This window comes from Microcoleus sp. Aus8_D2, assembly GCF_036702665.1.
Lineage (GTDB): Bacteria > Cyanobacteriota > Cyanobacteriia > Cyanobacteriales > Microcoleaceae > Microcoleus.
On sequence record NZ_JAUBUN010000043.1, the window covers coordinates 1 to 57671 of the forward strand.

General features: G+C 46.6%; 46 protein-coding genes and 1 pseudogene (1 of these 47 running past the window's edge). 27 read left to right on the forward strand and 20 right to left on the reverse strand.

Translation table 11 applies throughout. The annotated features are described in order from the left end of the window. Positions 1 to 135: 135 nt before the first annotated feature. The gene (locus tag QUB64_RS25830) at positions 136 to 357 is read right to left on the reverse strand and encodes a hypothetical protein (protein WP_333268895.1); all 222 of its coding nucleotides are present in this window, start codon (positions 355 to 357) and stop codon (positions 136 to 138) included. Here QUB64_RS25830 and secF point away from each other — a divergent pair. Further along, positions 352 to 1320 (forward strand): protein translocase subunit SecF, encoded by a 969-nt coding sequence (gene secF / locus QUB64_RS25835; protein WP_333268896.1) that lies wholly within the window; start codon positions 352 to 354, stop codon positions 1318 to 1320. The genes QUB64_RS25830 and secF overlap by 6 nt on opposite strands. Before the next feature lie 70 nt (positions 1321 to 1390). Next, positions 1391 to 1765, forward strand: coding sequence for a hypothetical protein (locus tag QUB64_RS25840; protein ID WP_333268897.1), 375 nt, complete (start codon positions 1391 to 1393; stop codon positions 1763 to 1765). A 125-nt stretch (positions 1766 to 1890) separates the two neighbouring features. On the opposite strand, the gene QUB64_RS25845 is transcribed toward QUB64_RS25840, so the two are convergent. Beyond that, a complete protein-coding gene (locus QUB64_RS25845; protein WP_333268898.1) occupies positions 1891 to 3375 on the reverse strand; it encodes a sensor histidine kinase in 1485 nt (494 codons plus the stop codon). Between the two features lie 474 nt (positions 3376 to 3849). Further along, positions 3850 to 6669 (reverse strand): AAA-like domain-containing protein, encoded by a 2820-nt coding sequence (locus QUB64_RS25850; RefSeq protein ID WP_333268899.1) that lies wholly within the window; start codon positions 6667 to 6669, stop codon positions 3850 to 3852. A 598-nt stretch (positions 6670 to 7267) separates the two neighbouring features. On the opposite strand from QUB64_RS25850, the gene QUB64_RS25855 reads away from it, so the two are divergent. Then, positions 7268 to 7666 carry a DUF4342 domain-containing protein gene (locus QUB64_RS25855; protein ID WP_333268900.1) on the forward strand — a complete coding sequence of 133 codons (399 nt, stop codon included), beginning with the start codon at positions 7268 to 7270 and terminating at the stop codon, positions 7664 to 7666. Between the two features lie 202 nt (positions 7667 to 7868). Here the strand turns inward: QUB64_RS25855 and QUB64_RS25860 are convergent, their stop codons facing one another. Continuing rightward, positions 7869 to 9254 (reverse strand): hypothetical protein, encoded by a 1386-nt coding sequence (locus QUB64_RS25860; RefSeq protein WP_333268901.1) that lies wholly within the window; start codon positions 9252 to 9254, stop codon positions 7869 to 7871. Positions 9255 to 9356: 102 nt separating this feature from the next. Here QUB64_RS25860 and QUB64_RS25865 point away from each other — a divergent pair, with 102 nt between their 5' ends. From QUB64_RS25865 to QUB64_RS25880, 4 genes are all read left to right on the forward strand, one after another. Then, the gene (locus QUB64_RS25865) at positions 9357 to 9485 is read left to right on the forward strand and encodes a hypothetical protein (RefSeq protein WP_333268902.1); all 129 of its coding nucleotides are present in this window, start codon (positions 9357 to 9359) and stop codon (positions 9483 to 9485) included. A 319-nt stretch (positions 9486 to 9804) separates the two neighbouring features. Continuing rightward, positions 9805 to 11406 carry a metallophosphoesterase family protein gene (locus tag QUB64_RS25870; RefSeq protein WP_333325718.1) on the forward strand — a complete coding sequence of 534 codons (1602 nt, stop codon included), beginning with the start codon at positions 9805 to 9807 and terminating at the stop codon, positions 11404 to 11406. 251 nt (positions 11407 to 11657) lie between these two features. Continuing rightward, positions 11658 to 12386, forward strand: a complete 729-nt coding sequence (locus QUB64_RS25875) for a DUF3891 family protein (RefSeq protein ID WP_333268904.1) — start codon at positions 11658 to 11660, stop codon at positions 12384 to 12386. Between the two features lie 356 nt (positions 12387 to 12742). Continuing rightward, positions 12743 to 13711 carry a YegS/Rv2252/BmrU family lipid kinase gene (locus tag QUB64_RS25880; RefSeq protein WP_333268905.1) on the forward strand — a complete coding sequence of 323 codons (969 nt, stop codon included), beginning with the start codon at positions 12743 to 12745 and terminating at the stop codon, positions 13709 to 13711. 255 nt (positions 13712 to 13966) lie between these two features. Here the strand turns inward: QUB64_RS25880 and QUB64_RS25885 are convergent, their stop codons facing one another. Continuing rightward, positions 13967 to 14323, reverse strand: coding sequence for a hypothetical protein (locus tag QUB64_RS25885; RefSeq protein ID WP_332949806.1), 357 nt, complete (start codon positions 14321 to 14323; stop codon positions 13967 to 13969). 379 nt (positions 14324 to 14702) lie between these two features. Between QUB64_RS25885 and QUB64_RS25890 the strand changes: the two genes are divergently transcribed. Both QUB64_RS25890 and QUB64_RS25895 read left to right on the forward strand, forming a co-directional pair. Then, the gene (locus tag QUB64_RS25890; RefSeq protein ID WP_333268906.1) at positions 14703 to 15032 is read left to right on the forward strand and encodes a hypothetical protein; all 330 of its coding nucleotides are present in this window, start codon (positions 14703 to 14705) and stop codon (positions 15030 to 15032) included. After that, on the forward strand, positions 15019 to 19626 hold the full coding sequence (locus QUB64_RS25895; protein ID WP_333268907.1) for an NACHT and WD40 repeat domain-containing protein: 4608 nt from the start codon (positions 15019 to 15021) through the stop codon (positions 19624 to 19626). Before QUB64_RS25890 ends, QUB64_RS25895 begins: the two co-directional genes overlap by 14 nt. A 1099-nt stretch (positions 19627 to 20725) precedes the next feature. On the opposite strand, the gene QUB64_RS25900 is transcribed toward QUB64_RS25895, so the two are convergent. Together QUB64_RS25900 and QUB64_RS25905 are read right to left on the reverse strand one after the other, a co-directional pair. Then, positions 20726 to 22483 carry an ABC transporter ATP-binding protein gene (locus QUB64_RS25900; RefSeq protein ID WP_333268908.1) on the reverse strand — a complete coding sequence of 586 codons (1758 nt, stop codon included), beginning with the start codon at positions 22481 to 22483 and terminating at the stop codon, positions 20726 to 20728. A 245-nt stretch (positions 22484 to 22728) separates the two neighbouring features. Then, complete coding sequence (locus QUB64_RS25905; RefSeq protein ID WP_333268909.1) at positions 22729 to 23211, reverse strand: FxLYD domain-containing protein; 483 nt, start codon at positions 23209 to 23211, stop codon at positions 22729 to 22731. Between the two features lie 191 nt (positions 23212 to 23402). On the opposite strand from QUB64_RS25905, the gene QUB64_RS25910 reads away from it, so the two are divergent. Beyond that, entirely contained in the window at positions 23403 to 24179 is a 777-nt protein-coding gene (locus QUB64_RS25910) for a Uma2 family endonuclease (RefSeq protein ID WP_333394254.1), read from the forward strand. A 97-nt stretch (positions 24180 to 24276) separates the two neighbouring features. On the opposite strand, the gene QUB64_RS25915 is transcribed toward QUB64_RS25910, so the two are convergent. After that, a complete protein-coding gene (locus tag QUB64_RS25915; RefSeq protein WP_333268911.1) occupies positions 24277 to 25974 on the reverse strand; it encodes a flavin monoamine oxidase family protein in 1698 nt (565 codons plus the stop codon). Positions 25975 to 26073: 99 nt separating this feature from the next. Here QUB64_RS25915 and QUB64_RS25920 point away from each other — a divergent pair, with 99 nt between their 5' ends. Further along, the gene (locus QUB64_RS25920) at positions 26074 to 26988 is read left to right on the forward strand and encodes a PPC domain-containing protein (protein ID WP_333268912.1); all 915 of its coding nucleotides are present in this window, start codon (positions 26074 to 26076) and stop codon (positions 26986 to 26988) included. Positions 26989 to 27587: 599 nt separating this feature from the next. Here the strand turns inward: QUB64_RS25920 and QUB64_RS25925 are convergent. Together QUB64_RS25925 and ribD are read right to left on the reverse strand one after the other, a co-directional pair. Next, complete coding sequence (locus QUB64_RS25925) at positions 27588 to 28199, reverse strand: hypothetical protein (protein ID WP_333268913.1); 612 nt, start codon at positions 28197 to 28199, stop codon at positions 27588 to 27590. A 52-nt stretch (positions 28200 to 28251) separates the two neighbouring features. Continuing rightward, positions 28252 to 29427, reverse strand: coding sequence for a bifunctional diaminohydroxyphosphoribosylaminopyrimidine deaminase/5-amino-6-(5-phosphoribosylamino)uracil reductase RibD (gene ribD, locus QUB64_RS25930; protein ID WP_333268948.1), 1176 nt, complete (start codon positions 29425 to 29427; stop codon positions 28252 to 28254). Positions 29428 to 29620: 193 nt separating this feature from the next. Here ribD and QUB64_RS25935 point away from each other — a divergent pair, with 193 nt between their 5' ends. Further along, entirely contained in the window at positions 29621 to 30481 is an 861-nt protein-coding gene (locus QUB64_RS25935) for an FAD-binding domain-containing protein (RefSeq protein ID WP_333268914.1), read from the forward strand. Positions 30482 to 30521: 40 nt separating this feature from the next. Further along, complete coding sequence (locus QUB64_RS25940) at positions 30522 to 31058, forward strand: hypothetical protein (protein WP_333268915.1); 537 nt, start codon at positions 30522 to 30524, stop codon at positions 31056 to 31058. A gap of 168 nt (positions 31059 to 31226) precedes the next feature. Here QUB64_RS25940 and QUB64_RS25945 read toward each other — a convergent pair whose 3' ends face one another. Both QUB64_RS25945 and QUB64_RS25950 read right to left on the reverse strand, forming a co-directional pair. Then, positions 31227 to 31763 (reverse strand): cyclic nucleotide-binding domain-containing protein, encoded by a 537-nt coding sequence (locus tag QUB64_RS25945; RefSeq protein WP_333268916.1) that lies wholly within the window; start codon positions 31761 to 31763, stop codon positions 31227 to 31229. Between the two features lie 185 nt (positions 31764 to 31948). Next, positions 31949 to 32080 carry a hypothetical protein gene (locus tag QUB64_RS25950; protein ID WP_333268917.1) on the reverse strand — a complete coding sequence of 44 codons (132 nt, stop codon included), beginning with the start codon at positions 32078 to 32080 and terminating at the stop codon, positions 31949 to 31951. 939 nt (positions 32081 to 33019) lie between these two features. On the opposite strand from QUB64_RS25950, the gene QUB64_RS25955 reads away from it, so the two are divergent. The 9 genes from QUB64_RS25955 (at position 33020) to QUB64_RS25995 (ending at position 45679) form a co-directional block, all read left to right on the forward strand. Then, on the forward strand, positions 33020 to 34063 hold the full coding sequence (locus tag QUB64_RS25955; RefSeq protein WP_333268918.1) for an outer membrane protein: 1044 nt from the start codon (positions 33020 to 33022) through the stop codon (positions 34061 to 34063). A 596-nt stretch (positions 34064 to 34659) separates the two neighbouring features. Then, the gene (locus QUB64_RS25960; protein ID WP_333268919.1) at positions 34660 to 34839 is read left to right on the forward strand and encodes a hypothetical protein; all 180 of its coding nucleotides are present in this window, start codon (positions 34660 to 34662) and stop codon (positions 34837 to 34839) included. Positions 34840 to 35227: 388 nt separating this feature from the next. After that, positions 35228 to 35416: a hypothetical protein gene (locus QUB64_RS25965; protein WP_333268920.1), complete on the forward strand. Its 189-nt coding sequence runs from the start codon at positions 35228 to 35230 to the stop codon at positions 35414 to 35416. A 499-nt stretch (positions 35417 to 35915) separates the two neighbouring features. Beyond that, positions 35916 to 36191 (forward strand): hypothetical protein, encoded by a 276-nt coding sequence (locus QUB64_RS25970; RefSeq protein ID WP_333268921.1) that lies wholly within the window; start codon positions 35916 to 35918, stop codon positions 36189 to 36191. Beyond that, positions 36184 to 36525, forward strand: coding sequence for a type II toxin-antitoxin system PemK/MazF family toxin (locus QUB64_RS25975; RefSeq protein WP_333268922.1), 342 nt, complete (start codon positions 36184 to 36186; stop codon positions 36523 to 36525). Before QUB64_RS25970 ends, QUB64_RS25975 begins: the two co-directional genes overlap by 8 nt. A gap of 65 nt (positions 36526 to 36590) precedes the next feature. Next, positions 36591 to 39710, forward strand: coding sequence for an AAA family ATPase (locus tag QUB64_RS25980; RefSeq protein ID WP_333268923.1), 3120 nt, complete (start codon positions 36591 to 36593; stop codon positions 39708 to 39710). A gap of 12 nt (positions 39711 to 39722) precedes the next feature. After that, complete coding sequence (locus tag QUB64_RS25985; protein ID WP_333268924.1) at positions 39723 to 40103, forward strand: hypothetical protein; 381 nt, start codon at positions 39723 to 39725, stop codon at positions 40101 to 40103. A 238-nt stretch (positions 40104 to 40341) separates the two neighbouring features. Continuing rightward, the gene (locus QUB64_RS25990; RefSeq protein WP_333268925.1) at positions 40342 to 43650 is read left to right on the forward strand and encodes a PAS domain-containing sensor histidine kinase; all 3309 of its coding nucleotides are present in this window, start codon (positions 40342 to 40344) and stop codon (positions 43648 to 43650) included. 160 nt (positions 43651 to 43810) lie between these two features. Next, a complete protein-coding gene (locus QUB64_RS25995) occupies positions 43811 to 45679 on the forward strand; it encodes an adenylate/guanylate cyclase domain-containing protein (RefSeq protein WP_333268926.1) in 1869 nt (622 codons plus the stop codon). Between the two features lie 334 nt (positions 45680 to 46013). On the opposite strand, the gene QUB64_RS26000 is transcribed toward QUB64_RS25995, so the two are convergent. From QUB64_RS26000 to QUB64_RS26015, 4 genes are all read right to left on the reverse strand, one after another. Continuing rightward, on the reverse strand, positions 46014 to 46316 hold the full coding sequence (locus QUB64_RS26000; RefSeq protein ID WP_333268927.1) for a restriction endonuclease: 303 nt from the start codon (positions 46314 to 46316) through the stop codon (positions 46014 to 46016). 307 nt (positions 46317 to 46623) lie between these two features. Beyond that, a complete protein-coding gene (locus QUB64_RS26005; protein ID WP_333394256.1) occupies positions 46624 to 48024 on the reverse strand; it encodes a hypothetical protein in 1401 nt (466 codons plus the stop codon). A 370-nt stretch (positions 48025 to 48394) separates the two neighbouring features. Further along, positions 48395 to 49162, reverse strand: coding sequence for a YebC/PmpR family DNA-binding transcriptional regulator (locus QUB64_RS26010; protein ID WP_333268930.1), 768 nt, complete (start codon positions 49160 to 49162; stop codon positions 48395 to 48397). Positions 49163 to 49281: 119 nt separating this feature from the next. After that, positions 49282 to 49920, reverse strand: coding sequence for a histidine phosphatase family protein (locus QUB64_RS26015; RefSeq protein WP_333268931.1), 639 nt, complete (start codon positions 49918 to 49920; stop codon positions 49282 to 49284). Positions 49921 to 50184: 264 nt separating this feature from the next. Between QUB64_RS26015 and QUB64_RS26020 the strand changes: the two genes are divergently transcribed. Together QUB64_RS26020 and QUB64_RS26025 are read left to right on the forward strand one after the other, a co-directional pair. Further along, on the forward strand, positions 50185 to 50520 hold the full coding sequence (locus QUB64_RS26020) for a hypothetical protein (RefSeq protein WP_333268932.1): 336 nt from the start codon (positions 50185 to 50187) through the stop codon (positions 50518 to 50520). Further along, positions 50508 to 50795, forward strand: coding sequence for a type II toxin-antitoxin system RelE/ParE family toxin (locus tag QUB64_RS26025; RefSeq protein WP_333268933.1), 288 nt, complete (start codon positions 50508 to 50510; stop codon positions 50793 to 50795). Before QUB64_RS26020 ends, QUB64_RS26025 begins: the two co-directional genes overlap by 13 nt. A 39-nt stretch (positions 50796 to 50834) precedes the next feature. On the opposite strand, the gene QUB64_RS26030 is transcribed toward QUB64_RS26025, so the two are convergent. Together QUB64_RS26030 and QUB64_RS26035 are read right to left on the reverse strand one after the other, a co-directional pair. Next, the gene (locus QUB64_RS26030; protein ID WP_333268934.1) at positions 50835 to 51518 is read right to left on the reverse strand and encodes a class I SAM-dependent methyltransferase; all 684 of its coding nucleotides are present in this window, start codon (positions 51516 to 51518) and stop codon (positions 50835 to 50837) included. Between the two features lie 306 nt (positions 51519 to 51824). Continuing rightward, positions 51825 to 53015 (reverse strand): annotated as a pseudogene (locus QUB64_RS26035) (RNA-guided endonuclease InsQ/TnpB family protein). Between the two features lie 178 nt (positions 53016 to 53193). On the opposite strand from QUB64_RS26035, the gene QUB64_RS26040 reads away from it, so the two are divergent. Next, positions 53194 to 55032 (forward strand): polysaccharide biosynthesis/export family protein, encoded by a 1839-nt coding sequence (locus QUB64_RS26040; RefSeq protein ID WP_333268935.1) that lies wholly within the window; start codon positions 53194 to 53196, stop codon positions 55030 to 55032. 235 nt (positions 55033 to 55267) lie between these two features. On the opposite strand, the gene QUB64_RS26045 is transcribed toward QUB64_RS26040, so the two are convergent. Continuing rightward, entirely contained in the window at positions 55268 to 55960 is a 693-nt protein-coding gene (locus QUB64_RS26045) for an SGNH/GDSL hydrolase family protein (protein WP_333268936.1), read from the reverse strand. A 289-nt stretch (positions 55961 to 56249) separates the two neighbouring features. On the opposite strand from QUB64_RS26045, the gene QUB64_RS26050 reads away from it, so the two are divergent. Beyond that, on the forward strand, positions 56250 to 56603 hold the full coding sequence (locus tag QUB64_RS26050) for a polymorphic toxin type 24 domain-containing protein (RefSeq protein WP_333268937.1): 354 nt from the start codon (positions 56250 to 56252) through the stop codon (positions 56601 to 56603). Further along, a complete protein-coding gene (locus QUB64_RS26055) occupies positions 56579 to 57037 on the forward strand; it encodes a hypothetical protein (RefSeq protein ID WP_333268938.1) in 459 nt (152 codons plus the stop codon). Before QUB64_RS26050 ends, QUB64_RS26055 begins: the two co-directional genes overlap by 25 nt. On the opposite strand, the gene larE is transcribed toward QUB64_RS26055, so the two are convergent. Further along, on the reverse strand, positions 57038 to 57671 hold the 3' portion of the coding sequence (larE, locus tag QUB64_RS26060) for an ATP-dependent sacrificial sulfur transferase LarE (RefSeq protein WP_333268949.1). 194 nt of this gene lie beyond the right edge of the window; the window shows 634 of its 828 coding nt (coding positions 195-828); its start codon lies off the right edge, out of view — the gene reads right to left on this strand; it ends in the stop codon at positions 57038 to 57040.

The window sequence follows — 57671 nt, forward strand, 5'->3', positions numbered from 1 at the left end:
CATCGGTCATCGGTCATCGGTCATCGGTCATCGGTCATCGGTCATCGGTCATCGGTCATCGGTCATCGGTCATCGGTCATCGGTCATCGGTAAGAGTGGCTAACTACAAACTGCTAAAAATTAGTTGTAAATTAATTACCAATTCCCCATTCCCTGTTTGCCCAATTCCCAATTCCCAATTCCCAATTCCCAATTCCCAATTCCCAATTCCCAATTCCCAATTCCCTGTTTGCCCATTCCCTGTTTGCCCAATGCCCAATGCCCATTCCCTGTTTGCCCAATGCCCATTCCCTGTTTGCCCAATGCCCAATGCCCAATGCCCAATGCCCAATGCCCAATTCCCGCGAAATTATGCAATTCAGTGTTATCAAACAGCGATCGATCTGGTGGAGTCTTTCCGCCGCTATCATCCTTGCAGGTATAGTATCGATGGCGATTTCTTGGACTCGTCCCGACATCCGCGCACCGCTGCGCCCCAGTTTAGACTTTATCGGTGGCACTCGGCTGCAATTTGAACTCGACTGCACGAAACCGGAAAATTGTAAACCCATCAATATTGCCACTGTCCGCCAAATTCTAGACTCCCAAGGTTTGGGCGGCAGCAGCATTCAAGTTATCGGCAAAGAACAGCGCGGTTTGTCGCTGCGCACGAAAACTTTGGATGTCGAACAGCGGACTAAGTTGCAAACAGCTTTGAGCGATAAAATAGGCGCCTTTGCTCCTCAATCTATTCAAATTGATACGGTGGGGCCTACCCTCGGCAAACAGTTGTTTACTTCCGGTTTGCTGGCTTTATTCCTTTCTTTTGCTGGCATTACTCTTTATCTAACATTCCGATTTCAGTTAGATTATGCCTTTTTTGCTTTTGTTGCTCTGTTTCACGATGTCTTAATTACGCTGGGCATTTTCTCAATTTTGGGTTTAGTTATAGGAGTGGAAGTTGACAGTTTATTTGTCGTCGCCCTCTTGACAATTATCGGTTTTTCTGTTAACGATACAGTGGTAATTTACGATCGCGTGCGGGAAGTAATCAAGCTAAATCCCGGACAGTCGATCGATCGAATTGTCGATGATGCCGTCATGCAGACGCTGGGAAGGTCAATTAACACGACGATGACCACGCTGCTGACATTATTGTCCATCTTTTTGTTTGGCGGCGAAACCCTCAAATACTTTGCTTTAGCCTTGATTGTCGGCTTTATTGCTGGTGCGTATTCCAGTATTTTCATTGCTAGCACGCTGCTAGCTTGGTGGCGCAGTCGTACAGGCAAATCCATCGCCGTCCCCGCAGAAGGAATTAACCCATCAGAAGAAGTTTAATTGACAGTTGACAGTTGACAGTTAACTACTGACTACTGACTACTGACTACTGACTAATGACTAATAACTAATGACCAATGACCCAAATTTGCAAATAGAAGTCCAAAGGCTTCACAAACTAACAGTTTACGGCCGCTGGTTAACTGTAATATTGGCGTGGATTAGCGTCGGTTCTTTGAGTATTTGGGGTTTGCGCCGCGAAATCGCTTTGTGGTTAGAGCACTTCACCTGGGCGGCAGTGCGCTACGGTTTATATTTTCACCGCTGGCCCACTCTCGGTTTGGTTTTGTGCTTGGGGATGACTTTAGTAGTGATCGGGCAAAGTCGCAATGTGCGAGGATTGCAAGAGCGCGAAAAACAGGGTTTAGAGCAACAAGTGCGCCGCATTCGCCAACAGGGGCCGAGTCATCCTTTGTGGAAGTGGGTTTGCAAAGGTAGTCAGTAGTCAGTTGTCAATTGTTAGTTGTTAGTTGTTATTAGTCATTGGTCCTGCCGTCCTGCCGTCATTGGTCCTGCCGTCATTAGTTAACTGTCAACTGTCACAGGTCAACTGTCAACTGTCATTAGTCATCAGGCAAAGCGAGGTAACATATGTGCTGGGGAAAACTGTTGAAGTGGAATCTCGATCGCAAATTCTGTTCCTTTTCCAGGTTCCGAGAAGCACTTCAATTCGCCGCCGTGTTGGTTGACAACAATTTCATAGCTAATCGACAGTCCCAAACCCGTTCCTTTGCCGACAGATTTAGTAGTAAAGAAAGGGTCAAACAACCGCTTCAGAACATCTTCTGTCATTCCTGGGCCGTTGTCAAAAATCCTAATTATTACCTGTTTTTCGTCGATTAACTCCGTGCGAATCCGAATTGCAGGCATGAGACGGCTAGAATTAGAAAGTGAGGATTGAGTGTTTGCACAGGAATCATTTTTATCACCTGCTGGCGAATTGTTCCGGCTTTTTTCATCGACATTTTCGTGTTTGTTACACTCAACAAGAGCGTAAATTGCATTCACTAAAATATTCATAAATACCTGATTGAGCTGTCCGGGATAGCACTGCACCAGTGGCAATTCGCTGTATTCTTTGTGAATTGCGATCGCCTCCTGCCCCGGTTTGCCTTTAAGCTGGCTTTGCAAAAGCATAATCGTGTTGTTGATACCGTCGTGAATGTTGACCTGCTTCATTTGGGCTTCGTCTAACCTGCAAAAATTCCGCAGCGACAAAACGATATCGCGCACCCTTTCTGCACCTTGCTGCATCGAATCAAACACTTTGGGTAAGTCTTCCAGCAAATAATCGAGTTCGATGTTTTCTGATTCCGCTTCAATTGCTGGGATAGATTCGGGACAGTGCTGCCGGTACAGAGAAAGCATCCGCATTAAACCTTCGGTATACTCTTTAGCGTGGTGCAAATTGCTGTAGATAAAGCCGATGGGATTGTTGATTTCGTGAGCAACTCCTGCTACTAACTGCCCCAAAGAAGACATTTTCTCTGTTTGAATTAGTTGAGTTTGAGTGCGCTGAAGTTCCAGGAGAGCAAGTTCGAGCTGTTGGGCTTGATGTCTCAATTGTGCTTGGGATTCCCGCATCGCCACGGTTGCTAACTCGTGAATCTGCAACTGAGAAAGCAGTAGTTGGTGAACGTCTAAAAGTTGATAATTGTCCGGATCTACCTGTACTACAATGGGTTCGTGGATTAGTTCTGGCGATCGCTCTAGAGACTGCCGCACTGCCTTCATAATTGAGGTTTTGCGATCGAGAACCAAGATATCAGTTTTAGTAAAGCGGTAGAGGATGAACAAAGGCTGTTGAGAAAATAAGTCCAAGCTGTAGGGGCGGCTCATGTGTTCAAAAAAACGCCTGCGCGAAATCATCCCTGTAAACTTTCCTTTCTCAGTAATGATGATGCCGGGAAGTAAAGGATTAGCTTGAAAAATTTTAGCAACTTCGCCACCCAGACAGTCTGACTCTAGGAGAAAGTCATATAGGGTTAATTCCTCTAGAGTCGATCGCAAACCGAGTGGCGATTTCAGGGGACTCAACCCGTCAGTTTCATACACTGCTCCCTCCTTTGGTAATTGGCAGTTGCGGTTGGCTGCTAGAATATTGAGTGCGTACTATTTGCACTGCATTTTCAACTCTTTTGATAGCTTGGCAATCAACTCTACTCGGCTCGATCTAATCCAGTTAATTCAGCATGATTTTTATCCTAAAATCGTGCTGGTGTCACCCGAAACGATATTGCAGGTTAGATTAATTTAACAGCAGACACCCCTTTGAAACCTGACTATTTAGTAAATTTAATCTATCCTAAATTTCACTCACCCGAATCTAGCACTTATCACTAGCTTGAATGTTTCATAACATGAATTTGGTTCAGATTGATAGACATCCGCGATCTGGGCGAGGACATTTGCTATTACCCCTTACCTAAAATTATATGACAATCCAGAAAAGAGTAGCGACAAATCTGGAGCCGATCGCCCGCCGTGACAATTCAACCGCAACCTGTTTCTGCTAATTGGCACAAAATATCAATTGTCAGTTTTTTCGCACAAATGCCGATCGCTCTCAACACCCGGATTGTATTGCAGGTAGTCTCCGAGCCAGCGACAGCCGACGGCGAGCAATGTGTCAAGTTCGGCAGCTTCTACTTTAGCAGGAGCGAGACTCCAAAGCTTCACCGACGCATCTTTCCCGGCAGATGCTAAAGTTGTGCGATCTGGACTAAAACTGACACTCCACACATCGGCTGGATGCGCCCTAAAAGTTTGCAGCAAAGTACCGTCAGCCCGCCAAAGTCTCACCTTACCATCCGTGCTGCCCCCTGCGAGCAACTTGCTGTCTGCGCTCCAACTAACACTACCCAAACCTGCTGTAGAATCGTCGAGAGTTTTCAGCAACTTGCCGTCAGTATTCCACAGTTTCACCTTCCAATCGTGACTCGCTGAAGCAATCATCTCACCGTCTGGCGAGAAATTGCAGCCCCATACTTCATCTCCATGTCCCAAAAGAGTTTTCTCAAGTCGAAACTGTGTTTTCCCGCTGCGTTTCCAAAGTTTGACAGTCTGATCCTGACTGGTGGAAGCCAACATATTACCGTCGGGACTGAACCTGACTGATGTAACTGGTCTAGTATGTCCTTTTAAAGTGTGCAGCAAAACGCCGCTTGTACTCCAAATCTTAATAGTTTTATCAGAACTGGCTGTTGCAATTAGTTGAGAATTGGGGCTAAAACTCGCGCTCCAAACTAAATCTCGGTGTCCTTTTAAAATAGAAAGCAAAGTTCCGTCGCGGCGCCAAATTATGACAGTTTTGTCAAAACTTGTAGAAGCAATTAACTGACTGTCTGGACTAAAAACCACCTCAGTAATTGACTCGCTGTGTCCCGGGAGACTCAAAATTAACTTGCCGTTCGGCTGAAAAATATTCACCCAAAATTCGTCACCCGCACTCACAATTAACTTGCCATCAGGGCTAAAAGTAGCGGTGTGTCCGTTAGGCAAACGATTGCGTTCTCTGACTGCATTTAGCGTTCGGTGCAGTATATTTACTGTCTGTGTTTTGAGGGCTGGAGAAACTTCTATTTGTCGCATTTTTTTTCCCGCGCTGACTGCTGCGATTAAAGCTCCTAGCTGATCGTAGCTTAGCGAAATATTAGCGGTAGAATTGAGTGCTTCTATGTGGGTAATTATTGCTTGTGTTTTTTGATTTTCCGCTTTCTGGGCAACTCGCTGCGCGTGCAGGACGACGCTAGCAGAGATTGCGGAAATTGCAGCAAGTCCCAACAAACTCAATTGGACTGTTCGCTTGGCTTTGTGTTGAGCTTTAGTCAATACTAAATTGGCTGCGGCTAATATGTGCGAAGCTACTTTTTCTAGTTCCAAAGCTCTTTGAAATTCCAGATTTTCTTGTTCTTGGCTAGCTGATAGGAATTGATAATCGCGATCGCTCAAACTTTTGTCGGCCGCCCAGATTAAGGCTTCTGCGAGAGCTCTGCCTTGCAGCAAGCGGGAAGCGTCTGTGTGGTTGGAGGCTTCCCAAGCGCCGATCGACTCGGAGTAAGGCAGGAGCTTTGCTAATTCTTGGTGTATCCATTCCCGATTAAAAACAGACGCATAAATTTGGTTGTAAACTCTCAGCTTTCCTCCATTTTGGACGATTAAACCTGACAGTAAAAGTTCCATTTTTTCGGAACTGTATTTAGCTAAATTATATTGAGCAATTGACTCTTCTGCGGTATTTTCTGCGCCGTTTAGCAGAGTCATATCTGCTAATATTTGTTGGTAAAGTCCTAGCAAACGGCCGGTGCGCTGGGGATTTCTCAGGAGGCGATCGCGAATTGTTTTGAGATGTTCGGGTTCGTCTTGAAATTCCCAGTTTTCGACGGCGCTTGACTGCACTAATTCGGCAATGAATAATTTAAAATTGGCTGGGCTATTGCAGTCGCTGCTGGTTTGTGCTGCTAACTTCTGGGCAGTTAATTGACAAAGTTTTTGAGTAAGGAATGGCTGTCCTCCAGTCCAAGCTAAGATTTCTTTGAGAATTTCTTGGGAATTATCTATTGTTTCGCCCCATCCTCGAGCTAAAGGTGTGGCTTCGGCAAGATCGAATCCTTTGAGTTCAATGGCGCGGCCGATATTAAACGGAGTTCTGGTTTTGTCAGAGATCAAATCTTGAGGAGTCGCTACTCCAAATAAGGCAAAAGTCAGGCGGTTGTACTCGGGATTTTCGGCGCGTTTGTTGTAGCAGCGGCGCACCCAGGCAAAAAAGTCGTCGCTGGAGAAGTTCAGGGAGAGAATGCTGTCAATTTCGTCGATAAAAATTACGATATTGCGATCGCTCGCAGGAAGCAATACCTGTTCGATAAATTCATTTAATCTGACGACTGGCGGCAAGTGTTCGCGATCGCGCCACCAAGTCTTGACATTCATTTTAATTTTAAAGCTATTGGCGAGAGTGGCTGTAAAACCTGCGTACCACTGGACGGGAGTTATTTGGGCCGTGCCAATTCCTGTAATGTCAACAATTGAGCAGGCAATATTTTCTGCTTGCAAGCGGCGCGCTGTTTGCACCCGCAGACTCGATTTTCCCATTTGTCGGGAGGTGAGCACGTAGCAAAAATCACCTGCTTTTAACGAGTCGTAAAGTTCGCTATCTGCTGCTCTGGTGACGTAGCTAAGAGCATTCGCCTGCAAACTGCCACCAACTTGATATGAAAATTCTGTCGCTGGCAAATCTGACACGGGAAATAAAGGGGAAGCAGAAGGAAGAAATTCTATTTTAGCCGATTTGGCGCCAAGCTCAACTTCAATTTGAGATAATTGGTTTGCTTTCGATAATATTTCGATCATAATTACTTCTGCTTCCCCTTTATTTTAAGCAATTCTCATTAAAAACTCTAAGATGTTGATGGGAGGAACCTCGGGGGTGGCTTTTTTAGGAGCAGATTTAACTGAGGTGGATTGAACTCTAATTTGAGGGAAGCAAATAACGATTTCCATGTGCGGTTTGCCGAACTAGATGTGTTAAATCTATACACGGCGGGGCGATCGCACTTTCAGTAAAATGTCAGTATTTCAACCTGTACATCTGTTGAGTCTGAATATCTCAAGGCGTGAAAGTAGCTCTAATCCTGTGGCTGTAGCGATCGGAGGTTTTTCAAGGCTGGGGCGCTGCGAGGGCGATATGCAGACAGTTAACTAAGCGGCACAAGCAGAGAGAGGGGTAGAGAGGGGGAGAGAGGGAGAGTTTCTACTTATTGCTTCTTCCTGTCGGGACAATCGAGCCAGCGGAGGACGGATTTTGGGATCTAGCTGTCAAAAATGAACAGAAAAAAGCACGACAGCAGCAGTAATATCACCCAAAAGTATGATTGAGCGACAAAAGTTGCGTGTTATCTTTTTAAATAATTCTATACAAAAATACTTTTATCCAAAAGGAGAACAAAAAATGGACACACCTACAGATCGCCTACAAGAACCAGTCGGGGCAAGAGAACTCGAATCAATACCTGTATCTGGAAAAGTTTCTGCCCAAAAAGTTACTGAAGTTAAATTTGACGCGACTCCTTTAGAAACCCCTGCTTATACTCAGGACAAAGTTAGCGTTGAGGAGTTGAAGATTAACGGCGAGGATTTGGTTGCTAAAGTTAAAGAGCTGATTCACGAAGGCAATATCCGGCGCCTGATTCTCAAAAACGAAGAGGGACGGATTTTAGTAGAAGTTCCTCTGACGGTGGGAGTAGTCGGCGGAGTCATCAGTGCCGCTTTGTTTCCAGTGATTGCAGCGGTAGGAGCGATCGGTGCATTAGTCGCTCACATGACGATTATCATTGAAAGAAAAGAATAAAAAACTCAGTCTCCCGTAATGCTAAGACCCGGTTAATTTCCTGGTTAATTTCCTGTCATAAAGCTGGTTTGATCGTGAGGACTTGAGTCCTCTTTTTATTAATCAGGACTTACGCAAAAAGTGTTTTTACGCGGGAATTATAGCGGTAAGGTCTACCCTACCAAATTAGCTTCTGCGTAAGTCCTGATTTTCCCAACATATCCTAAGAAACAGTTTGGTGAGCTAACTTAACTTTTCCTAAAGCCATCTTCCTGCTCTCAAAGAGTTTCATAACCCCGGAGGAGATGGTGTCTATGACATCGGGAGCGCAGTAAGACAGAAACTCTTCCGACGAAATATGACCTGCAAAAAACTCTTGAGCTTTCTTCAAAAAGTTTTCTGTTTCCGCAAAGCCGATAGATTTGATAATAAACGTAGCAACGGGGGAGTTTTTAATATCATAGGGAGATTCTTGATTGCGTCCGATTGCTAACAAATCTAAAACCTCTTTTTCTAACTGACTTTCTAAGGGGTAAGCGATCTGTCTGTTGGGCAAGTAATCTTCCAAAACCGATGTTTTAAATCCTGGTGCGCGCAATTCTCCCATCATCGTTGACAGCGGAATGTCGCGACCCAAACGGTAGGAAAGAGCTTCTAAAATGGCAATGGTAATTAGTTTGATACCCAGATATAGTTTAGCAACTGCGATATTTTTCCTGGTTTGGGCAATCATGTGAGCGTAGGTTTCATCGTCCGGCTCTTGCATAAACTGCTGGAAAACCAGTTCGGGTTTGAGGAAGTTTAAAAATCCTTCCATTTTTTGCAGAGATTTGCGGTATCCGGCAACTGTATAGGAATTGACATTGCTCAATTCGTGGTTGGTTTCCGGCATCAAGTTCCAGGTATTGTCTAAGAAGTTAGAGGAATTTGGAGAGGCAAAATTCTCTACATCCCGATTTGCTAACCTCACAGAACGCTTGACAATTTCTGCTGTTTCGGCATCAGTCCATCCGAAATCAAAATCGCGATTTACACTTACCAAGCGCTGGTGCAAAAGTTCGATCGCACTCAAACCGCTGGCCGAAATCGGACGAAAAGGAATCGTAGCTTCGATGCAAGCGGCAATTTCGGCGATCGTACTTGCTGGCAAAAAAGGCTCCAAACATTTGGCAGCAATCACGGCACTCAAGAATTCGTTCTGGCCGGCAAAGGGAGAGAGAATTTTACCTGGAACAAATCCAAAGACACAGGCCACGAGGTGATACATGGCATCGTCGTGCAGTTCGGTTTCATCTCTAATCACTAACTGCGATCGCACTTCTTTGACAAAGGGACAAAGGGCGCTGCTTATATTGAAACTTACGCCCTGATCGACTTGGACGTACACGAGGTCGTGAAACAGCGCAGCCAGCACCTCGATCGGATCGACTGACCCCCCGACCTCAAAAATGTGTTCCGACGTGTGAAAGTAGCGCCAGGGCCCTCTCATCGTTTGAATGATCAGCTCTGCTATCTGCTCCAGCTTCGGAATGTCTATTCGACCTCCCAATTGCTCGATCGACGCTACCAAAGCATCCAAACACCGTTTTTGTTCTCCGAAAAGCTCCATTTAGGCACCTCCACTACATTCCCTGATTGTCTTGGGCTTGATTGAATGGTATCAAAACGCGCTGCGATCGTGCCATGGCTCGTGAGTTAAAAATTGCAGAGTGTGGGGAGAGGGGGAGAGGGGGAGAGAGCCAGAGAGCCAGAGCCAGAGCCAGAAACAGGCTCATTAAAAAATCAAAATTTGGCGGCGATTCGCAGAACTTGGGCGATCGGTATCATCAATTACACCTGACATTAAGTATCGCTGTCGCTTTCGGGTCAGGATGCTTTTTTGACAAGACTTTTTTGACAATAGTTGAATATCAGAAGCGAGTTGAGAATACGAGCAATGGTAGTGGATATCAGAAGATTTTGAGATTTTCCATTTTCCATTTTTCGAGGGGAGATTGGGGATGACTGACTGCGTAAGGATTTGGAGCTGACAAAGCAGCAGTTGCATTCTCTTTTCAAACTGGTATCTTTGGCGATGTTCAGCTTTTAGACAGAGGTAAAAACCCGTGCGTTCGCTGCAATATGAACTAGGAACTGAGCAATTTGGGAGACTAGGTGGCGTGAAATTCGTGTCCGACCCGCGAATAACAGTCAAAATCCGCAAAATGAACGAGCGGGTGCGGTGGGAAGAAAAGTCGATCGCCGATCGGGGAATTGACCAAACTCGGATGGTTTTGGACGATCGAACCGCCGACACTCCGGAGTTTTCATTTTTAGTTGCAGGCGACAGCGGCACGGGCAACCACCGCGGCCACAACCCCCAGCGACAGGTTGCCGAACAGATGCTCTCGGAACGCCAAAGTTGCCGTTTTCTCCTCCACACGGGTGATGTAGTTTATCTCGTGGGTTCGAGCGAATATTACTTGCAAAACTTTATTCGGCCCTACCGAGAATTTATCGTCGGCGGCGAGCAACCATCTCGGATTGCTTACGATCGCATGGTGTTCAAATTTCCGTTTTTGCCAGTACCGGGAAACCACGACTACTACGACTTACCGATCTTCTACGGCATCCTTTCGGCGACAGCTTTGCCGCTGCGGAGGCTGTTAGGTTCCAAGTTGGATCTCGATGTGGGGTGGCACGGTTCGGAGATCGGCAATGCCTACGCTAAAGCGTTTCTGGACTACCTAAAAGCTCACAAGCTGCCCGGAGAACTCGATCGCCACCTAGACGCCCACTACACCGCCAGCACCAGCACAGGCCGCTGCATCCGCTACCAACCCGGACGCTTTACCCGCTTACCCAACCGCTATTACACGTTTCGCAGCGGGGGTATCGACTTTTTCGCCCTCGACTCCAATACCTTTAACGAACCGTTGCCGATCCCGAAAACCAAACAGGGCGACATTCGGCGCCAAAATTTGGAACTCGACAGGCAAAAGTTGGAACAAGAAAAATTGGCAATGCTCGAAATGTCCGATCGGCTAAACCCCGAAATTCCCGAAGAAGCCGAACAGCTAGACGACTTGCGCGCCAAATTAGAGCAAGTTGACGAAATGCTGATAGATATCGACAAACAACTGTCGCCCGACAGAACGGCCTCCACAGACGTGGAACAACTCGAATGGCTCAAACAAAGATTGATTGCATCTTGGGACGATACAGGGGTGCGGGGGCGAGTCTTGTACTTCCACCATCCCCCCTACGTCACCGAGGCGACCAAGTGGAATCAAGCTCAAACTTTGGCCGTGCGGTTGCGGTTGCGGGAGGTACTCGACGCAGTGGGCGATGCAGTTGGGGAAGTGGCGCGGGGGCGATCGCTAGTAGATTTGGTACTCACAGGCCACGCGCACTGTTTGGAATACCTACGCACTGGGGATACCGGACATGGTGACTCGGGGATTAATTGGATTGTCTGCGGGGGAAGCGGGCACAGCCTGCGGCGCCAGCGCCCGGAAGGGCCGATCTTGCAGGAACCATCGAGCCCGGAAGCTTATCGGTTGGCGCGGGAGTCGGGTTCCTCCACAGCCAGCCGGCGGATAGCAGAATCTTTGCTATTTGTCGGGCGCAGCGGCGAAGGTTCCCACAAACGTCGCCCTTATTCGTGTTTGCGGATTGATGTTCTTGACGGGACTCCCCCGAAGTTCAGAGTCAGACCTTTGGTTGTCGAACGATTTGAGGGGAAATGGCAGGAAATCGCGATCGAACCCTTTGTGATTTAACTTCATCTCTAGGTTTGTAGTGAGGACTTCAGTCCGCAAAAATTGAGAAGGACTTGCATTCCTCCGTAGGTTCGTAGTGAGGACTTCAGTCCGCAAAAATTGAGAAGGACTCGCATTCCTCACTACAAACCAAATAGTGTTTTCCCAAAGCCAACGGCTTAATTCCTGAGTTTTCAACTCAAAAAATTCTGTGTCAAACACAGAAACCTTCAATCTTTACACTCATCAACTTAATTCAAGCTCAAAATTCCATGATTGCTAACTTAACCGCAACCGGCTGGGAAATTATTTATCACCGCGCCCACGCTTTGCTCGCCGCCCAACTGGGCGGACAGTGGAAGCGCTCGAAATCTCCGGTTCGCCTCTACGAAACCATCGCCGCGATTTCCCACCACGACGATTTAGAGAAAGAGTGGGAAGAAGATATCTTGACTGAAGCGGGCGCGCCCTTAGATTTTACCTTGCAGACGGAAACTTCTCTGCCGAAAATTAAAGCGATGACGCAGAATTCTCTATATCGCGGGCGGTGGGTAGCAATGCTGATTTCTATGCACATGAGCTATCTGAATGAAGGAAAGCGGGGAGAGTCGAAGGAACTCGACGAATTTCTGGACGAACAGCTCGAAAATCAAAAAAAATGGCGCGAAGAGTTGAAGATTTCTAAGGAAGACGCAGAATCAGCTTATGCTTTTTTCCAGTGGTGCGATCGGCTATCATTGATTCTTTGCAGTCGCGAGTTACCTGCGGGAGAACGAGCTTTAGAAATTAGTGTCGGCCCGGACGGCAAACGCTACGATATTGTACAGAACAGCAACGAACTCGTGACAGTAACTCCTTGGCCTTTTGAAGACGATAAGTTTACTGTGAACGTCGAAGCGTGCCATTTAGATCGAGTTAAGTTTGACAGCAACCAGGAAATTAAGGAAGCGCTGCACAAAGCTCCGCGCCAAGTGTTAGAGTGGACTTTTGTCAAGTCTTAATCTAACTCCCTAGCATAAATACTGCACTTTTCCAGGTTCGTAGTGGGGACTTTAGTCCTCGGAAAAAGAAGGACTAAAGTCCTCACTACGAACCAATCTCGCTCTAGGTTCGTAGTGGGGACTTTAGTCCTCGGAAAAAGAAGGACTAAAGTCCTCACTACGAACCAATCTCGCTCTAGGTTCGTAGTGGGGACTTTAGTCCTCGGAAAAAGAAGGACTAAAGTCCTCACTACGAACCAATCTCGCCCTTGGTTCGTAGTGGGGACTTTAGTCCTCGGAAAAAGAAGGACTGAAGTCCTCACTACGAACCAATTTCTGTTTCCCAGACATAATATACCCATTACCCATTACCAACTATGAAACGTTCAGCCTGTCTAATTTTCAATCCCGTCGCCGGCAACAGCGACCCCGACCAAGACTTAGCGACAATTCAAGAACTTTTAGAGCAGTTTATTGACTTAGATATTCGGCTGACAACACCAGAAATAGACGCAGATCGACTCGCCCGCGAAGCAGTTGCTAGAGGAGTTGAGGAAATTATTGCCTCCGGGGGCGACGGCACATTATCTGCTGTTGCGGGGGCGATTGTCGGTACAAATATTCCTTTAGGAATTATTTCGCGGGGAACTGCTAATGCTTTTGCTAATGCTTTGGATATTCCCAATACAATTCAAACCGCTTGCGAAACTATTTTGGGAGGGTTGACGCGGGTGGTGGATGCGGGGATGTGCAACGGTAAAATGCCGATGGTTTTGTTGGCTGGAGTGGGTTTTGAGGCGGAAACTGTCGAATTAGCCGATCGCGAAATGAAGAATCGCTGGGGAATGCTGGCCTACATTCTCTCGGGAATCAAACAGTTAAACAATTTAGAAAGATTTGAAGCCGAAATCGAAACCGAAGATAAAATCATCACCGTTACTGCTGTGGCCGTGACAGTGGCGAATGCAGCGCCGCCTACATCGATTTTAGCTCAAGGCCCGGCGGGGATTATTTTCGATGACGGCTTGCTGGACGTGACGCTGGTGGCGCCTCAAAATAAAGCAGGGGCGATCGCAGCTTCTTATCACCTCTTGCAAACAGCGTTGAGCGGCAATCCTACCGATCGCGACGACATCGGTTATTTGCGCGCCAAAAAAGTAAAAATCAGTGCCGATCCGCCTCAAAAAGTGGTTGTAGACGGGGAAATTGTCGGTATGACTCCGCTTTCTATTGAGTGCATTCCGGGAGGTTTAACTATTTTCATACCGCGAGTTGAAGAAGAGGTACCCGTGGAAAAACTCACAGGTTTAGCGGATATTGAAGTTACCATGAAACCTTTAAGTTAAAGCTTTCTGCGAGACCAACAATCACATGATATCATGTCCGGTCAAATGACTGTACTAAAATTGGTTTGTAGTGAGGACTTTAGTCCGCTCCTTCATAAGGACTAAAGTCCTCACTACAAACCTTTTGTATTGCTGGTACCAGTTTATAGGAAAGATTTGCGGACAGGAACAAGAAATTTAGGAAGAAACCCGGTTTCTGAGGTATCGGTGAGTCCAGGACTAAATTAGAAAGACCGCGCGGGCGGTCTTTAATTTTTAAGCGTCTAAGATTTGGCGAATCCGGCGTTCCAAACGTTCGAGGTCGAGTCCGCCTTCATCGCGGCTGATCCGGCGCACAGTGACGTTAACATTGTTCAAATCTGCCAGCAAATCTTGGAGGATTTCTTGTTGCTGGCGAGCTTGAGTAATTTCGCGCGGTTCCTGCACCAAATCGCGAACAATTGTATCTTCGGCGCGGGAAGCAACGATCGGGTCTGCTTCGCCGTCTACGTGCACGAAAGTGCGCCGGCCCGGGCCGCGTTCTTCTTCAATTGGGATTACTGCTGTTACTCGATCGGAGCGTACATATTTGCCAAATCCGAGGTGGACTAAGACGGAAGATTGTATTTTCATAGATAGCAAGATTTATTTGTAAGTTATCTATATTTTAACTTTTCCATTCACGAGATAGCTACTAAAATGAGAGCTAATTTTACTACAATTTATGTCGGTTTTTGCTGTATTTTATTGTGGTCATATCTCGGGAAAAATGCTAATATTTGTTGTGATATTCCAACAGCACAATATTCGCACAGGACAGTCCGGCAGGGGTTGAAACCCCCGCCTCAAAGCTCAAGTCCTCGCTATGAGGACTGAAGAATTTATTCATAATACTCCTAGTTATGAGTCAAGACTTAAGAAATAATGTTATTAAATATCCTGCAATATTTCAGCCGAATCAAATGACTAAATAAAATACGATTCCATAGTCCTCATAGCGAGGACTTTCGCTATGAGACAGGGGTTAAAAACCCCTGTCGGACAGTCGGGATCTGGCAAATCTCGGACGATCGAATTGCTGTCGGGATCTGGCAAATCTCGGACGATCGAATTGCTGTCGGGATCTGGCAAATCTCGGACGATCGAATTGCTGTTGGAATATGGCAAATCTCGGATTGTGAAAATCTCGGACTGTCGGTGCGCGACTGTTGGCTCATGCGTTAACATAAAATTAGAGCAATGTGCGATCGCCCGCAACGCATTTCAGGGACACAGCCTACCGATTCTAGATTTGAGCGTTACTTTCACGGAAAAACAGGAAAGCCTAAATGATCCCAATTAGTCTCGACTTAGTTATCAGCCTCCTGACAGCCATTCCCTTCGGCACCATCAAAGACAAGTTTCAGCGCAACGAAACAGTCATCAAATTATTAAAAAGATTTAACCTTGACCCGGATTCTCCGCCAGCAGATTTTAGCGGAGTTTACGTTTATACTTTAGTCGAGTACGGCGCTGGCAAACCTAAACAAATTTTAGAACTGTTTCGCCAAAAAGAGATTGAATCAGCTTTTCGCAAAGCTTTCGAGTCCGATAGCCCAGCCATTTTAATTCAAGCAGGCGATGACTTTCTCAACCAGTCTGCTTTGGGCAAAGAACTTCGAGATTTAGGGATTGACCCCAGGCGGGAGTTTATGGCATTTGCGGCCGTGTTTATGGAAGTCGCCAAGCGGACGCGGACGCTGGGTGATGTGATGGTGGGAAATGCGATCGCCTCTTTGCAAAAACGCCTATCTATGGTACTCGATCGCATCGAACGCCTCCCCACGCTGGAAGGAATTCGCACCGAATTTGCGCGGTTGGAATCCGAAGATGCTCCCGCACTTCCGGCAGCAACATCAACGAATATTCAAAAGTCTCAAGCTTTCATTTTATCACAACAAGTTCGCGGTTGGTTTGAAACATTAAATTATCAGTTTGAAACCTATCAAATCTGGGAAGATAACTATTTTGAATGGATTATCGATGTTCCGGTGAGACGCAAAAAGTACGATCGCATTTTAGTGCGCGGAATTGCCGGAGAAGCGGGACTCAGAGACATCTCAGCCTTGCGCGAGTCGGTGGAAAAACAGCGCACCGATGAAGGCTGGTTAGTCACCGCCCGCCGCATCAGTCGCGCCGCGCGGGATGAGGTAGATCAACCAGAAAACCGTCATTTAGCTTGCTATACCTTCGATGAATTGCTCGACCAAGATGCCGATTTTACCGCTTATCTGGATTGGCTGGAAACAGAAATTACCAGCCGTGGAATTGATACGAAATACGTGCCGCTAGCTTGTACGAAAGAAGAAATCGACCCCGATACTCTGCGCAAGATAGGCGTGAGTCATTATGACGGGCGAGATGGTTGGATTGAAGGTTATATAGACCTGTGGTTGGATGACCCAGTAAAAGAACATATTTCAGTTTTAGGAGAATTTGGAACCGGGAAAACTTGGTTTGCGATGCACTATGCTTGGCTGGCGCTGCAACGCTACAAAGAAGCTCAAAGACGAGGTTTGGAACGCCCGCGGTTGCCGTTAGTAATTCCGTTGCGAGATTACGCTAAAGCCGTAAGTGTCGAGTCGCTATTTTCCGAGTTTTTCTTTCGGAAACACGAGATACCTTTGGCGGGTTATTCGGCTTTTGAACAACTGAATCGCATGGGCAAATTTCTGTTGATTTTCGATGGTTTTGATGAAATGGCCGCTAAGTGCGATCGGCAAGAAACCATCAACAACTTCTGGGAACTAGCAAAAGCCGTGGTTCCCGGCGCCAAAGTCATCCTCACTTGCCGTACCGAACACTTTCCTGAAGGCAAGGAAGGACGGGCATTGTTCAATGCAGAACTGCAAGCATCAACAACTATTCTAACAGGCGAAACTCCCCAATTTGAAGTCTTAGAATTAGAGAAATTTAACGACGAGCAAATTGGGCAAGCGCTGTCATTTCAAACAGAAGCTGCTACTGTCGAAAAAGTGATGGGAAACCCGCAGTTATTGGATTTAGCGCGTCGCCCGGTGATGACCGAGTTAATTTTGGAAGCATTGCCCGATATTGAAGCCGGAAAACCAGTGGATATGTCGCGGATTTATCTGTATGCGGTGCGGCGGAAGATAGAGAGAGATATCACAGCCGAACGCACTTTTACTTCGCTAGCAGATAAGCTGTATTTCTTGTGCGAATTGTCTTGGGAAATGCTGTCTACCGACCAAATGAGCCTCAATTATCGAGGTTTTCCCGATCGCATTCGAGGCCTGTTTGGTTCTGTCGTGCAAGAGGAAAAAGACTTAGATCACTGGCACTACGACATGATGGGTCAAACGATGCTAATCCGCAATGCCGATGGCGATTATACTCCGGCGCACCGTTCGCTGTTGGAGTTTTTTGTCGCTTATAAATTTGCAGCGGAATTGGGAGTTTTGGCGGCAGATTTTACCGAATTAGTGGCGCCGGAACAGTCTTGTTTAGATAGTAATGCAGCGCCTCAAAAATATGCTTGGTCTAATTATTGTCGATTGCAAGCCCAGAAGAGAAATAAGGGTGAACTTATTGCGCCTTTGCAGGGATTTGTTGCTGAAGATTTAGGGCAACTCCGTCAGAGTTTCGGACACGCACCTCTGACAAAAGCAGTGATGGATTTGTTGTTACCTATGTTGGATGTTATTCCCCCCCCCTTGTTAAGGGGGGCCGGGGGGGATCGTGACGTGGCTAGTAACGAGAGATCCCCCGAATTCCTATTAGAAAGAGGGACTCGCGATCGTGCTAGTCAAGATAGATCCCCCCAACCCCCCTTAACAAGGGGGGCTTTAGAGAAGTCACCCCTACTAGAAATTCTGGAAGCAACGCGGGGAAAAACTGAAAGTGAGGTAGGTTATGTGGGAGGGAATGCGGCGACGCTGTTGGTGAAAATCGATCGCACTGCGTTAGAAGCAAAAGACCTTTCTCGTGCAGTTATTTTAGGTGCAGATTTTACAAATGCGACGCTGCGCCGCGTCAACTTTGCTGAAGCTAATTTGGCTAATTCTGATTTTACTAAAATCTTCGGCGGTGTTCGGTCAGTAATATTTAGTCCTGATGGCAAACTGTTAGCTACAGGTGATACTGATGGCGTAGTTCGATTGTGGGAAGCTAGCACTGGAAGAGAAATATTGACCTGTAAAGGACATAGCAACGTAGTGGAGTCCGTCGCCTTCAGTCCTGACGGTAAGATACTGGCTAGCGGGAGTTATGAAAATACAATCAAGTTATGGACTGTCAAGACTGGTGAATGTTTAAAAGTTTTGCAGGGACATACCGAATCAGTAATGTCTGTCACGTTCAATCCCGATGGAAATATACTCGCTAGCGGGAGTTTCGATCGCACGATCAGGTTATGGGATATTGACACGGGTGAATGCTGCAAAATTTTGCAATACCATACTAAAGTTGTATTTTCAGTGGCTTTCCATCCTGCTGGTGAGATGTTGGCCACTGGGAGTGGTGACCAAACATTAAGGCTGTGGAATATCAACAGTGGTGAATGTCTGAAAATATTGGAGGGACATACTAAAAACGTGTTTTCAGTTGCTTTCAATTCTGGTGGTGAAATACTTGCTAGTGGCAGCGCCGACAAAACAGTGAAGCTGTGGAATATTGGTACTGGTGAATGTCTCAAAACTTTGGAGGGACATTTCGATCAAGTAAGGTCGATCGCCTTTAGCCCTTCGGGCGAAATACTCGCCAGTGGCAGTTACGATCGCACAGCAAAACTATGGGATATCAACAGCGGTGAATGCTTGAATACTTTGCAAGGGCATAGCAATCAAGTAGGGTCAGTCGCTTTCCATCCTGGGGGTGACATACTTGTTAGCGGTAGTTACGACCAAACGCTGAGGCTGTGGGATATCAACAGCGGTGAATGCTTGAATACACTGCAAGGGTATAGCAATCAAGTAATGTCGATCGCCTTCAGTCCCAACGGTAAAATACTTGCTAGCGGCGATGACGAACAAACTGTCAAGCTGTGGGATGTCAGCAGCGGTAAGTGCCTCCAAATTTTGCACGGACATCTCGCTCGGGTACACTTAGTTGCCTTCAGTCCAAATGGTGAAATGCTTGCTAGCGGCAGTTATGACGAAACATTGAGGGTGTGGGATATTGGCAGCGGTGAATGCCTCCATACTTTGCCAGAATTTGGCAATGAAACACGATCGATCGCCTTCAGTCCAAATGGTGAAATACTGGCGAGTGCAGGTTATAAACAAACGGTGAGGCTGTGGGATATCGGTACTGGCGAATGCCTCAAAACGTTGGACGGGCATAACAATTCTGTATACTCGGCTGCTTTCAGTCCTTTGGGCGAGATATTTGCCAGTGAAGGTTTTGGCGGAACGGTAAGGGTGTGGGATATCCATACTGGTGAATGCCTCCAAATCTTGCAGGGGCATACGGGTTGGGCACGCGCGATCGCCTTTAGCCACAACGGTGAAATACTTGCTAGTGGTAGTGTCGATCGAACAGTAAGAATATGGGATGTCCGCAGCGGTGAATGCCTCCAAATTTTACAGGGACATACTGATTGGATACGTTCAGTTGCCTTTAGTTCTTCTAGTGAAATAGTTGTTAGTGGAAGTGTAGATGGAACGGTAAGAATATGGGACATCCGTACAGGTGAATGTCTCAAAATTTTGCAAGGTCATACCAGTAGAATTAACTCGGTTGCCTTCAGTTCAAATGGAAAAATTATTGCTGCTTGCAGTCGGGATGGCACAATTATAATTTGGGATTTTGAGACTGGTGAGTGCCTCAAAATACTGAAAAGTGACAGACCTTATGAGGGGATGAATATCGCGGGCGTTACGGGTTTAACTGAAGTTGAAAAAGCCACGCTCAAAGCTTTAGGGGCTGTGGAAAATTAATCGTCGCAAAGGAGAAACTATGCAGTCAGCAATACGGATTACAACCAAAGTTCTTGCAGGAAATAAACTGGAAATGACTTACGCGCGGGTAGTCAGAAACCGGGTTTTTTCTGAGAAGACGCGTTGAGACCAGCAGATTCGGCCAAAAACCCGGTTTCTTTGGTTTCGGCCACCGCGCAAAGTTGTAGGGGCGAAGCATTCGGGCGACAACCTCATAGAAAAACCAGAATTAAAATATCCGAATGCTTCGCCCAAACCCCACAAATAAACCCCGTCAACCAAAGCTATCCCGAAGTGAATCCCACATCACCCAAATACCACCAAAAATCGGAACTCGCGCGTCGGAGGGTGAAGCATTTGGACATAAAATATCGCGTTTTATTCATGAATTATCGCCCAAATGCTTCACCCCTACATCTCGCTATAAAATAATCAGAAACTGCGTTGTTTCAGTGTCACACAAATCCCCGTAGGGGCGAAGCATTCGGGCGACAACCTCATAGAAAAACCAGAATTAAAATATCCGAATGCTTCGCCCAAACCCCACAAATAAACCCCGTCAACCAAAGCTATCCCGAAGTGAATCCCACATCACCCAAATACCACCAAAAATCGGAACTCGCGCGTCGGAGGGTGAAGCATTTGGACATAAAATATCGCGTTTTATTCATGAATTATCGCCCAAATGCTTCACCCCTACATCTCGCTATAAAATAATCAGAAACTGCGTTGTTTCAGTGTCACACAAATCCCTGTAGGGGCGAAGCATTCTGGCGACAATCTAATAGAAAAAACCATAATTAAAATATCCGAATGCTTCGCCCAAACCCCACAAACAAACCCGTGAACCAAAGCTATCCCGAAGTGAATCGATCTAACCCCAAATACCACCAAAAATCGGAACTCGCGCGCCGGAGGGTGAAGCATTTGGATATAAAATATCGCGTTTTCTCCATGAATTGTCGCCCAAATGCTTCACCCCTACATCACTCGCGCGCCGGAGGGTGAAGCATTTGGATATAAAATATCGCGTTTTCTCCATGAATTGTCGCCCAAATGCTTCACCCCTACATCTCGCTATAAAATAATATAACGTACCCTACTGATTAAATTGCTGGGCGTAATAACGAGCGTATCGATCGCCATTTTCGAGCAATTCCTCGTGCGTCCCCGATTCCATCACTCTACCTTTTTCGAGAACTAATATGCGATCGGCTTTCCGCACAGTCGCCAAACGGTGTGCGATAATAAACACAGTGCGATCGCGCATCAATCTTTCCAAAGCCTCCTGTACCAAAGCTTCCGATTCCGAATCCAGCGCCGATGTCGCTTCATCGAGGATGAGAATTCGCGGATCTAGCAAGACTGCACGGGCGATCGCAATTCTTTGTTTTTGTCCGCCAGATAAGTTGACACCCCTTTCTCCTACCCAAGTTTGATAGCCGTCGGGAAACTCAGTAATGAATTGATGAGCGTTAGCAATTTCCGCAGCTTTCTGCACGTCTTTCAGTTCGTAATAAGATTGACCGAAAGCGATATTTTGAGCAATTGTACCGGAAAATAAAATAGTTTCCTGCGGTACGATTCCGATTTGGCGCCGCAAAGTATTTAACGTGACATCTTGAATATCAATACCGTCAATTAAAATCTGTCCGGCTTGCGGATCGTAGAATCTCGGTAGCAAATTTACTAATGTAGTTTTCCCCGCACCGGATGCGCCTACAAGGGCGATCATTTCTCCGGGAAGCACCAGCAAACTCATATTTTGCAAAATCGGCACCCCCCCTTGCCCCCCCTTATCAAGGGGGGGTTGAGGGGCGTAGGCAAAATTAATGTTGCGATATTCAACTTTGCCCGTAACGTGGGGAAGTTCGATCGCCCCTGGTTTTTCTACGACTGCGGGTTGAATGGCCAAAAGTTCAAAAATGCGATCGCTAGAAGCCTCTCCCTGCTTAAAATCGCCGTAATTTGCAGTGGTAATTGCGATCGGATCGATTAAAAGTGCAACTCCTGCGATATAACTGATAAATTGCGTACCAGTGAGATTACCTCGAGCAATTTGCCAACCTCCCAAGAAAAACAGCAAAATCACGCTCATCGCTTCCAGAAAGCCAACTACGACGAACTGAAGAGCTTTTACTCTTTCCGACAAATACTTCGCGCGGCGGTTTTGTTCCGCTTCTTCTGCAAAGCGGGCAATTTCGTAGTCTTCAGCCACAAATGCTTTGATTAAACGAATGCCACTAAATACTTCTGTCAGCAAAGCAGATAAATCAGAAATGCGATTTTGACTTTGGCGCGAGTAACTGAGAAGTCTTTCGCCAAACCAGCCAATTAAGATAGCCATTAACGGTGCAATAATTAATGCACCCAAGGTTAATTGCCAGTTGAGATAAATCATATATCCCATGACTACGATTAGCTGCAAAACACAAGGAATAAATTGATGAAAAAATTTATTTACAACTTCGCCAATCCGGTCAATATCTTCTGTGAGGCGGTAGGATAAATCTCCGGTTTTGGCAGTTTCAAAGTAGCCGATATCGAGTTTTTGGAGGTGGGAATAGACTTTTTTGCGGATTTCTAAAGCAATAGTCAAGGCTGCTTTTGCCATCAGCGTATCTTGACCGTACTGGGCTGTACCGCGAATCAAAAATATGACTGCGCTGAGTGCCGCAATTTGCGCGAATCCTTGTAAATCTCCTTTTCCTATAAATTTGGCTGTTTCGCCAACCAGCCACGCGATTATCGGCCAAAATATGGTAAAGACTACGGTACAAGCTAATGCTTTACCGATGGTTTGTTTTTGGGGACGGAGGTAGGGTAAGATTTGCCAGTATGTCGATCGAGTTTTCAAGATATTTTGCCCTCGCAAGTTCTGTTTTTAGAGATTGGGATTTACGCATTTCGAGCCCCATAGGGTATTTTCAAACCCCGAGATCCCCCCTAACCCCGCAACGATTCGGGGGGGACAAGATTATTCTCTTTCGTCCCCGCAACGATTCGGGGGATGCGAGGGGGATCTCTGCGTCACTCATTGCGTAACTCATAGAGATATCTGAGCCAAAATATGATAGCAGCGATCGGCTAAACACTCGACAATCATTCCTGAGCGTCTGCATGAGTCGCCTGTACCTTAGCCCCCGCGACAACTGCGCCCCGAAAGGCTGCTGACTCTCCGGGTGCAATAGTAGCTGGTTGAGCGTTGATAAATCCGTTGTCAATTAAATTACCTGACTCGTCCAAAACTTCATAATTGACTTTCACATTCTTGATTGTTTTGCAGCCTTGATTGAACACTTTACCGCTCAAAAAATTCCCATCATAATTTGCCTGGGCAATTGATACTTTTGCCGCCATGTTGGCACCAGTAATGCAAGTTTGAGTGGTTTTAGGAGTTGGCGGTTTTTCGCAAAGTTTCCCTAAGTCTACTGTTTTGCCGTCGGGGGTTTTCATGTAGCAAAATGGTTCGTCAATTTGTGAAGTTTGATTTTTTTTATTTGTAGAATCTGCCAGCACGGGGCGAAGTGAAATTTGCGAGATTAGCAAAATTGATAAAATCACTGTTAAATGTAAAATATTCATGTTTTTCGTTGGGATTTTATGAGATTAATTGTACAATATGATTTACATAAATTTGACCATTCTCTAAGCTAGCGCACATCTAATTTTAACAATCCTGTTTATTTAAGTTATTGTGGGGTTGGCTTCTAGCCCGCCCGAAAATCACCTTACAGTATGTTATAATTAGCTATCAAACTTTAAAAACTAAAGTCATGGTCGCGACTCAAGATAACCCAAAACAAAAAACGGTAGCAATGACCGTAACTTGGGAGAAGTTGCCAGACGACTTCCAATTAGAAGAAAAACCAGTGGAGAATACAGGTCAACCGCTAATTGCTGGAGCACTGCGAGAAATCTTAGAACTGAGAGGATTAATCGGCCCACTCATGCTGATTGCTAGCAACTTTGGGATTTGCGCTACTGTCAACGGCGAATTAGTTATTAAAGCACCGGATTGGGTTTATGTACCTTCGGTATTGCCCGCAGAGTCGAGAATAGAACGCAAAAGTTACACTCCAAACTTGGAAGGAGAAATCCCGACTATTGTGATCGAATTTTTGTCGGAAACAGACGGCGGGGAATATTCTGTTAAACGTACTTTTCCTCCCGGAAAGTGGTTTTTTTACGAACAAATTCTGCAAGTACCAACTTACATCATTTTCAATCCAGAAAGTGGATTGCTGGAAGTATATCGCTTGCAAAATGGCAAATATGAACTAGAATTTCCCGATGAGGAAGGTCGCCATTGGATGGCAGATTTTGGTTTGTATTTGGGAACTTGGCGAGGGGAAAAAGAACAGCGTACAGGTTATTGGTTGCGCTGGTGGGATGAAGCAGGAAATCTGCTATTGTGGGGTGTAGAACAGATAACAGCAGAACGACAACGAGTCGAGCAAGAACGCGAACGCGCCGATCGCGAACGTCAACGAGCCGATCGCCTAGCTGAATATTTGCGCGCTCGGGGAATTAACCCGGACGAGATTGTTTGATAAGTTGTATGCCGGATATGTTTCTAGTTTGTAGTGAGGACTTTAGTCCTTCTTAGAAAGGACTAAAGTCCTCACTACAAACCTTGTTCAACTTCTCTTATCTAATACTCGGCTTCCTATTGCGAAGATTCCGCGCTCCGGGAACTTTCCGACTGGGACGGCGCTGGTTCAAACTGCTCGCACTTCTAGTATTCAAAGCCTCAGCAGAACTTGTAAAACCCAAATCTTCCAAAATTTCAAGAGCCGCTCTTTGTCCAGTTTCGCAACCGCCTTCCATGTAACCTTGATTTTCCAGCGAAGTGTGTTCGCCAGCAAAATATAAATTGCCAAATCGCTCGCCTTCTACGCCGTACATTTGCGTCCACTGTCCGACTAAATAACAGGAATAAGAACCTTTTAAAAAACGTTCTCCCGACCAAAAAGCTCGGACAGCTTTGCCGGTTCTCAAGTTTCTAACTCCGGGGAAAACTCTTTCAAATTGGTTCAAAAATCTTTGTGCTTGGTCTTCGGGAGTTCCCGCACCGATCGCCAAACCCTGCTTTCCTCCTGTAAACTCAGTAACTAAACCGTTAGGAGTAGGAACAAAAGGCGTAGCTTCCCAGGTATTTTGGAATCCTAAATCGGTAAAAACAGAAGCAGTCGATCGATAAAGTTCCCGCCAAATGCGGCTGCGGTAGCCAGTAATTAACTTAGAATTAGTACCGTAGCCCAACTGCTGGATCGCCCGCAGCTTTGGCTGGGGCAAAGGTACGTTAATTTTAACGTCTCGCAGAGTGCTGAAGGGCAAAGTTAACAAAACTCGCTCGTAAGTGCGATCGATCGCGCTTTGTCCCGATCGCAAATTTACCCGATAGCGGCCATCCGACAACAGAGTAATCGCTTCCAAAACCGTCCCCGCCTCGATCGAACCAGATAATTTAGCTGCTAAACCGTTAATAATTTGACTGTTGCCGCCATCAATTTGATAGCGCTCGTCACTGTTGCCGTACAATTGAAAACTGTCAGGTTCAGCACCGATTAAAAACAGCAGATTTAACGCCGACTGTTCCTCGGAATCTCTGCCGAATTCCGTCGTGTAAGCAATGCGGAGCAACTGCCGGACAATCGTGCTAGTATCAGATTGGTCTAGATATTGATCGATCGAAAGATTGTCCAATTTTTCCGCAGCTTCCGTAAAATCTTGATAGCTAAGGTTATCTCCGATCGCCTGCAAATCCGAACTAATTTTAGTAGCTAGCGGTGCAAAATCCGCGATTATTTGCTGGAGAGAAAAACGGCGTCCTTCAAAGAAAAAAGTATCCTTCACCAATCCCCGCTGCGCGTCAACTAAGTCTCTCGCCCGCAAACCCAATTCCGTCGCCAGGGAAATCAAAGTAGTGTGGCCGGTGTCAATAAATTCTCCCCCCAAATCCACCGGAATCAGCGTTCCAGCCACCTTAGGAGCTGTGCGAATCCTCCCCCCCACGCGGTTAGTTGCCTCAATGATATCGGCACGCACGCCCCCCTGGCGCAAACGATAGGCCGCCGTCAAACCCGCAATTCCCGCACCCACAACCAAAATGGGCGATCGCCCGCGCTGCTGAGCAAAAGCTCCCTCCCGGGTAAAAGTCCCAGCAGCGACTGCTGTCGCAGTAGCTAAACCCCCGTGCAGCAACTGGCGCCGAGATATGGGAAAATTGGGAGTGCGATCGTCCAGCATCCCCAGCAATTCATCAGCCGGAATGCCCGTTTCCCTTGATTTCTGGGCAATACTCGCAGCGCGGCGTAACATTGCCATCAGTGCAGATTTAGCCATAATTGAGACGCCCTCACAAAAAAATTGATGTAAACTGGATTCTCGATCGAATTTGATTATGCACTTTCCCGACTAAAGTATAGAGAGATTGTTTTAATAATGCTAACCCTCAGAACACTGTTCGACAGCAAATATTATCTCGAAAACAACCCAGATGTCGCCGTAGCAGTCGCCAGAGGCACGGTATCGACCCCCTTCGATCACTACCAAAAAATTGGCCAATTTGAAAACCGCGACCCCAATGCCCTGTTCGACGCCAGCTATTATTTAGACACCAATACAGATGTAGCAGTATCAGCTCAAAAAAATAAATTTTCCGGCGCCCAGCACTTGATCAAATTCGGTCAATTTGAAAGGCGCAACCCCAACCCTTTGTTCGATGTTGGTTTCTATCTAACCAGCAACCCAGACGTTCAGACAGCAGTCCAAACAAATCAATTTACCGCATTTGAGCATTATCTTAAAGCCGGTCAATTTGAAAACCGCAAACCCAGCGTTTTCTTCGATCCCAGCTTTTATCTAGAAAAATATCCGCTGATCCCAGCAGCAGTCAGAAGCGGTGCAGTTAAAAGTGCGATCGACCATTACATTCAATTCGGTCAACAAGAAGGACTGTTGAGCACACTCCCCGCTCCCGCCGACGATTTGAGCGCAGCCCAAAACCTAGGTGTTCTCACAGACAGTCTAACTGACAACGATTTTTTGAATGCTACCAAACCCGCCGATATTTACAGTTTCATCCTGAATACTCCCAGCCTTTTCAGTGCAACAGTAGACGGTTTGAGTGCAGATGTGGATGTAGAATTAATTCAGGATCTCAACGGCAACGGCGTAGTTGGATTAGACGATATTATTGCTTCATCTAACAATTTAAGCGCAAATTCTGAAATAATTGTCAGCAATGGGGCTTTGCCTGCGGGGACTTATTTCGTCCGCGTTTCTCAATTTCAAGGCGATACAGATTACAACTTGAGATTGCTATCCGCTCCCTCAGTAATACCGCCCCAAACCTAAAATCGAATCAACGTATATATAGCAGATCCCCGGTTTATGAGGTACTAGCCTGAAACCAGGAATCAGGGCGGGCACAGGGGCACCGCCCCTACAGAAACCGATTTTTTGTATTTCACTTACCTAGAAAGTGCTGTATAGCACAATACGCTTTATAAGCTGTTCTGCATTTAAACTGTAGGTCAAGAAATAATCAAAGTCTTGTGGGATGGCTTTGAGCAGCGTCCCGAATATGCAATGTTTATTTGCGCGACAGCCGATCGGCCAGATCCCCCCGGCGCCCCCCTTTTTAAGGGGGGAACAAGAACTTCCTCAAAGTCCCCCGACTATCCGGGGGATGCGAGGGGGATCTCCGGGCAATCAACAGCGCTAACCCAAGCGTATTGATGTATAGCAAGCCTAAATCCCTCAAACGAACACACACTCTTCCCTTCTCTTCCCTTCTCTTCTCCTCTCTTCCTTAGCGCTCTTCGCGCCTTCGCGGTTCGTTAAAAAAATCTCGTTCACCAATGATTTAGACTTGCTATAAAACAGGCTTCGGCAGCGGTAAATTACCAATTCCCAATTACCAATTACCAATTACCAATTCCAATTCCCTGGTATCAATTATTAGTTGTTGGCCCGCCCGGAGAGGGCACAGATTGAATAGGAGCCGGGGGCCAATTAGAGCGACTTCTGCTTAGAGTAGCCGACACCAAAGCATAGCCCAAAACAGCAGGAAGCACGATCGCGCTTAAAAACACGATCGCCGCCGCCCATGTCATCGCATTCGACATCGGGCCGTAATGACTGCGATAAGGGTCAAACGCTGGTAAATTCGCCCTCGGGGCGTCCCGCAGCGCGATCGGACGTTTGAACCGCACCCGCCTGTCATCGAGCTTTTCGAGCAAAATCCAGCCAACTTCCGCCTCTTCCTGACACAGCTTGTGAAAAATCGCCGGATTGCGAAACAAATCGCTGCTAGCCCGGACAATCTTGTACTCCCAAACTGTCAAATCATCAGGATTGCTATCGGATTTGGGATTGCCATTTGCGATCGCATTTTCAGGCACAGTAAAATTATCTTCTTGAGATTCGTGCAGAGTCAAAACTTCCTCCTCCTCGTCGCATTTTTGCGCCGCCGCCAATTGCTCGCGGCTCACCAAGACACCCAGAATCGCAGCCTCCAAGCCGAGACTGCCCACCATCAAACTCCAAATCAGAATTTCAGTCATAAAAGGAGTTAAAAGTTAAAAATTAAAAACTAAAAAGACTCGCTTTTAACTTTCAATCTTTAATTTTAAAATAGCCTTCCACCACACAATCTTCACCCACCGCGCGCCAAGAAACCCGCTCTAAAGTTAAAGCATCAGTCATTGCAGAAAAGCCCAAATCTCCCACAGGAGTTGGAGCATCTTGGCCGCCGACAATTTTAGGAGCAATAAAAGCCATAATTTTTTGGACGGCACCCTCAGCAATTGCTTTAGCCGCCAAAGTGCCGCCGCACTCCCACAGTACAGACATAAAAGATCGATCGTACAAATAAGCCATCACATTAGTCGGCGTCAGCGGCGACAACTCCACAACTTCTACCCCTTTGGCGCTCAAAAATTCCTGAAATTCCGGCTTAACCCCAGGCTCAGTCAGCACCAAAGTCGCCGCCACGGAGGTTTCCCACAACCAAGCCGACTTCGGCAAATCCAGAGAGCGGCTCATCACCACCCGCAGGGGATTGTTTCTGTCAGGCTGGTGGCTTGTCAGTTGGGGATTGTCTAGACGCACCGTATTTCCCCCAACAATCACCGCATCGCAGCCGACGCGCACCCGATGCACCTCGCTCCGAGCCTCGGAGCCCGTCACCCAAGCGCTGTGACCGGTACTGGTAGCAATTTTACCGTCCAAAGTCATCGCATATTTCAAAATTCCGAAAGGCTGGCGGTACAAAATCCGGTGTACGAAAGCCTCGTTGAGCTTCTGACAAGCTTCCCCTTCCACTCCCGCCACCACTTCAATGCCGGCTTCCCGCAACCGGGCCAGCCCTGTTCCGGCTACCAATGGATTCGGATCGACCATGCCAGCCACTACTTTTGCCACCTTGGCCTTAATTAAAGCCTCTGAACAGGGAGGAGTCCGTCCGTAGTGGTTGCATGGCTCCAGGCTGACGTAAACAGTCGCTCCTTGGGCGAGTTCCCCCGCTTCCCGGAGCGCAAACACTTCGGCGTGAGGTTGGCCCGCACCGGGATGGAACCCTTCGCCGACAATCTTACCGTCTCGGACAACTACGGAACCGACGAGGGGGTTGGGTGCGGTTTTGCCGAGGGCGCGGCGGGCCAATTCTATGCAGCGGCGCATCATGGCTCGATCGAATTCTTGAACTTCGCTGTTTTCCAGTTGTTTTGTACCTTGCTGCTGTCGATTAGCTAAGCTGGCGATCGGTTTAGCGTCCGCCTCAAAAGTTTCCATAGGATTTTGGTATGATATGTATCCCTGAGTGTACTGAACTTTAATGCTAATTTTAGTTGCCAGCCGACGATCGACTGTTGAGGCAAACTTTACGGTATCAGGATTGAAAGGCGATTCCCGGGCGATCGACCCCGCACGCCCAAACAAATACCTTTAACATGAAGAAACAATAGCAGGCGCTTAATAAAAACCAATGAGTCAGGACATGAAGCGGGAATTTGCCAGCCGCGACGAATTAATAGCCTACGTGCGCGAACAGTTCCCCCAAACCGCCATCCGGGATAGCAACGTAGCCCCAACTCTAGGCGGGCGCAAAGCAGCCGAGCAATTGCTGCAACAAGTCGATCCCAGCAAATACGCCTCAACCCGCAACTTTCTCAACGGCGCAGTAACGCGATTGTCGCCCTATTTGCGCTACGGCGTTTTGAGTCTTGCCGAAGTCCGGGATGCCGTACTTGCCAAGGTGCAGCATCAAGAAGACGCTGTGAAACTCGTCAACGAGTTGGGTTGGCGCGATTATTGGCAGAGGCTGTACGCCGAATTGGGCAAAGGGATTTGGGAAGACCGGGAACCATACAAAACTGGTTACACTACCAAAGATTACAGCGAAACTCTGCCGCAGGATGTGGTCGAGGGTACGACTGGTTTAGTGTGCATCGACAGCTTCAGCCACCAGTTGCGGGAAACTGGTTATTTGCACAACCATCAGCGGATGTGGATGGCTAGTTATTTGGTACACTGGCGCCGCGTGCGCTGGCAAGCTGGAGCTCGCTGGTTTTTGGAACACTTGCTAGATGGAGATCCGGCGAGTAATAATCTTTCTTGGCAGTGGGTAGCGAGCACTTTTAGTCACAAACCTTATTTTTTTAATCGGGAAAATTTGGAGCGTTACACTAAGTCAGTTTATTGTCGCGATTGTCCTCTGTACGGACAATGCGATTTTGAGGGAACTTACGAATATTTGGAAGGGAAGTTGTTTCCTCAGGGCGAAAAGGTCGATCGCACGGGCGGCTCTCAAAGTTGGCAACGCCCTCAGAAGGGAAGGAAAAATTAAGTCAGTAGACAAGTGACAGTAGACAAGTGACAGTAGACAAGTGACAGTTGTCATTAGGAAGAGGGAAGAAGCAATAAAAATAATTAAACTTTTTTACATTCCCAATTACAATTACCGATTCCCAATTACCAATTCCCAATTACCAATTACCGATTCCCAAGTTATGAACAATCCGATTATTTGGTTGCACGGCGACTGTTTAAATCCTCAAGGCCCGGCTTTTCAAGGGCACCCAGAGGCACCGGCGATCTGGGTTTGGGACGATGCGCTCATTGATGAATGGCAGTTGAGTCTCAAACGAATGGTGTTTATTTATGAATGTTTGCTAGATTTGCCGGTAGTTATTCGGCGTGGCAATGTGGCTGCGGAAGTTATCGCTTTTGCTAAAGAATCCGGCGCGAATCAAGTAGTGACTGCGGAAAGTCCCAGTCCTCGGTTTGAGGATATTTGCCGGGAAATTAGGATCTCGCACCCAGTAGAAGTTTTGCAGCCCGATCCCTTTGTCCGCTACGATGGCTACATTGATTTGAAGCGTTTTTCCCGCTACTGGCGCGTCGCTGAAAAATATGTTTTTTAATTGGGAATTGGGAATTGGGCATTGGGCATTGGGCATTGGTAGAAAAACCAGAAAGAGGCAAAGCGGGTCATCTTATTTTTTCCCTCTTCCCTCTTCCTTCTAACTAATGACTTCTTCCTTCTAACAACTAACAACTGACAACTAACAACTGACAACTGACAACTGACTTCAATTCGCCTTCAAACGCTGCAACAGCCATTGAAATCTCGATTGAGCCAAATCGGGATTTTCGACATTTTGGGCGCTCGCGCGATCGTCGGGGTCTTGATATATTAAATAATCAGTCTCTTCGCCGAATCGTTTGACTGTACCCCGCAGTCTCGACGACAGAAATTTGGTAATCGCCCGATAAAACCGCAGGGAAAACAGCACGTCTTGCTCGAGTTTTTCAGTTAGCAGCCGCCTCGGAATTAACAGGATGAGGCACTCATCAATTGCCGTGACGCTAGCAGAAGGAAGCCTCCCGTCTACAAAAGACATTTCGCCCAACACTTCCCCACAGATGATTTTTCCAATTTCTTTGTCGCCCAAAGATGATACAGTAACGCTCAAAGTTCCATCCAGAACTATGTACAGCGCGTCTAATGGTTTACCTTCGACGATCAGGGTGGTGCCGGGGGGCACTTTGGTGCGGGTGCCGTTGGCGAGCATCCAATCGATGTCGCGATCGCTCAATTCGCCTAATATGACTAGAACTTTGCTCATAAAATCAAGTTGAGATCGGATACTTTTTATTTTTTACTTGTTTAGTTGCGTGCTGTTGTTAGATGGTCAGACCCTGAGCTAAAGCGAAGACTAAACTCTACTAATAAAACACTCAATTTTACAGGATTCTAATAATATTTAATAATTTTGACACCCTCGAGCTACAACTGTTTTTCGGATCAGTGCTATTCTACATTACTTGTCAGGGAATGTGCAGCAGCCGATCGCCCGCTGCGCAACTCCCCCAATTTAGACCCCCGGATTCCCAAAACAGTTGTCAAACCTTGCTGTCTCTTCGTTTCGATGCGGTGCGCCATAACGCAGCCGGATGTTTCGGCTGTTGCTGCGAGTGCAGCGCCCCCATGTACAGCATTGTAGAATGCTCTGTGCGCCCGATCGACCCCTGAATACGATTTGAGATTTTAGATTAAAGACTTGCAGAATTGGAATGACTGATGAAGCTCGTGGTTTCGAGGTAGTCTGAGGTAGTCTACAGTTGCATTTTTTTGTTGAAAGTGGTATAAGCAGCATCGAGAGTGAAATCATCCCTAGGATTGATTTTTAGCCGCTCGAACTGTAAATTCAAATTAGCCGATCGACTAGCCTTCCGTTCTTGAATCTAATCACCAGAGAGAGTTGACTCCTCAAGAGTTAAGTGCGAATCTAGGAACAACACAACTCATGTTTGTGTCATTTTTCAGCAAAGGTCTCGACTAGAGCCCTCAAACACTTACACTTTTAACACACCATTCATTGAGGAGTGTCTTGTCACTAACCCCAGCTATCAAGGCATGGGGCTTGAAAGAGGAAGGCTTACCACCTTCTTAATTCAGGACTAAAACAGTGTCTAGCTTACGGGCTAAAAACCCAAACTGAACTATCTGGTGGTGGTACACCATTCATACGTTACTGGACGCCTCCCTAATCTGTAACCTCTGTGATAGTCAGTAGCGAAGGGAAATATACACATGGGCTGATCGCCACTTGTTATCCGATCGCGAACAAACAATGTCAGTCGGTAATTGTCAGGCGCGAAAGTGCTCTCTAGCAAAAGCACCCGGCATTTAGTAGTTCGCCCGGCGGTAGATAGATTCGCAGGGGTGGGTAATTCCACCCCTAACACCAACCTAAAACTAAGATGTAAAGCCGTCCTAAAAGGACGGGGTTTCAAACCCATTTTTCTGATGAATAGTCTATTTTCCAAGTCTACTTTTGCGTTAATAAATCTTGCAGCTTTAGCTGTTTGTTGCAGTACCATGTCAGCGAAAGCTGAAACTGGCAACTTGCTCGATGTCGGTACAACTGCAAATGTGGCGGCTCAAAATATTGACCAAATTTCTGAGCCGGCGGCAACTTCAGCAGTTAAACCAGATGCAGAAACAACGGCTAGCAATACAAAAATTGATTCTATCAGTTCGATCGAACTAACAGCAGCGGTAGAGCCAGCAGCCTCCGCACCCGCAGCCAACTCGGAAGCATCTGTGGCGACACCGGAACAATCCACAGCACTCACATCGGAAATTGCGGAGACTGAAACTGCGCCAAATACATCCATTGCTGCGGAGACAGAAAACTCGGAAGAAACAGCTAAAATTGCTGAGAATAGCGTAGAAACGCAGCCAAAGGTCGAGATTGCCGAAAAGATCGATCGACCTACCTCAATTATTGCCGATCGACCTAATTCCCAACTGACAGCAGCAAAAGAAGAAAAAGAAGTCAAAACAGCACAAGAAGTGTTAAGCAATCCTGTGAGCACTTCCGCCTGGGCCCTGACAAACCAACCAAAACTTGCCGAAAAACCGGCAACAGCCTCAGAAAAACCTCAAATATTGGCTCAACCGGGCGGTAGCACCGTCAGACCTGGCCGAGCTACCCGTTCTGGGCCCAGCTACGTCGGCATTGGCGGCAATCTTGGTTTTGGCGGAGATTCAGCCTTAGGTAAAACTTCATTTGCGATTATTAGCAAAATTGGTTTGACGAACAATTTCTCAGTGAGACCGAGTGTTTTGTTCCGCGACAAGTTAACTGTTCTAGTTCCAGTCACCTACGATTTTGTATCTCAAGATGCTGTCGAAGTCAGCGATGATTTTGTGATTACTGCTGCTCCTTATGCAGGTGCTGGCGTAGCATTTTCTACCGGTGACAACAGCCATTTTGGCTTCCTGATTTCCGGTGGTGTGGATGTCCCACTTTCGACCAATTTTACCGCAACAGCCGGACTGAATATTGGTTTTCTCGACGGAGCTGAAGTGGGATTGTTACTCGGTGTCGGTTATACCTTCCCGAATGTTGTCAGATAGTATTGCTGTTTGAGCAAACGCAGGACAACTAAATAGGCGCGGGGTTGGCTGTAGGAATACAGCCAACCTTTTTTGATCGTGGAAAATCAAAAGCAATCGAGGACACGGCAATTCGCAGGACACTTAGTTGTATCATAGATCAACTAGCCTTAGTAAAAAGTAGTATTCGTAGGGTGCGTCGCACGAGAAGAATCCCTAAATTTAATCTACTTGTCGAATAGATCCGCACCTTACACATTGGGTGGATGAAACAACCCTCCGTTTCACTCCGCCCAACAATTCTATTGTAGCAAGATTTTTTCACGCATGGTATAACAAGCAAGTCGCTTAAGTTATTAAATTGCCATTCCTTAGTTGTATAATCTATAAACTAGCCTTAGTAAAAAGTAGAATCCTATGTCGCAAGGAATCTTCAACAAAATCCTCAATCAGCTTGACAACCTGGAAGTCATAGAACTACAGCAATTAGAACGCGCTATTGGGAGATACAGCAGATCCCCGGTTTATGAGGTACTAGCCTGAAACCAGGAATCAGGGCGGGCACAGGGGCACCGCCCCTACAGAAACCGATTTTTTGTATTTCACTTACCTAGAAAGTGCTGTATCTGGCCGAGAAAGAACAAACTGCTCAACGGACAAAATTTCATCAAGCGCTGTTAACTTCTGGTTTAGTCAAAAAAATCAAGCATTCTTCTTGGAACCTGCAAACAGAACGGCGACTAATTCAGGTACAGGGCAAGCCTGTTTCTGAGACAATTATTGAGGAACGCCGCTAGATGACAATTTATTTTGTAGATATAGCAATCCTAAATCAGTTTCAATAACTGGTTAAGAGGCAATCGAGCAACTCTTGCTCTGCTTCCGCTGCACAAAGGTCGGCAGAGCCTCCGGATCTGCTTTACCAGGCTCTTCCTGGTAACGAGTAAACATTTTTTATTGTGGAACAGGCCGGAGAGCCTGTTCCAAAATTTGATTAAAAGGACTTTTGCAATCTTGTCTATTGCTGGTATAACAAGTGTTGAAATTGTTGCTGCAATTACGAGAAGGTCGCGCGGCCGAAGCATCAATGCGACAGATGCTACAGCAGCGTGCAATCAGTTCAGGAGTGACCTGCAATCTGAGTATCAAGTTGTATAATTCACCGAAACTATTATTAACTCTGCAATGGCATTAGCTGAAACCTACGGATTGCGAGGCTATGATGCTGTGCAGCTAGCAACAGGCTGTAGCATAAATAACCTCTGCACAGCTAACAGTTTGCCGGCGATGATTTTTGTCTCTGCTGATGGGGAGCTGAATTCAGCAGCAATAAGTGAGGGTTTGATCGTTGAAAATCCTAACAACTATCCGTAAGGTCGATCGCCCGTACAAGCAATTTGGAGGACATTGCCGTTTCCCGCGCGATCGGAGGACACGGCAGTTTCGAGGACACCGTACTGTGCCTAACCTGATTAATCATTAGACAAGATTGCAAAAGTTCTTTTAATCAAATTTTCGGACGGGCTTTCTGGCCCATCCCACAATTTTTTTTTCTTGTGGGATGGGCCAGAAAGCCCGTCCTAGATATTTTTGCAATCTTGTCTATTGTAGGGAAACGGCACTGCCGTGTCCTGATTCTGGGGATGATATCATGTCCGGTCGATTACCAGAACAAAAACGGTTTGTAGTGCCCCGCCCAGAGTCCGCAGCCGGAGTGCGGACTCTGGGCGGGGCACTACGAACTCATCTGATTGCGGTTAATCGATCGGACACGATATGAGATGAAAAATTAACTGCGATCGCCGAGATTGATTTTTCCGAAAGATATAATGATGGTTGGATCGCACTTTCTCCCCAAACACCCCAAAAAACCGTGACCAAAACAGAAATCTTAGCCGCACTCAAAAACCTGACAGCAGAAGAACGCCTAGAAATCATCGAAACAGCTTCGCGAATGATGCGCGAAGAAATCGAACAAAAAGCCCAGCGCAAAGCCGAGAAAAAGCGCCAACTCAGAGCCGCAGCAGAAGCAGCAGTCAAGGATTATATGCCGGGAGGTGCTTTACATGATTTGTGGTCGCCAGACAGCGAACCATATTTTGAATCCGAGGAAGAATACCTGAACGCTGGGATAAAAACTAATGCGTAGAGGCGAAATCTGGCTGGTTACACTTGAGCCTACTGTTGGCGCAGAAATCGGCAAAACCCGTCCCGCAGTTATTGTCAGCGATGAGACGGTGGGAATTTTACTGCTTGAAGTTATTGTCCCCATCACTGACTGGAAAGAGCGATATACACAGAGAAATTGGATGGTTCGACTAGAACCAAGTGGCGAAAATGGCTTGATTAAAGTCTCAGCCGCCGACTGTTTTCAAGTCCGTTCCATCTCCCAACAAAGATTTGTCCGACAACTCGGAACTCTCTCCGACAAAATTATGGAAGAAATTGCAGAAGCACTGACAATTGTTTTGGATCTAGATTGAATAACTAGGCAACAGCGCACAAATAGTGTTATTTATAGATAGATTGTATGGCGCGATGGCCTTAAATGATTCCTATACAACTTACACTCAAAAATTTTCTCAGCTATCGCGAAGCTGCTTTAGACTTTCGCGGACTGCACACCGCTTGCATTTGCGGGCCTAACGGTGCTGGTAAATCCTCCCTCCTGGAAGCGATCGCCTGGGCACTTTGGGGCTGTTGCCGCAGCGATACAGAAGACGATATCATCCATATTGGCGAAATTGATGTCCGCGTTGATTTTACTTTCTCCACGGGCGGCCAAATCTACCGGGTGATTCGCAACCGCCGGCGCGGCCAATCGGGAAGTTTGGAGTTTCAAGTCAGCTTGAATTCTGCCGAGACTCAGGAGGAACTTAATTTTCGCACGCTCACAGACAAGGGCCTGAGAAATACTCAGCAGAAAATCCTCGAACATATCAAACTAGATTACGATACTTTTATTAACTCGGCGTATTTGCGGCAGGGGCGTGCTGATGAGTTTATGCTCAAAAAGCCGATCGACCGCAAGCAAGTTTTAGCCAATCTCCTCAAACTCGATCAATACGACACTTTATCGGAACAAGCCAAGGAAAAGTCGAGAGAATTTAAAGCCAAAGTCGAAGCGATCAAACACGGTTTGCACGCAACACAAGAGCAACTGCAACAAAAAGAGGCGATCGCATCCGAACAAACTCAATTGCAGCAAGCAACCGATTTGCTCTCTTCACAGCAGCAAGCCGAGACAGCACATTTGCAGCAACTGCAACTCCAGCACCACAACCGCCAAACTTGGCAAAAACTCCTCGCCGGCCACCAGCAACAGCACTACAATATCTCTCAAGAATGCCGGCGCTTGCAGCAAGAACTCGCTGCCGCCAAGCAGCAGCAACACGAGCTGCAAGCCCTGCTCGAACAAGAAAATGAAATAACAGCAGGCATTGCCTATTTCCACAGCTTGCAAGCCACTGAAGAGACGCTATCGGTAAAATTTAAGGCTCACCAACAAGCCCAAAATCAGCGCCAAAGATTACAAGAACAGCAGCGGCAAGAACTGAGCCTTTTGCAAAACAAAATTCAGCAATTGCAGGCTCAATTAGAGGTCTTAGAACAGGATGAAAAAGATGTTCTAGATGTTCTCAAACAGCAGCCGGAGGTTGAAAAAGGACTCGCGCAGTTGCAAGGCGCCCGATCGCGCCTTAACGAACTAGAACAACTGCAACTGCAAGTTTCGCCGCTGATCCAACAGCAGCAGCAAAAGCAACAAAAGCTCGATCGTGCCCGCGCCGGCTTAACCGCCCGTTTAGGCGAAATCAACCGACAGGTGCAAGTTCAGCAGCAGCAGCGACAGCCGCAATTGCAGCAGGAAATCTCGGCCATCGCCAATCAAATTTTGCAGTTGGAAAACAAGCGAGTTTACCAGGAGCGAGTCCGCGAAAAAGGCCAAGAAAGGCACAGCTTTCTGGAAAACCTGCAAGCTAAAAGCCGCGACTATCAAACCAGACTCGCGGAAATTGACCAAAAGCTGCAACTGCTGCGGAAAAATGAAGGAGAAACTAGCGAAACTGAAGGTAAATCTGCGAATTTTGCGGAAACTCAGCCAGCGAATTCGCCTTTAATGCTGCAGGATGCAAATTTTGGGAATTGTCCTTTGTGCGATCGACCTTTAGACGAACACTACTGGAATTTGGTCGTCACAAAACATCACTCCCAACAGCAGGAAATTTGGAACCAACTGTGGGTTGTGCGCGAACAGTTGGCCGTCTCCGAGCGCGAAATTCAAGTCCTCAGACATGAATACCGCGAACTAGAAGAGCAATTAGCCCCTTACCAAGAATTGCGGGAACGCCGCAGCCATTTGCAAGCTCAATTGGATGGCCTGGGCCAAGACGAAACTCGACTGCAAAGTATGCGTCAAGATGCTGCGGAAATAGAGCGGTTGCTGCGTACGGGCGAGTACGCGGCCGATGATTTGGGCGAACTACAGCAAATTGAACAGCAACTGCAACAGCTCAATTATAGCGATCGCAGTCACTCTCTCGCCCGCAGCGATGAAAAGCGCTTGCGGTGGGCGGAAATTAAGCAAGCTCAAATCAAAGATGCTCAACAGAAACTGCATAAAATTCACAGCCGCCGCCCGGATTTGCAAGCTCAATTAGCCGCCGTACAACAACAGTTAGAACAGCAAAAAAATAGCTCGGAAATTCAGCAGCAAATTCTGTCTTTAGATAGATACATTGCGGAAGTTGGCTATAACTTGGAACAGCACGAACACGTCCGCAGCGAAATGCGTCAAACGCAATTTTGGATCGCCCGCGCTGAAAAATTGATCTCGGCAACTCAGCAATTCCCGCAAGTGCAGCAGCGGGTTAATGAAATCGCCACTTCGATCGCCGTGCGCGATCGCGATTTGCAAGCTGTCACCGCTCAAACTTCGGCGATGAACCAGCAATTGCAAGAACATCCCGATCCGACAGCTCAAATAAGTGCGATCGAACAGCAAATCAGTCGCCGCCGCCAGCAGCTAGACCAACATTTGGGAAGTCTGGGAAGGCTCCAGCAGCAGCAGCAAAATCTGGAAGCTTTGCAGGTTCAGCTTGTAGCTCAAAAAGAGCAAATGCAGGTTGCTAAACGCCAATACAAAGTTTATCAAGAGTTGGGTCAAGCCTTTGGGAAAAACGGCATTCAAGCTTTAATGATTGAAAATGTTTTGCCTCAACTGGAAGCTGAAACTAATCAGATATTGTCGAGATTGAGCGCGAATCAGTTGCACGTGCAATTTATTACTCAGCGGGCGGCGGCTTCTAAAAAAGCAACTAAATTGATTGACACTTTAGACATTTTAATTGCTGATGCTCGCGGTACTCGTTCCTATGAAACTTACTCGGGCGGCGAAGCTTTTCGGATTAATTTTGCGATTCGGCTGGCGCTGGCGAGATTGCTGTCTCAGCGGGCGGGTACGGCTTTGCAAATGTTGATTATTGACGAGGGATTTGGGACTCAGGATGCTGAAGGGTGCGATCGCTTGATTGCTGCGATTAATGCGATCGCCTCTGACTTCGCCTGCATTCTTACCGTCACCCATATGCCGCACCTGAAAGAAGCTTTTCAAGCCAGAATTGAAGTAAGTAAAACTGCTCAGGGTTCTGGGATCAGCTTGTCAATTTAAAAGGGTTATACCATGTTCGATTTTCGATTTTATATTCAAGATCAGACGGCGGTTGAAACCGCGTCTACAAAAACAAAACCCACTCGCCTGCGGGTTGAAGATCGGACGGTTAAAATTATGTTATTTTCTTTACACCGCGGAGGCGGACTACCCTTCCCGAAGGCTAACGCCTACGTTTGTATAGGCTGCGATTGCAACGATCGGGACGCTCGCCATGACAAAAAAACGTTAACCCAAGCGTATTGTTGTATGGGCGCGAATTCCATTCGCCTGCTCTTCAACCCGCACCAGGCGGGTGAAAGTTTGTTTGGCGTGCGAATTCCATTCGCCCGCTCTTCCTCATCCATTCGCCTGCTCTTTGATTCGCCCGCTCATCCATTCGCTCGCTCTTAATTTCCCCGTCGGCTTTTTGGGGCTACTGAATTTGTCAGGCTAAGCTGTTCTACATTGAAATTGTGTGTCAAAAATCAATAAAACTCTTGTGGGACGTTGCTCCGAGCAGCGTCCCGAATTTCCAATTAAAATGCGTAACAGCTTAAATTAAAATAAGATAATAAAATCAGAATGCGTCCAGCTATCGATAAATTTTTATTTTTCTGTCCGCTCCCAGGGAGTGTGCATATTACTACGGATGATCACAGACTCTTTTGATATATCTCTCCTAGAAAGGGCGATCGCAGCGTCGAGCAACAGCATCGTAATTGCAGATGCTAGCAGGCCTGATATACCTATTATCTACTGCAATCCTGCTTTTGAGAAACTGACCGGCTACACCCGGGAAGAAGTCATTGGACACAACTGCCGGTTTTTGCAAGGCCCGGATACGGATCGCGCCGAATTAGAAAGACTCCGCAGCAGTTTGCGATCGGGGACGGAAATTAAGGTAATTCTCAAAAATTACCGCAAGGACAAAACTCCTTTTTGGAACGAATTAACCGTTTCCCCTGTCTTAGACGGCGAGGGAAAGCTCACTCACTTTATCGGAGTTCAAAATGATGTTACCGCGAGAGTAGCAGCCGAAACCGCCCTGCAAGAAAGTGAAGAAAGATTGCGGGCGATCGCCACTGCGACTCCGGTTCCCATGCTGATTACGCGCCTGGAAGACAGCACGATTTTGTACGCAAATCCAGCCCTCTGCCAAACTTTCGGTTTGAGTTCGCAAAAGCTTGTGGGTAGTAAAAAGAGCAACTTTTATGCCAATTTGAGCGATCGCCGTCAATTAGTAGAATTAGTCAAACAGCACGGCTTTAGCGACAGCGATCAAATCTGTCTCAAGAAAGCAAACGGCAGTTTTTTTTGGGTAAAAATGTCGATGCGATCGATTAATTTTAACTGCGAAGCAGCAATTTTATCTGCATTTTATGATATTACCGATCGCGTAGAAGCAGAAACAGCACTGCGCCAAAGTAAAGCGAGGTTGCAAAAACTAGCAGCCAACGTTCCCGGAATGATTTATCAATTTCAGCTAGCAGCAGACGGTACTGCGTCATTCCCTTACGTTAGTTCTGGCTGTCGCGAACTCTACGAATTAGAACCAGAAGTGCTGCAAAAGTCAGCTATTCCTGCGATCGAAATGCTTCATCCAGACGATGCGCCAAACTTCCAGGAAACTGTTGCTATCTCAGCTAAAAGTCTAGAACCTTGGCGGTGGGAAGGCAGATTAGTTTTCCCGGGCGATCGCATCAAGTGGGTTAGCGGGGCTTCTCGACCAGAACAGGGCGAAAAAGGTGAGATTATTTGGGACGGCTTGTTAATTGATATTAGCGATCGCAAACTTGCAGAATCAGCACTGCGGCAAAGCGAAGCCAGATTCCAAAAAATGGCCGCCAACCTACCGGGAATGATTTATCAATACTTGCAGCATCTCGACGGTACTAATGAATTCATGTATGTCAGTCCCGGCTGTTGGGAACTCTACGAATTAGACCCCGAAAAAGTTCAAAAAAACTCAAATTTAATGTGGTCGCTGGTGCATCAAGAAGACCTACAACCCATGCTAGAAGCACTCACAAGTTCCGGGAAAAATTTAAAACCTTGGAAATATGAAGGGCGGATCGTCACGCGATCGGGCAAACTTAAATGGATTCGCGCCATTGCCCGCCCCGAACTGCAACCAAGCGGCGATATACTTTGGGAGGGCGTGACCATCGATATTAGCGATCGCAAGCTAGCAGAAATCGCCCTGGGCGAGTCAAAAATCGCCCTGCAACAAGCCAATCAAGAACTTGAAAAGCGCGTCCTAGAACGCACGGAAGCGCTGCTAAGCTCCCAAAAAATGCTGTGGTTGGTAATCAACAACATCCCTCAGTTAATCGCCTGGAAAGATCTAGATTCAGTTTACCTCGGAGGCAACAAAAACTTTGCCAAAATCGCAGGTTTGAATCATCCCACGGAAATCGCCGGTCTCACCGACTACAATATGCCCTGGAAGCCAGAAGAAACTGAATTGTTTCGAGCCTGCGACCGCCGGATCGTGGCAACCAACACCCCAGAATATCACATCATAGAATCCAAAATGCAAGCCGACGGCACCCAGCGCTGTCTGGATACAAATAAAATACCTTTACACGACAATTACGGCAATGTTGTGGGCATTTTGTCTACCTTTGAAGATATCACCGATCGCCTGGCCCTCGAAGCTAAAGTCCGGGCCAGCGAGGAACTATTTCGCAAAATATTTGAAGATGCACCCATCGGTATCTACTTAGCCAATTTAGATGATAACCAGTTAGTGCGAGTCAATAAAACTTACTGCGAAATGCTGGGATATACCGCAGCAGAATTGCTGGGAAAAACATTTAGAGAAATTGGGCATCCCGCCGATCGTCACAAAAATCTCGAAGTTGCTGCTGCGATCGATCGGGGAGAAATTACGAGCTATCAAATCGAAATCCGCCAAATTGCGGCTACAGGTACAATTGTTTGGGTAAACGTGACAGCTACTGTGATTCGAGACGGGGAAGGAAAACCTATTTACAAATTAGGGATGATTGAAAATATTACCAACCGCAAAATTTCCGCAGCAGCACTCCAAGCTTCTGAATCTCAATTGAGAAAACAAGCATCCCAATTGCAAGAAGCCTACGAACAGCTCCAACACGCTCAAATCCAATTAGTTCAATCAGAAAAAATGTCGAGCCTCGGTCAAATGGTGGCTGGCATCGCCCACGAAATCAACAATCCCGCAACTTTTATTCACGGTAATATTTCTCACACATACAACTATTTTAACGATTTAATAGAACTGTTAAATCTCTACCAGCACTACTACCCGTCCCCTGCTCATCAGATTACTGAAACCAGCCTGAAAATCGAGTTTGATTTCCTCAAGGAAGACTTGCCAAAAATGCTAAATTCCATGAAAGTAGGAGTAGAAAGAATTAGTACAATTGTGTTGTCGCTGCGGAACTTTTCGCGACTGGACGAATCAGAAATGAAGTTTGCTGACCTTCACGAAGGAATTGACAGCACGCTGTTAATTTTGCAGCACAAACTGGAACCAAAGAGTAATAAAAGCCGGATTGAAATCATTAAAGAATACGGAAATATTCCTAAAGTTTACTGTTGTGCGGGGCAGTTAAACCAGGTATTTCTAAATATTATCAGCAATGCGATCGACGCTCTAGAAAACCACAAGCAACCCCGGACGATCGTGATTCGCACCCTCATGAAAAAAGCCGGGTTGAAAAACAACAGTAAAAGCAAGCTCGCTGAGTGCGATCGCATTGTCATTTGTATCGCCGACAGCGGCCCGGGAATGACCGAAGACGTTCGCAAACGGATGTTTGACCCCTTCTTCACCACCAAACCGGTCGGGTCGGGCACAGGCTTGGGATTGTCCATCAGCCATCAGATTGTGGTAGAAAAACATAGGGGAAGTCTGCGGTGCATCTCAGTGCCCGGACAGGGAGCGGAATTCTGGATTGAAATTCCCTGCTGAGCGATCGCAAGTTAATCTAAAAGTTTCAATATCTAACTTTTAATTGCCAATTGCCGTCGGTGCTTGAGTTATCAGGGTTTTGAATTAACGGCACTCAGACGCCGAAATTAATCTCACTGGCGCGGTGTGCTCATCTTCTGCCCTTATTCGCTAGGCAATTATGCTGAAAAAACTACCTTTATCCTGGTCTCGCTACATTCCAGCCGGGTTGACGCTCGCTTTGGGTGTGGGACTGTCGGCCCTGGCATTTGCTTTGGTTTGGGACTGGGAAGACAGGCGCCACGACTACGAAATGCACCGCCGTATCGATGATATTTCGATCGGCATCGAACGCCAACTCAACTCCGACTTAGACGCAGTTCTCGCCCTCAGCGACTACATGAAAGCCTTTAGCGCCGTCGAGCGTTCCTCTTTTGCGCGGTTTGTCGGCCGTCCCCTATCCGTCCACCCCAGCCTGCAACTCCTGGCTTGGGCCCCGCGCGTCCCCAATTCCGAGCGCGCCAACTACGAAGCCAAAGCCAGAACCGAAACCGACTCCAGCTTCGAGATTACAGAGCGCGGCCCCCGAGGAGAACTGCGCAAGGCCAGCCAGCGTTCCGAATATTTCCCGGCTTTTTACGTCGAACCAACAGCCGGAAACGAGACAGCATTGGGCTTTGACCTCGCCTCCCACCCCGAAATCCGCGCCGCGAGCGATCGCGCGCGCGATACCGGAGAAATGATTGTCACCAGCTACGCCGGTCTAACTCAGGGGAATTCCACGGAACCGGGTCTTTTGGCCATAGTTCCGATTTACGAAAACAGCACTAAACCGACGGCCCTGGAATCCCGCCGCCAACTGCTGCAAGGATTTGTTCTGGGCGTATTTCAAGGCAAAGATATTTTCCAAACCTCTTTAAAAGGACGCAATACCGACTACCTCACCATTTATCTCGCCAGCGAGGCTTCAGACAAGCAAGAAGCACCGCCGCTGTTACCGGACACGGGCGACCCTGTTCTCAAAAATCAGGCTGCTGACGGCCAAATTCAGCAATTTGCGGTGCTGTTCCAATCCTCCAGCCAACAAGTGTTGGCCGCATCGGTGGCTGCGAAACGAGATCTCTGGTCAAACTGCCCGATTCTTGAGAATCCAGGCCCGGAGTATACAGCTTGTCAAAGGCTGCTAAAAATTAGCGGCCGCCAGTGGTCTGTGTACGTGTCCGCAACGCCGGAAATTCGCAGGACTCGCAAGCACTGGCGTTCTTGGGGAACTCTGACGATGGGGATGTTGTGGACTCTGCTGCCGGTGACATATATGCTGACAGCTTTGAGCCGCACCGCCCAAATCGAAAAGCTAGCCCGAGAAAGAATTCGCCAAGCCGAACAGTTGCAGACTGCTTACCAACAGTTGGAACTCGAACAAATGAAATCCGAGCAACTGCTGCTGAATGTTTTGCCGGCGGCGATCGCCCTGCGTTTGAAGGACAACGAGCACAATATCGCCGAAAGTTTTGGGGAAGTAACTGTGATGTTTGCCGACATTGTGGGGTTTACAGAGCTTTCGTCAAGAATTTCAGCGACTGCGGTGGTGGAAGTGCTCAACGATATTTTTTCGGCTTTTGACCATTTGGCCGATCGCCACGGTTTGGAGAAAATTAAGACTATTGGTGACGCTTACATGGTTGTCGGCGGTTTACCTACGTCGCGAGAGGATCATGCGGAGGCGATCGCCAATATGGCGATCGATATGCTGCACGAAATTCGGCTGCTGAGTTTAGAGCATTCGGAACCATTCAGCATTCGGATCGGGATTAGCACCGGCCCTGTAGTTGCCGGCGTCATCGGCTTAAAAAAGTTTATTTACGACCTCTGGGGCGACACAGTAAATATTGCTTCGCGCATGGAATCCCACGGGATTACCGGCTGCATTCAAGTCACCGCCGAAACCTACGAAATATTAAAGGATAAATATACTTTTCAGAAGCGCGGCGCCATTCAAGTTAAGGGCAAGGGATACATGGTGACATATTTGCTGACAGGCCGCAAATAATGCCAAGACGCACGGCTAGTCAGAAACCGGGTTTTTTTCCGAAATACAGAGGTTGGCGCCCGCAGCCTCGCAAAAAGCCCGGTTATGAAGGCTTTCTGAATATCGTATCCGATCGATTGACTGCAATAATATTCGATCGCGCGTGCGGACTTAGGAATGAGAATTAAATAACTTACAATTTGATGGTTCTTCTGGCCCATCCCACAAACTTGTGTAAATTATTTAATTCGCGATCCTTAAGTCCGCAGCTTTTTGCGTCCTGGCGTCCGCACTACCAACCGTTTTTGTTACGGTAATCGACCGGACATGATATTATGCGTAAATCCTAGAGCCATTATTTTTTAGATCGAATCACTAAATCAATTAACTGTTCTCGTCCCCAGAGTTGTACCCCATTCGCTTGAGCCAGTTTATGAGCATTTGGCGTCAACTCGCTGTTCGTAATTGCGATCGCATCCTGCGCCCGATAATACTTAACAGCACTAACCACTTCTTGCACAGCGGAATTTCCCACTTTTCCTTGATAGCGTTTTGCCTGAACAACGGTTTTTGGTGATTCAGTATCGATTAAATCAGCAATCTTTTGCACGTCTAATAGCGTAGCAACTTTTAAGATTTTTTTGAAGTTTTGCAGCATATTACTCGTTACCAGGCAGAGCGAAAGTAACGCAGATCAGTCGGTAGAGCCGACCTTTTCGCAGGCGACGCTCTTCAAGGGTGACATCGATTCCTTTCGCCAAGAGCGAAAGGAACCAGTTATTGAAAATGATTGAGGATTGCTATAGTTTAGCAACTTTTAAGATTTTTTTGAAGTTTGGCAGCCTACTTCAACTCAACTTATTAGGAGAAGGAGAATCATCAGATCGAGAGGGAGTTTGTGATGCAACTTGGACATCAGTTTGTGTTTCAGTGGGTGCTGATACTGCATCTTCGATCAAACTTTGCTAGGCTGGCTTTTTGGCTTGCTTTCTTTTGCTCAAAATAGCCCGTTGAATTGTCAGCATAATTTTCCCCTCTTGTTCATTAATTTCACCGTCAGCCTCGACGATCTCAGTGCATCGCTTTAAAAGTGGTTCGGCAAAGTCAAGTTCGAGTTGTTCGAGTAAAAGATCCAACTTGGGAAGCAATTTAGACTTATTTTGCACAGCTTCAATCTCAGCTAAAGTCCTGAGATTTAAATTTGCCGCTTGTAATTCCGGTAATAACTCATCCCATCGGGTGAATTTTTGGCTGGCATAGACGACATACACTAAAATCCAATCCATCACCGTTTCTTGTGCGATCGCTTTCTCTAAATATTCCTCACTTTCCGCTTGCAATACCTCTTGTAAATCTTCCAGCTTAGTTTCGATTTCCGAGGAATTGAGATGCGCTTCATAAAACCGACAAGCACCGTATCCCATCGCGTAAATCATTGCCGCACTGGCGCTAGCATTGATCGCCGCACCCGCTAAGGGAATATTGCTGACAAGCGTAACTCCAGCTTCGATCGCTAAATTGCTACCCAAGGATAAACCAAAAATAGCGACAACTTCTTTTTTGCGATCGCTCGATCGCAAATCCATGCCATAAGCAGCAGCAATTTGATAAACCAACTCGGCAGATAACGCCGTCATTGCCGCTAAATCCATGCCAGCCAAAGCCAAAGCCACGCCGGGGACTAAACTGCTAGCCAAGCCAGTTCCTGCCGCCAGCAAGGCTTTTTCCACCATCAAGTGATGTGCAATCTCTTGGGGTTTCTCGTGAGGATATTGGCGCTTTAACTCTCGAACTTGCGCCTCGGCATTCACGACATCAACAGCATCTATAGCATTAGCTAACCAGTCGATTTTGAACTTTTGGGTCAGTTTTTTCAGGATAGGACTTTGGGAAATCAAACCGATGGATGAACCCAAAAAATTGGGAACTTGCATTGCTGCACTTCCAGCACTCGCGGCCGCATTTCCTACCGCACTCGCCGTATTAACAACGATCGCACTTCCAGCACTTCCTGCTGCATTCCCCACCGCACTCGCGGTATCAAAAACGGCACTTCCAGCACTCGCCGCTGCATTCCCCACCGCACTCGCCGTATTAACAATCGCACTTCCAGCACTTCCTGCTGCATTCCCCACCGCACTCGCGGTATTAACAACGATCGCACTTCCAGCACTTCCTGCTGCATTCCCTACCGCACTCGCGCTTGCAGAGACCACTCCAAAAACGGAACCGAACCAATTGGATTTATTCCCTAGTTTAGCCTTCACATCCGATTTGGATCGATCGTTCGTTTCTGCTACTTCGGTTGCTGATGGAACTTCTTCTGAGTGGTTGCTGTCTGTGTTGATTTCGTTGTTATTTGGCATTTGTTTATACCATTTACAAAAAAGCTTAGTACAAGAAAAATATTAGGTTTGTTTCCTGGGTTATTGAAAATAACAGGTGCGTCGCTCTTACGATTGTCGCTCTTTATTGAGGATTGTCGATGTATCCGCACCCTACGAATTTTGCTAGTCATTGATGCGGACTAAAGTCTTCACTACGAACCTGATGCGGACTAAAGTCCTCACTACGAACTTGAGAAGGACTAAAGTCCTCACTACGAACTTGAGAAGGACTAAAGTCCTCACTACGAACTTGAGAAGGACTAAAGTCCTCACTACGAACCTAAGAAGGACTAAAGTCCTCACTACTAACTTGAGAAGGACTAAAGTCCTCACTACGAACCTGGGGATTTTACATCATGATCGAAGACATCAATTCATCGGTCATTTCAAAATTTCCTGTCACGCTTTGCACGTCATCTAAATCTTCTAGTGCGTCCATTAACTTAAGGAGCGATCGAGCTTTTTCAGGAGTGTCAATTTCTACTGTATTGCTGGGAATCCAGCGAGTTTCTGACTGCAAAACTGTAAAACCTGTTTGTTTCAAAACATCAGACAGTTTTTCTAAATTAGGCACACTTGTAAATACCTCTGCACCTTCAGTATCCTCATCAATTGATATCAAATCGTAGGATTCAGCTTCGGCTTCTAGGGAAGCTTCAAACAATTTTTCCTCATCAATCGGGCCGCGTACCGTACAAACCCCTTTTTGGTCAAACATCCAGCCCACACAACCAGTTTCGCCCAAGTTGCCACCTTTTTTACTAAAAGCTTCTCGCAAGTCAGCCGCCGTGCGGTTGCGGTTGTCTGTCAGCGCTTCTATCAGAATCGCAACTCCGCCAACGCCGTAACCTTCGTAGCGAATAGCTTCTAATTCCGAACTACCCCCGGCTAAACCGGCACCTTTGGCGATCGCCCTTTCTATGTTTTCATTAGGAATACTCGCCGCCTTGGCTTTTTCAATAGCCGTCCGCAGTTGAAAATTGCCAGCAGGATCGGGAACTCCGCTGCGGGCGGCGACAATAATTTCGCGAGATATTCGGGCAAAAACCTTGCCTTTAACAGCATCAACTCTAGCTTTTTGGCGTTTAATATTCGCCCATTTACTGTGTCCAGCCATACCTATTTAAGATTTTTGATTTAAAATGTGCGATCGAGATCAAATAAACCTAGGGTGTGCACTGCGCACCCAATCCGTACACATACCATATAATGCGATTTTTTGCACGAATCTCAACTTTAATTAAAGCGGATCTCGGTTTCAGTGTCCGTGAGGTGGGAAGTATCGCCATTAAGTGCGATCGACCATTCGCCCCCATCCCGCACCACTTTCACCAAACAGCACAAAGAAGCATTAATTTCGGTTTCTGCACCGCCCGCTAGCCCGATCGCACTTCCCAAAACCGACGCACCGTGACCTACTAATAATATATCCTCGGGAAACTCAGCCGCGAGGCGTTTTGCAGTTTCCCCCGCCCTTTTGAGACAAGCTTCCCCGGTTTCGGGATAACTAGCAATACCCCCTTTATACGAAGCATCAATCCTGGGAAAACGCCTGCACAAATCCTCGACAGATTCAGTTTCCGGCATTTCTGTCATCCAGTCAGAATTCAGCCATTCGCAGATTCCCCACTCTAGTTTAATTGACAAATCGAGAGCTTCGGCAACGTGATTTGCCGTTTGGACAGTTCGCAGAAAAGGGGAAGCAAAAATATGAGAAATTCCTTCATCTTTGAGGCGATTTGCGAGTTGTTTGGCTTGAACGTGACCGTCTTCGGAAAGGTGGGGGTCATAGCGGTGTTCTGCGGTGAGAAACCAGTCGGGGTTAACGAAGTCGATGCGGTTTCCGTGGCGTGCGATCCAGACTGTTTGTGACATTAGTTCTTGTTAATTTGTATGACGTGTCGGAAATTATATCAAATCTTGGTCATCAGTCATCATTCATTAGTCATCATTGATTTTTCCAGGTGTGAAAATACTTTTAATAATCCCGTTTGTAGTAAGGAATTCAGTCCTTCTCAATTAAAGCTTGACAACTTTGATCGCACCAACACGAGATGGTCAAAAACAACACACCAACAGCAATTTAACGATACTATTTAACATTGCGCTATAATTGAATCAGTCACTCTCTATTATCCAATGGCTCAATCTATAAAGCAACTCCACGCCAAAATTCAGGTCATGCCCAGCGATGCGGTTAAGGCGATCGTACTTTCATGGCTGAATCAGTCCAACGGTAATCTCAGCGACTTGGAACGCTTAATCGCAGAAATTGCCGAGGAAAGCGATGGATATCAGTGGGGAGAAATTGACACAGCAAACGAGTTTCAACCCCTCAGCGAAGAGGAAACGATCGCCCTGAGTCTCACAGCCTTGCAAGATTACCAGAAAAGCAAGACAGGCATTTCGGGCGATCGGGTTAAGGAATGGGCAGATAGTTTAGGAAGCGATCGCGAATTGCCATGCCCTCAGTAATTTGGACTCCCCCAGCCCTAGCAGCACTCGATCGGCATCGCCAATTCCTCGCTGAAACTGACCCCAATCTTGCAGTTAAAGCGATTCAAAAGATTGTACAGGTAGCAGAAAGTTTGCAGACATATCCACAAAGAGGCGCGATCGTTGAACAAGCCCCTGGTCTGCGGAAACTAATTGTGACCTTTGGGAAAGTTGGTTTTGTTCTACACGCTATCCTAAACGATGAAGTCCTAATTTTGCAAATTTACCACGGACGACAACAGCGTCCAACCTGAGTTGTGCAGACGAAAGTTTATATAGACGCGATTTAGCAGTCACTTGGTAACTCGCAGCATCTTATTTCCGCCTTTCTGAAACTCGTAGGGAGCCTCTTGAACTTCCACACGAAAATTTCTATTTTTCAATTCGGCAATCACCGGGTTTAAATGCTCAGATTCCTCCCCGCTAAAACTCTGCAACAGCGGAAACACCCGAACTTCCTTCGCAACCCGACACATTTCTGTAATTGCTAAGAGATGAACCTCTTCCGAAAGCAGATGAGAATAAGCAAATAAGAAATGGCTGCACAAAGCTAAATCAAATTGACCATTCTCAAAAGGTAAAATCGGCAGCTCAGCAGTCAGGTAGCGGCCTTGCTCCAAGCCTGAGGGAAAATCTGCTAAAAATTCCTGCATTGCTTTCATCCGCACTTCGCCTAGCTGGTACGGCGATTCAAAATTATTCCAGAGGTAGCCGTCTACATTGGCTTTAACACCGTCAATCACAGTTTGATATGTTTCTTGGATGCGATCGCCAATTTGCACCGCCGTAAACTGATACACTGGATCGCAAGAAATCACCTTTTTACCTTGGCGAGTCATTTCGGCATTGAAACTCGCCGGCCCGCCCGCACAATCTAGAATTGCTCGCTTGAGGTCACCTGATGTCAAGCTAAACATTCCTATGTATTCATCCAAGCAGCGTCCCCAGGGAATTACTTTATCCAATTTTAGTGACACTTGTCTTTGTCCCGCATAGAGAATTATTTAATACTTTACATCAAATCTGAGCTGTTTTTCGCTTTCCTTTCTTTGGCGGGTTGATTTGTAGACCGAATTGTGTATAAAAAATTTGGTGGAACTAGGTCTTAATCCCGAGAATCGTTGGCGGGCTTTACACTTTGTTTACATACAATGTGCAAAATCGCTCGCGTGCGATCGCACAAATTTTATCATTCTACCTCTGGATTTTCCCGGGCAGCGAGGCTACACTGAACAGAACGGAAATTGACACTCCCCGGCGTGAACGCGCGGGGATTCTTCGATCTACGAGCCAACTTGCTCAGGTAGGATTTCTCCAACCAAAGTAGAGGTCAATTCTCAAGAGAGCGTTGCTTGCATTTAATGCAAAGGTTCCGGTATGCCCTACCGTACCCAATCCTCGACTTAGGATATTTCTAGCTGCATTGAAATCTCTATCCATCACACAACCACATTGACAAACATGAGTTCTTGTGGATAGCGTTTTTTTGACGATTTTACCGCATAAGCGAGCATTCTTGGCTGGTGCTGGGTTGACAGCAACCGTTACTCTTTCAAATACCTTGCCAAAGTATTCAATCCAGACACGGAACTGATACCAAGAAGCATCGTTAATAGACTTAGCTAGGCAATGATTTTTAACCATATTTTTGATTCTCAAATCTTCGTAAGCTATCAAGTCGTTTGACTGAACTACGCACGCCAGCTAAGTTTTATTGCATGGTCTTTACGCTGCCTACTTGTTTTGAGATGGCGTTTACCTGAAATCTGTCTAGCTTTGCCTCTATTCTTTGAACCTTTTACTTTTCTTGATATTCGACGTTGAGAACGCTTCAGGACTTTTTCACCTTGACGGAGGAACTTGGGATTTTCAACCATTACCCCGTTTGAATCGGTGTAATATTCCTTTAACCCCACGTCTAAGCCAATACTGTTCCCAGAGGGTTCTGTGTTTTCTTTTCTGTCAACATCAATGCAAAATTGAACGTATACACCATCTGCACGTTTTACCAATCGAACCCGTTTTATTTGGCTGATTTGGTAAAAGTGTAAGTCGCGCGTTCCTTTTAGCTTTAATTTCCCAATTCCTTTCTTGTCGGTAAATTTGATTGACTTTCGATCGTCAGCCAATTTCCATCCAGTTGATTTATACTCAACAGAGCGACAATCTTTCTGAAATTGTGGACATCCTTTCTTACCAGGAGTTCCCTTTTTGCAGTTGTCGTAGAATCGGGATATAGCAGACCATGCTCGTTCGGCGCTAGCTTGTCTTGCTTGAGAGTTGAGTTCGTCAGCAAACGGAAAGTCACCAGCCAAGACAGCACAGTATTTGTTCAAATCGTACTTGTCCACTTTCTGGTTGTCGATCCAATAGCGTAAACAGCTATTGCGAACAAATTGAGCTGTACGAATTGCTTCATCTACTGCAGTGAACTGACTTGATTTTCCGTAAGTCTTGAACTCAAAAACTAGCAGGGCTTTACCTCCTACTTTATACTAGCCTACTTGGTACAAGATATCTCGCAAGTGCCACAAAGTTTTACAATTAAATCCGTCCTATAAGGACGGGGTTTTCAACCCAGTTTTATGATAAACTAAAATTAACTAGCTAAATTGCGATCGTTCATTGGCAGACTGCAACCAGGAAAGAAAGATGAAACATAACGTTCAAACCGCTACAAGTCTGAGTTTGTCAGCACTCCTGGTGCTAAGCGGTTCGCTGCCCAGTATAGCTCAATTGCCTGCCGTCAGAACTCCTGCACGCGCTCCGATCCCAAACAGGCCGAGAGTACCGCCACCACCGCCTCCGGGTTCGAGTTTGCCGTCGATCGGCAATTCGGGTTCGCTGACAGCAGAAGCGGCTTATACTTTAGGCCCGGGCGATCGCATTGCTTTAGATATCTTCGGCGTCCCAGAATTTAGCAAAGAATATCAAGTCTTAGTTGACGGAACGCTCAATTTGCCCATCATTCGCAGCGTCTCAATTCAAGGGTTGACGCTGCAACAAGCCGCTACCGTCATTACCAAGCGATACGAACCCTTCATCAATGTTCCCGTTGTCACCGTAACTCTGATGCTTGCTAGACCCCTAAATATAGGTGTTGCAGGTGAAGTTACTCGTCCGGGTTCCTACAAAATTAATCCAGTCAGAGAAGGAGGAGTAAAATTCCCAACTTTGATGGAAATGCTGCAACTTGCAAAAGGGGTGACATCCGCAGGAGATATGCGAAACGTCCAAATTCGCCGTCCCCGCAGAGGCGGGCCAGAGCAAGTTATTACTGTTAATTTGCAGGATTTTTTAGACACGGGAAATTTGCGCCAAGATGTCACGATCCGAGATGGAGATACAATTTTTGTACCGACAGCAAGTGCTCTCAATACCCAAGAAGTCCGTCAAAGAGCCAGTGCTAATTTTTCCGCTGATATTACTAAACCAATTGGCGTGGTAATTGTCGGAGAAGTCAACAGGCCAGGGCCTTATACTGTATCTGCTTCGGATTTGCGATCGACCAACCAACAAACAGATCTGAGTTTTGTCTCTATTGAACAACAACAAGGAGCAGGGGCCGTTGTCGGGCTACCAACAATCACTAGAGCACTCAAAATTGCGGGCGGTATCACAACAGAAGCTGACATTCGCCGCGTGCAAATCCGCCGCCGAGTCAGAGGCGGTAACGAACAAACTATCACGGTAAATTTGTGGGATTTGCTGCAAAAAGGTGACGCAACTCAAGATGTTTTACTGCAAGAAGGAGATAGCGTCATTATTCCGACGGCATCTACTGTAGACTTAGCTGAAATTTCCCAACTCGGAAGTACGAGTTTCTCTCCAAACGCGATTAGCATCAATATTGTGGGGGAAGTAATTAGGGCGGGAGCTTTACAGGTTAAACCCAGTACATCCCTGCACCAAGCTTTGCTCACCGCCGGTAGTTTCAATCAATTGCGGGCTAAAAAAGACAAGGTGGAACTGCTGCGTTTGAACGCCAACGGTACTGTTACTCGCCGCACTATTAATGTGGATTTTGCTCAAGGGTTGAATCCTGACAATAACCCAACTCTCCGCAACAACGATGTGATTCTCGTAGCGCGATCGGGCTATACTAGGGTCGCAGACAATATCACCACTTTCTTGCAGCCGATCGTAGGAGTGGCAACTGGGATCAGCAGTGTTAGCGGCGTGTTGACTGGGTTTCAAACAACTATCAACGCTTTTCAGAACTTATTTATGGGAGGAGATTTCGAGCGGCGGAATCTACTCAGACAGCTTCAGGAACAACGTCAAGACAGACAACAGCAACGTGAAGACAGAGAGCTAGAAAGACAGAGACAAGCTGAAGACAGACAGCAGCAAGCTGAAGACAGACGCTTGCAACTCGAAGACAGACAGCGACAGATAGATCTTCAAAATCGGCAACTTCAAATTCAACAGCAGCAAAATCAGCAGCTACAGCAACTACAGCCACAGCAAATTCAGCCAACTACTCCTTGATATTTAGCGCTAGGGTGCGTCAGTTTAGTAATTGTCAATCATCACAAAAATCTAATTCTGACGCACCATTGATTCCGTGGTGCCTCAGTTGTGAGATTGTGAGGAAAGTAGCAAAAATATCATTTTTCTGACGCACCCTACTTCACTGAAATTACATAAATCAAGTCCGCAGAAGGGGAATTTTAATTAAGAGTTTAGGATGATATAATGTCAGAGAAAGTGTGAGTTTTCAAGCTTAATTCAAAATATTTAACAAAACTTTTCTGTATATATCTAAACCTTTGGGATTGAGGTGAACGCCGTCTATTGTTAAATCTCCATTCAGTGCTTTTTCCTTAAACAAGGCTTGTATGCCGCTAGATTCCACGGTCATATTTTCGTCTGCGGCTACTTTATTGATGAGAACATTGATTTCGTCAACTCTCGCAATTGTTCCGGCAAATTTAGGATTGTAGCTGGCGGCAAGAGTTGAGTAAAAAGCAGGAATCAGAATAATCTGTTTGGTGCGGATCGATCGCATAATTGCGATCGCCTGTTTCAAATTACTGACAAACTGCTCGTCGCTAATCCCGTACATAGCATCATTTGTGCCGATCGCCAAAATCGATTTTTCGCAGGTAAACCCCTGGGGCACTACAAGTTTAAGCTGTTCTAGCAGCGAAACAGAACTCATTCCGCCGATCGCAAAATTAAAGTTTTTTTCTCCCAAAGAATCGCCGAGGGCCGAAGAAATAGAATCGCCCCACACGCAACCTTGATATTGCTGGTCTTTAATTTGCTGCACCTGATTGTACACCGAAACTTTCCACCACATTGCAGAACTAACTGTATCCCCCGAAGGTGGCGGGCCCGCTAACACCAGAAACGGGATGTAAGCGAACAACAAGAAAGCCAAGATGGCCCAGATCAATCTAAATTTAACTTTCATAAAACTTGCTGCTACTCTTGCTGCTACTTTAGTTTATGCTATTGCTTTAATTCACGGGCGATGTCACGAATATTGTTGCCCAGATTATTCACCCATACATATATCAAACTGAGGTCGTAAAGTAATTTAGGACTTATATATAGCGGTTCTCAAGCGTGGTGAGGATAGCCCTATGCCCTATGCCCATAGCCCTATGCCCATAGCCCTATGCCCATAGCCCTATGCCCATAGCCCTATGCCCATAGCCCGTCAAGTACCTCTAGTACCTCATCTTTCTGAGAAAGGCTATATGTCTAAACCAGTGGACTGGACACTTGGCATCCCCGCTAGCACCCTTATAGCCGTCGGAACCCAGGTAAGTGGCAGATTTCCTCTAGATGGAGCAAGTGCCCAAAACTTACTCTACCGCATGGATGGCAAGAACATTACCAGCTATATCGTCTACGATGACAGTGGACGGGCAATTAAGCGAGTAGACTTGACAGGAAGGGCTCATGCAAATGTGCCGACACCTCACGCCGTTGAATACAAACACAACCAAAACTCAGCAGGAGACATTTACGTGCAAGCTGAGAAAACAGTTAGGCCAGCTAGATTGGATGAAATACCCGAGAAATTATGTTCATCAAACAAATATCCTTGAATGCAGATAAACTAATCGATTTCCAGCAATGGAAAAAAGCCAACGGCGATGATTTTTCACTCTGGGATTATCTTTTTGGATCTGCTAATATTGAAATTGCCATAGCTTTCACAAAACTATTCTGGCCAGATTTTGTCGAACATGAAGGCGGCATCTTTTTGTCCGAAGCCTTTAACAGTCAAATCTACGAACAGTGGAAAATCGAGCTAGGGAATGATGTCACTGCAATTGAGCAGGTGATGAACCACCAGCACGTTGATGACATTCTCCCCGGTGCGGAAAACGCTAGCAGTGACAATTTATTGTATTTGGGACAAGCATTAGCTCAGATGTGGGAAAGTCGCCTAAAATCGCTTTATCCTCAGCGCCGTTTTCAAGTTAAATGCGATCGGGACGAACACACGGTTGTAGTGACATTTTTTCAAGATAATTAATCAACCCTTCGCTCCCAACAATTCTGGTTGCAAAACCTGATTTAATTTGCCGCTGCGAAACCCCTCCAAATCCAAAGTCGCGTACACAAAACCAAACTGCTGAAACACCGCCACCAATCCAGGCAAATCCGCATTTAATACAAACTCTTGAATCTCCTGGGCCGGCAATTCAATTCGCGCCGTATCTCCATCCGATCGCACGCGCAGATTTTTCAGTCCCAACTGCCGCAAATACCGTTCAGCGCGCCCCACTCTTTGCAACTTTGCAACAGTGATTTCTTCGCCATAAGGAAAACGCGAACTCAAACAAGGTTGAGCCGGTTTGTCCCACCAAGGCAAATCCAATTCTTTGGCCAATTGCCGCACTTCAAATTTAGTCATCCCGACTTCTGCTAAAGGCGATCGCGCGCCCCGTTCCTTTGCAGCCTGAATCCCCGGGCGGTAATCCTTTAAATCATCAGCATTCACCCCATCCACCACATAAGGATAACCCTTTGCGAGTGCTAGCGGTTTCAAAGTATCGTGCAGTTCGCTTTTGCAGAAATAGCAGCGATTAACCGGGTTAGAAGTGTAATTAGGATTTGCCATTTCCTGAGTTTCTACTTCCTGGTGGGCGATGCCAATTTCTGCTGCT

Excerpts from the sequence above, each read along its gene's own strand:
- QUB64_RS25995 (WP_333268926.1), top strand. The coding sequence starts at position 43,811 with ATGCTGAAAAAACTACCTTTATCCTGGTCTCGCTACATTCCAGCCGGG.
- QUB64_RS25980 (WP_333268923.1), top strand. The coding sequence starts at position 36,591 with ATGATTCCTATACAACTTACACTCAAAAATTTTCTCAGCTATCGCGAA.
- ribD (WP_333268948.1), bottom strand. The coding sequence starts at position 29,427 with ATGGAAACTTTTGAGGCGGACGCTAAACCGATCGCCAGCTTAGCTAAT.
- QUB64_RS25905 (WP_333268909.1), bottom strand. The coding sequence starts at position 23,211 with ATGAATATTTTACATTTAACAGTGATTTTATCAATTTTGCTAATCTCG.
- QUB64_RS25950 (WP_333268917.1), bottom strand. The coding sequence starts at position 32,080 with ATGGCGCACCGCATCGAAACGAAGAGACAGCAAGGTTTGACAACTGTT.
- QUB64_RS25945 (WP_333268916.1), bottom strand. The coding sequence starts at position 31,763 with ATGAGCAAAGTTCTAGTCATATTAGGCGAATTGAGCGATCGCGACATC.
- QUB64_RS25975 (WP_333268922.1), top strand. The coding sequence starts at position 36,184 with ATGCGTAGAGGCGAAATCTGGCTGGTTACACTTGAGCCTACTGTTGGC.
- QUB64_RS25895 (WP_333268907.1), top strand. The coding sequence starts at position 15,019 with ATGATCCCAATTAGTCTCGACTTAGTTATCAGCCTCCTGACAGCCATT.
- QUB64_RS25850 (WP_333268899.1), bottom strand. The coding sequence starts at position 6,669 with ATGATCGAAATATTATCGAAAGCAAACCAATTATCTCAAATTGAAGTT.
- QUB64_RS26055 (WP_333268938.1), top strand. The coding sequence starts at position 56,579 with ATGTTCATCAAACAAATATCCTTGAATGCAGATAAACTAATCGATTTC.
- QUB64_RS25935 (WP_333268914.1), top strand. The coding sequence starts at position 29,621 with ATGAGTCAGGACATGAAGCGGGAATTTGCCAGCCGCGACGAATTAATA.
- QUB64_RS26025 (WP_333268933.1), top strand. The coding sequence starts at position 50,508 with ATGCCCTCAGTAATTTGGACTCCCCCAGCCCTAGCAGCACTCGATCGG.
- secF (WP_333268896.1), top strand. The coding sequence starts at position 352 with ATGCAATTCAGTGTTATCAAACAGCGATCGATCTGGTGGAGTCTTTCC.
- QUB64_RS26045 (WP_333268936.1), bottom strand. The coding sequence starts at position 55,960 with ATGAAAGTTAAATTTAGATTGATCTGGGCCATCTTGGCTTTCTTGTTG.
- QUB64_RS25860 (WP_333268901.1), bottom strand. The coding sequence starts at position 9,254 with ATGGAGCTTTTCGGAGAACAAAAACGGTGTTTGGATGCTTTGGTAGCG.
- QUB64_RS25855 (WP_333268900.1), top strand. The coding sequence starts at position 7,268 with ATGGACACACCTACAGATCGCCTACAAGAACCAGTCGGGGCAAGAGAA.
- QUB64_RS26050 (WP_333268937.1), top strand. The coding sequence starts at position 56,250 with ATGTCTAAACCAGTGGACTGGACACTTGGCATCCCCGCTAGCACCCTT.
- QUB64_RS26000 (WP_333268927.1), bottom strand. The coding sequence starts at position 46,316 with ATGCTGCAAAACTTCAAAAAAATCTTAAAAGTTGCTACGCTATTAGAC.
- QUB64_RS25965 (WP_333268920.1), top strand. The coding sequence starts at position 35,228 with ATGGCATTAGCTGAAACCTACGGATTGCGAGGCTATGATGCTGTGCAG.
- QUB64_RS26015 (WP_333268931.1), bottom strand. The coding sequence starts at position 49,920 with ATGTCACAAACAGTCTGGATCGCACGCCACGGAAACCGCATCGACTTC.
- QUB64_RS25915 (WP_333268911.1), bottom strand. The coding sequence starts at position 25,974 with ATGGCTAAATCTGCACTGATGGCAATGTTACGCCGCGCTGCGAGTATT.
- QUB64_RS26040 (WP_333268935.1), top strand. The coding sequence starts at position 53,194 with ATGAAACATAACGTTCAAACCGCTACAAGTCTGAGTTTGTCAGCACTC.
- QUB64_RS25985 (WP_333268924.1), top strand. The coding sequence starts at position 39,723 with ATGTTCGATTTTCGATTTTATATTCAAGATCAGACGGCGGTTGAAACC.
- QUB64_RS25890 (WP_333268906.1), top strand. The coding sequence starts at position 14,703 with ATGAGACAGGGGTTAAAAACCCCTGTCGGACAGTCGGGATCTGGCAAA.
- QUB64_RS25955 (WP_333268918.1), top strand. The coding sequence starts at position 33,020 with ATGTCAGCGAAAGCTGAAACTGGCAACTTGCTCGATGTCGGTACAACT.
- QUB64_RS25880 (WP_333268905.1), top strand. The coding sequence starts at position 12,743 with ATGAAACGTTCAGCCTGTCTAATTTTCAATCCCGTCGCCGGCAACAGC.
- QUB64_RS26010 (WP_333268930.1), bottom strand. The coding sequence starts at position 49,162 with ATGGCTGGACACAGTAAATGGGCGAATATTAAACGCCAAAAAGCTAGA.
- QUB64_RS25990 (WP_333268925.1), top strand. The coding sequence starts at position 40,342 with ATGATCACAGACTCTTTTGATATATCTCTCCTAGAAAGGGCGATCGCA.
- QUB64_RS25920 (WP_333268912.1), top strand. The coding sequence starts at position 26,074 with ATGCTAACCCTCAGAACACTGTTCGACAGCAAATATTATCTCGAAAAC.
- QUB64_RS26020 (WP_333268932.1), top strand. The coding sequence starts at position 50,185 with ATGGCTCAATCTATAAAGCAACTCCACGCCAAAATTCAGGTCATGCCC.
- QUB64_RS25875 (WP_333268904.1), top strand. The coding sequence starts at position 11,658 with ATGATTGCTAACTTAACCGCAACCGGCTGGGAAATTATTTATCACCGC.
- QUB64_RS25925 (WP_333268913.1), bottom strand. The coding sequence starts at position 28,199 with ATGACTGAAATTCTGATTTGGAGTTTGATGGTGGGCAGTCTCGGCTTG.
- QUB64_RS26005 (WP_333394256.1), bottom strand. The coding sequence starts at position 48,024 with ATGCCAAATAACAACGAAATCAACACAGACAGCAACCACTCAGAAGAA.
- QUB64_RS25910 (WP_333394254.1), top strand. The coding sequence starts at position 23,403 with ATGGTCGCGACTCAAGATAACCCAAAACAAAAAACGGTAGCAATGACC.
- QUB64_RS25885 (WP_332949806.1), bottom strand. The coding sequence starts at position 14,323 with ATGAAAATACAATCTTCCGTCTTAGTCCACCTCGGATTTGGCAAATAT.
- QUB64_RS25840 (WP_333268897.1), top strand. The coding sequence starts at position 1,391 with ATGACCAATGACCCAAATTTGCAAATAGAAGTCCAAAGGCTTCACAAA.